Origin of the sequence: Cryobacterium sp. TMT2-18-2, from assembly GCF_004402245.1 — a bacterium.
Lineage (GTDB): Bacteria > Actinomycetota > Actinomycetes > Actinomycetales > Microbacteriaceae > Cryobacterium > Cryobacterium sandaracinum.
The window spans coordinates 1-57671 of record NZ_SOFU01000026.1 but is presented as its reverse complement, the minus strand read 5'-3'; the positions used below and the strand labels follow the sequence as shown (position 1 = coordinate 57671).

41 protein-coding genes and 1 tRNA gene are annotated in these 57671 nt (G+C 64.7%); 10 read left to right on the top strand and 32 right to left on the bottom strand.

Features of this window, described 5'->3' with window-relative positions:
• The first annotated feature begins 233 nt into the window (after positions 1-233).
• Positions 234-2048, top strand: coding sequence for an alpha/beta hydrolase (locus tag E3O22_RS08650; protein ID WP_134395830.1), 1815 nt, complete (start codon positions 234-236; stop codon positions 2046-2048).
• A 195-nt stretch (positions 2049-2243) separates the two neighbouring features.
• Here the strand turns inward: E3O22_RS08650 and E3O22_RS08645 are convergent, their stop codons facing one another.
• The 15 genes from E3O22_RS08645 to E3O22_RS15895 form a co-directional block, all read right to left on the bottom strand.
• Positions 2244-2783, bottom strand: a complete 540-nt coding sequence (locus E3O22_RS08645; protein WP_134395828.1) for a hypothetical protein — start codon at positions 2781-2783, stop codon at positions 2244-2246.
• A gap of 100 nt (positions 2784-2883) precedes the next feature.
• Complete coding sequence (locus E3O22_RS08640) at positions 2884-3621, bottom strand: hypothetical protein (RefSeq protein ID WP_134395826.1); 738 nt, start codon at positions 3619-3621, stop codon at positions 2884-2886.
• Between the two features lie 568 nt (positions 3622-4189).
• Positions 4190-5359 (bottom strand): hypothetical protein, encoded by a 1170-nt coding sequence (locus E3O22_RS08635; RefSeq protein WP_134395824.1) that lies wholly within the window; start codon positions 5357-5359, stop codon positions 4190-4192.
• Positions 5356-10569, bottom strand: coding sequence for an NACHT domain-containing protein (locus tag E3O22_RS08630; protein ID WP_134395822.1), 5214 nt, complete (start codon positions 10567-10569; stop codon positions 5356-5358). The genes E3O22_RS08635 and E3O22_RS08630 overlap by 4 nt, the downstream gene beginning before the upstream one ends.
• 178 nt (positions 10570-10747) lie before the next feature.
• On the bottom strand, positions 10748-12988 hold the full coding sequence (locus E3O22_RS08620) for a 3'-5' exonuclease (RefSeq protein ID WP_134395818.1): 2241 nt from the start codon (positions 12986-12988) through the stop codon (positions 10748-10750).
• 7 nt (positions 12989-12995) lie between these two features.
• On the bottom strand, positions 12996-19427 hold the full coding sequence (locus E3O22_RS08615; RefSeq protein WP_134395816.1) for a DEAD/DEAH box helicase: 6432 nt from the start codon (positions 19425-19427) through the stop codon (positions 12996-12998).
• Positions 19427-24139 carry a DNA methyltransferase gene (locus E3O22_RS08610; RefSeq protein WP_134395814.1) on the bottom strand — a complete coding sequence of 1571 codons (4713 nt, stop codon included), beginning with the start codon at positions 24137-24139 and terminating at the stop codon, positions 19427-19429. The genes E3O22_RS08615 and E3O22_RS08610 overlap by 1 nt, the downstream gene beginning before the upstream one ends.
• Before the next feature lie 3 nt (positions 24140-24142).
• Positions 24143-27070 (bottom strand): helicase-related protein, encoded by a 2928-nt coding sequence (locus E3O22_RS08605; RefSeq protein WP_134395812.1) that lies wholly within the window; start codon positions 27068-27070, stop codon positions 24143-24145.
• 430 nt (positions 27071-27500) lie between these two features.
• Positions 27501-27737 (bottom strand): hypothetical protein, encoded by a 237-nt coding sequence (locus tag E3O22_RS08600; protein WP_134395811.1) that lies wholly within the window; start codon positions 27735-27737, stop codon positions 27501-27503.
• 351 nt (positions 27738-28088) lie between these two features.
• Entirely contained in the window at positions 28089-28268 is a 180-nt protein-coding gene (locus tag E3O22_RS16720) for a hypothetical protein (protein ID WP_370448438.1), read from the bottom strand.
• Between the two features lie 410 nt (positions 28269-28678).
• Positions 28679-29023 (bottom strand): hypothetical protein, encoded by a 345-nt coding sequence (locus E3O22_RS08590; protein ID WP_134395807.1) that lies wholly within the window; start codon positions 29021-29023, stop codon positions 28679-28681.
• Positions 29024-29193: 170 nt separating this feature from the next.
• Complete coding sequence (locus E3O22_RS08585) at positions 29194-29553, bottom strand: hypothetical protein (RefSeq protein ID WP_134395805.1); 360 nt, start codon at positions 29551-29553, stop codon at positions 29194-29196.
• A gap of 78 nt (positions 29554-29631) precedes the next feature.
• Positions 29632-30189 (bottom strand): hypothetical protein, encoded by a 558-nt coding sequence (locus E3O22_RS08580; protein ID WP_134395803.1) that lies wholly within the window; start codon positions 30187-30189, stop codon positions 29632-29634.
• A gap of 486 nt (positions 30190-30675) precedes the next feature.
• Positions 30676-31002, bottom strand: a complete 327-nt coding sequence (locus tag E3O22_RS08575) for a hypothetical protein (protein WP_134395801.1) — start codon at positions 31000-31002, stop codon at positions 30676-30678.
• 210 nt (positions 31003-31212) lie between these two features.
• Positions 31213-31539 carry a helicase associated domain-containing protein gene (locus tag E3O22_RS15895; RefSeq protein WP_134395799.1) on the bottom strand — a complete coding sequence of 109 codons (327 nt, stop codon included), beginning with the start codon at positions 31537-31539 and terminating at the stop codon, positions 31213-31215.
• A 423-nt stretch (positions 31540-31962) separates the two neighbouring features.
• Between E3O22_RS15895 and E3O22_RS08565 the strand changes: the two genes are divergently transcribed.
• The 5 genes from E3O22_RS08565 (at position 31963) to E3O22_RS08545 (ending at position 36551) form a co-directional block, all read left to right on the top strand.
• Complete coding sequence (locus E3O22_RS08565) at positions 31963-32313, top strand: hypothetical protein (RefSeq protein ID WP_134395797.1); 351 nt, start codon at positions 31963-31965, stop codon at positions 32311-32313.
• A 20-nt stretch (positions 32314-32333) separates the two neighbouring features.
• Entirely contained in the window at positions 32334-32636 is a 303-nt protein-coding gene (locus tag E3O22_RS08560) for a hypothetical protein (RefSeq protein WP_134395796.1), read from the top strand.
• A 296-nt stretch (positions 32637-32932) separates the two neighbouring features.
• Entirely contained in the window at positions 32933-33529 is a 597-nt protein-coding gene (locus E3O22_RS08555) for a hypothetical protein (RefSeq protein ID WP_134395794.1), read from the top strand.
• A gap of 101 nt (positions 33530-33630) precedes the next feature.
• Positions 33631-34629, top strand: a complete 999-nt coding sequence (locus tag E3O22_RS08550) for a tyrosine-type recombinase/integrase (protein WP_134395793.1) — start codon at positions 33631-33633, stop codon at positions 34627-34629.
• A complete protein-coding gene (locus E3O22_RS08545; protein ID WP_134395791.1) occupies positions 34626-36551 on the top strand; it encodes a hypothetical protein in 1926 nt (641 codons plus the stop codon). Before E3O22_RS08550 ends, E3O22_RS08545 begins: the two co-directional genes overlap by 4 nt.
• A 244-nt stretch (positions 36552-36795) precedes the next feature.
• Here E3O22_RS08545 and E3O22_RS08540 read toward each other — a convergent pair.
• Positions 36796-36872, bottom strand: a tRNA-Pro gene (locus E3O22_RS08540).
• Between the two features lie 238 nt (positions 36873-37110).
• Here E3O22_RS08540 and E3O22_RS08535 point away from each other — a divergent pair.
• A complete protein-coding gene (locus tag E3O22_RS08535) occupies positions 37111-37704 on the top strand; it encodes a GNAT family N-acetyltransferase (RefSeq protein ID WP_134395790.1) in 594 nt (197 codons plus the stop codon).
• 95 nt (positions 37705-37799) lie between these two features.
• Here E3O22_RS08535 and der read toward each other — a convergent pair whose 3' ends face one another.
• The 7 genes from der to E3O22_RS08500 all read right to left on the bottom strand — a co-directional run bounded on the left by der (position 37800) and on the right by E3O22_RS08500 (position 44201).
• On the bottom strand, positions 37800-39317 hold the full coding sequence (der, locus tag E3O22_RS08530) for a ribosome biogenesis GTPase Der (RefSeq protein ID WP_134395788.1): 1518 nt from the start codon (positions 39315-39317) through the stop codon (positions 37800-37802).
• The gene (gene cmk, locus E3O22_RS08525; protein WP_134395786.1) at positions 39314-40000 is read right to left on the bottom strand and encodes a (d)CMP kinase; all 687 of its coding nucleotides are present in this window, start codon (positions 39998-40000) and stop codon (positions 39314-39316) included. Before cmk ends, der begins: the two co-directional genes overlap by 4 nt.
• A gap of 2 nt (positions 40001-40002) precedes the next feature.
• Positions 40003-41085 carry a prephenate dehydrogenase gene (locus E3O22_RS08520; protein WP_134395784.1) on the bottom strand — a complete coding sequence of 361 codons (1083 nt, stop codon included), beginning with the start codon at positions 41083-41085 and terminating at the stop codon, positions 40003-40005.
• A 19-nt stretch (positions 41086-41104) separates the two neighbouring features.
• Positions 41105-41902, bottom strand: coding sequence for a pseudouridine synthase (locus E3O22_RS08515; protein WP_134395782.1), 798 nt, complete (start codon positions 41900-41902; stop codon positions 41105-41107).
• Positions 41899-42459, bottom strand: a complete 561-nt coding sequence (locus tag E3O22_RS08510) for an SMC-Scp complex subunit ScpB (RefSeq protein ID WP_241976580.1) — start codon at positions 42457-42459, stop codon at positions 41899-41901. Before E3O22_RS08510 ends, E3O22_RS08515 begins: the two co-directional genes overlap by 4 nt.
• A gap of 61 nt (positions 42460-42520) precedes the next feature.
• On the bottom strand, positions 42521-43330 hold the full coding sequence (locus E3O22_RS08505) for a ScpA family protein (RefSeq protein WP_134395781.1): 810 nt from the start codon (positions 43328-43330) through the stop codon (positions 42521-42523).
• Complete coding sequence (locus tag E3O22_RS08500; RefSeq protein ID WP_241976582.1) at positions 43314-44201, bottom strand: ParA family protein; 888 nt, start codon at positions 44199-44201, stop codon at positions 43314-43316. Before E3O22_RS08500 ends, E3O22_RS08505 begins: the two co-directional genes overlap by 17 nt.
• A gap of 185 nt (positions 44202-44386) precedes the next feature.
• Here E3O22_RS08500 and E3O22_RS08495 point away from each other — a divergent pair, with 185 nt between their 5' ends.
• Both E3O22_RS08495 and E3O22_RS15890 read left to right on the top strand, forming a co-directional pair.
• Positions 44387-45658, top strand: a complete 1272-nt coding sequence (locus E3O22_RS08495; RefSeq protein ID WP_241976579.1) for a glycosyltransferase — start codon at positions 44387-44389, stop codon at positions 45656-45658.
• 32 nt (positions 45659-45690) lie between these two features.
• Positions 45691-46470, top strand: coding sequence for a PIG-L family deacetylase (locus E3O22_RS15890; protein WP_166784599.1), 780 nt, complete (start codon positions 45691-45693; stop codon positions 46468-46470).
• A 563-nt stretch (positions 46471-47033) separates the two neighbouring features.
• On the opposite strand, the gene xerD is transcribed toward E3O22_RS15890, so the two are convergent.
• From xerD to E3O22_RS08445, 9 genes are all read right to left on the bottom strand, one after another.
• Positions 47034-48140, bottom strand: coding sequence for a site-specific tyrosine recombinase XerD (gene xerD, locus E3O22_RS08480; protein WP_370448437.1), 1107 nt, complete (start codon positions 48138-48140; stop codon positions 47034-47036).
• 22 nt (positions 48141-48162) lie between these two features.
• Entirely contained in the window at positions 48163-48789 is a 627-nt protein-coding gene (locus E3O22_RS08475) for an NUDIX hydrolase (RefSeq protein WP_134395847.1), read from the bottom strand.
• Between the two features lie 55 nt (positions 48790-48844).
• A complete protein-coding gene (locus E3O22_RS08470; protein WP_134395774.1) occupies positions 48845-50593 on the bottom strand; it encodes a CTP synthase in 1749 nt (582 codons plus the stop codon).
• A gap of 11 nt (positions 50594-50604) precedes the next feature.
• Positions 50605-52302: a DNA repair protein RecN gene (recN, locus tag E3O22_RS08465; RefSeq protein WP_134395772.1), complete on the bottom strand. Its 1698-nt coding sequence runs from the start codon at positions 52300-52302 to the stop codon at positions 50605-50607.
• Between the two features lie 9 nt (positions 52303-52311).
• Positions 52312-53232 (bottom strand): NAD kinase, encoded by a 921-nt coding sequence (locus tag E3O22_RS08460; protein WP_134395770.1) that lies wholly within the window; start codon positions 53230-53232, stop codon positions 52312-52314.
• Positions 53229-54035 (bottom strand): TlyA family RNA methyltransferase, encoded by an 807-nt coding sequence (locus E3O22_RS08455; RefSeq protein WP_134395845.1) that lies wholly within the window; start codon positions 54033-54035, stop codon positions 53229-53231. Before E3O22_RS08455 ends, E3O22_RS08460 begins: the two co-directional genes overlap by 4 nt.
• 86 nt (positions 54036-54121) lie before the next feature.
• The gene (locus E3O22_RS15885; RefSeq protein WP_158252131.1) at positions 54122-54292 is read right to left on the bottom strand and encodes a hypothetical protein; all 171 of its coding nucleotides are present in this window, start codon (positions 54290-54292) and stop codon (positions 54122-54124) included.
• Positions 54293-54302: 10 nt separating this feature from the next.
• A complete protein-coding gene (locus tag E3O22_RS08450) occupies positions 54303-55334 on the bottom strand; it encodes an HAD-IIA family hydrolase (protein WP_241976578.1) in 1032 nt (343 codons plus the stop codon).
• Positions 55309-56139: a hypothetical protein gene (locus tag E3O22_RS08445; RefSeq protein WP_241976577.1), complete on the bottom strand. Its 831-nt coding sequence runs from the start codon at positions 56137-56139 to the stop codon at positions 55309-55311. The genes E3O22_RS08450 and E3O22_RS08445 overlap by 26 nt, the downstream gene beginning before the upstream one ends.
• Between E3O22_RS08445 and E3O22_RS08440 the strand changes: the two genes are divergently transcribed.
• Entirely contained in the window at positions 56104-57045 is a 942-nt protein-coding gene (locus tag E3O22_RS08440) for a hypothetical protein (protein WP_134395767.1), read from the top strand. The genes E3O22_RS08445 and E3O22_RS08440 overlap by 36 nt on opposite strands.
• Positions 57046-57671: the final 626 nt, after the last annotated feature.

Sequence of the window (57671 nt, the reverse complement as noted above, 5' to 3'; positions counted from 1 at the left end):
CAGCCGCCGAACGGTGCAGCCAAGCCCCGGCGATCAGCCCGGTCAAGGCCTCGCGCACGGGGCGTCCCGGCGGGCGCTTGTACGCCCAGATCGCCGTCACGAGTACTCCCCTGTGTCCCTTGGGGAGGAGATTTCAGGGCCGCAAGGAGTTCCGAGTGGACTCGCTAGTCTTGACTTGAAGTCCTGGGTATTCAGCTCTGAATGCCGAAGGGCGGCGCGGACTGGGGGCTCCTTTGTCGAACGAACCGATTCTGCTGTTCTTACATGGGGTTGGGGACGGCGATCAGGACGACAAGTGGAAGATCGCTGTGACAGAGGCACTGACTCGTCTGGGATACCCCGATCTGAACACAGTGCGAGTGATCGCGCCCAAGTACGCGCACGCACTCAAGGGCTGGGACGACAAAGTCCCGCTGCCGGGTGTGACGATCAAGCAGCCTCCCCGCGATGCGGCCAGGCAGAACCGCCGGGACTTCGAGCGCCGTATGGGCACCGTTGAGTTCAGACTCGGCCGTCACGATCGCGGCAATGGCCAGCCAGGTGGAGACGCTGTTATCGGTGTCGCCGTCGGACTGCCTCTCTTCAAGCAAGCGCACAACTACCTCAATAATCCTGAGATTCGCGCGCAAGTCCTGCACCGTATCCTCACCAAACTGCCCGAGTCGGGGAGGCTTGTGATCGTGGGCCATAGCCTCGGCTCCGTGATCGCCGCCGACCTCGTGCGGCGCCTGCCGCCTGGCCTCGAAGTTGCCGGCATGGTGACCATCGGGAGCCCCCTGGCGAACGGAAGCTTCGATGTTGACAAACTGCGAGAGACGCTCAAAGAACCGCCGACGAACCTGGCATGGTGGGTGAACTTCTGGAACGCCCCTGACCCGGTGGCCGCCCACCGTGGTGTGTCCTCCGTCTTCCCGTGGATGGTCGATTTTCGGATTGACACGAAAAAGGTGGGAACCAAGGCGCATGCCGCGACGGAGTATCTCTCCAACGAGGCGGTGGCGACGGCCATTGGCTTCGCGCTCTTCGGGTCCAGGTCGAAGGAGCTTGCGGGCATCGATAAGGGTCTCGACATCCCCGTGGACGAGATAGAAAAGATGGCTCTCGTGGCGCTGCGCTACGCGCACCTCACGAAGATGAGACTGGAAGGCGACCAACAGGATCGTTTCGCCGGCGCCCTTCGACAAGTGCAAGGGGCCGTCGTCGACGGCATCAGACGACGAAACGACAGCGAGGAAAGAAGGCGCAGAGGAATGCCGTTCGCTGTTGCACGCCTCGCCTTCGATCTGTCCGATCCGCACGCTACTGTGCCCGAACCGCTCCCGTGCAGCCACATCCCAAAGGACGAGGCCGTCGTCCTGTTGACGATCCTTGCAGCCGAGAACGTCATCCGACCGTTTGAGATCTCGATCTCGAAAGACAAGTGGCGGGATGCCATGAAAGATCTCACCGCCGAGATGGGACTGGGAAGCCAGTACGGCGCCGATGTATTCGCGGCCGCCAAACGTGCGCAAGAGGCGCTGAGCAGCGGCCGCGGAGTGAACTGGATGAAGTGGGGTGCGCTTGGTGTCGGGGCGGCCCTGATCGTCCTGGTGACCGGCGGCCTGGCGCTCGCCGCTGGCGCCGGTCTGGCCGGAGCCGCAGTGATCACCAGCGCGCTGGCGGCGTTCGGGCCGGGCGGGATGATGGGGGGCCTCCTGACTGCTGGCACCCTCCTCACTGCGGGTGGCAGCGGCCTCGCTCTTGGCCTGGCCAGCCCCGGAACCACCGCAGCAACCCTCGAAGCGGTTGTGGAACGCCAGCTGGCCGCAGCAATTCTGCGGCAATGTCAAGAACTTGAACAGGATCCGGCTGCCTGGAGAATTCTGGCCGAAACCGAGATCGAGGTTCGGCGTGAATATGAGCGGCTCGACGAGTTCTCAGACGAATCATCACCGGCACTCAAAGAACTGAAGCAGAAGATCCAGACCATCGAACGTGCGCTGAAGTATCTGAAAGACAACGGTCTCGCGCCAGACACTACCCTCAGCATTCCCGACCAGACGGAATGAAGCGGCGAGCAGGCTCAGTACGGCGAAGCGAGGCCCGGTCGAGACGACCCGCTACCCCGCAGTACACCGGCGAGCCCGCTCGAACGCTCTCCCGGTGAGTATGGGTGGGATTCTCCGCGTCCGATAACGCCCGGTTATGTCAGCACGGCCGAAACCCGCCAAGGACGCAGTTCTTGGCCAGCGATTGGGCCGCCGCTATGGTTCAGCGACCGGTTGCCAGAAAGTCACTACGGAACTGATGCCATTCAGCTCAAGAGCTCTAGCGGCAGCGTCGGCCCAAGGAAGGGCACGCAGTCTCGCACAAGAAGGCACTTCTATCTCGATGCTCGCGGTAACAGCGCTCCAGTTCAGCCTGCCTTGAACAAGCCAGTTGAGAAAGTCGGTGTGCCGAGTTGAAACTGTCAATGATACGAAGACTCGATCAATTTCCGAGACCAATTCCTCGCCACTTGGCGCAAGCGGGGGGACCCAGTAGCGGTCCGCAAAATTGTCAGCATAGTTGCGGGCTGATTCCCAAATCGATTGCCATTGGCTGCGGTCGTGCAAAGGAACCGGACAGTCCATCTCAATAATGGGTTCGCGCCCCACACTGGACTTCACCAGGGCCGTAGTTAACTTGACGCGCATTTCACTGTCAACTTTCCATCCAGCCTGCACGACGTCAGTTCGCCCGTAAAGCCCTCGAACGCGAATGTTGGTGTGGTACTGAACCAGACTCTCACCCGACTGATCCACGAAACGCCCCCTCGTTCGCGTGGGGCCAGATCGAAGTAGACCATCCACTAATTGGAACGCCAGCAACCGCCAGTCTTGAATTTCGATACCGAGACTTTCCCTATAAAACGGCTGCCTTATGCTTGCCCACGGGATGTGTAGGAGACAAGGAATATGAAGTTAGTTTCGTCTCCAAATCGCTCAACGTTGGGTATGACAAGGATCCGACTTCAAGGGCCAGCGCGCCCAGGCGTGAAAGTTCCGCGTTGGCATCATCGTCTCGCGCCCAAGCGATCAATGCCTCAGCCAGGAGATCACCGTGCGACAGTTGCTCCAACTGTTTGAGTAATGACTGAGCAGCTAGGTCGTGCGTTGACTGCGCGGCACGCCACTGCAATTTCAAGGGCATGGTTTCCACCGGCAAACCAAGCAAACTGAAGGGCAACCCGGTGACCAGCCAATCTATTGATCCCGCTTCCGCGTCGTCTCCGAACTCACGGCGGTCATAGCCTGCCTCTGCACCGGAAACGAACCACCAATTTGGCAATACTTGTCCGAGTAGGCGGTGATGGACTGGGTTGGAAAGAATTACTTCCCTTCCGCCTCGGTACCAGGTGTGCTGTGACAATGCTTCATGGATAGCCCGCCTTTCCTCGATGCTCAGGTCGCTGGCGAGCATCGCATACGTGTGACGAATGAGTTGGCGCTCTTCGAAGCCGTCGACGAAGGAGGCCCACTCGCCCTCCGCAGTGGTGAGTATCTCAAGGGCGAGGGCTAGGTCGGCAGAGGGATCGGAGTTCATTGCCACCCGTGGCCCTGAAGCCCAGGGGTCATCTTTTGACTTGTTGAATGTATCCACAGTGCTGATGCGATTGCGACCCGCTCCGAATATGAGGTCGCCAGAGTACATCCAGAAAGCTCCCGTGAATGGCTGTGGCAACGCTCCAAGAAGGGCCCGACTGGGCTCGACGTTATATGGAGAGCCGGACAACGCGGGATCCTGCCAGTCGACAAGAAATACATATGGAGAGCGACGTGGGGAATGATCCTCTTCGAGCTCTCCTCCTGTCGAAACCGTCCCCCGAACCTTCGACACAAGCCTCAGCAAGTAGTCCCCGACCGTTAGCGATGCCAGTCGCCCGGATGACCTTCTTGACGCAGTCATGGTCGGGCCCTCCCCCCTATGTCGTCTCAGCGATGCACCGGACGCGGCTCTGACTCTAGCGAAGAATCGCAACTGAAGAATGTCTTTACCAGAGAACCATTCTGGCTCTGGCCAAACGTGGAAGGCAGATTAACAATGAGGAAGACCGGCGACGAACTCGTCAGCGCCACAGAGTGACGACAATGCCTCTTAGGTCGCTACATGACCCCTGCGACAGACTCTCAAGTCCGCGTCTACCATCCCCGTGAAATCACCATCGAGGTTATTCTTCGTTATCGCTCTCAGTGGATAGCTGACCTTGGTGATGAATGACGCCGACCCCTAGGGCAAGGCGATCAAGTCCTATTGCCCCTTCAAGAACTTCGAAGAGGTCCGGGCGAATAATGAGGTCTGCGCCTTGTGTGGTGGGCTCGACAGGTCCATGGCGTCCGTCGGGTGTGGGAGTCCTGCGCCACTGTCGGCAAACGATCCCGGGGCCTTTGTCGTCGATGAGAACGAGACGGATGGCTGGGGTTTCTGGTCGAAGGCCTAGCAGAGCCACAATTTCGAGTTGTGGCGTCAAGCAGAACTCGTGAAGACCCAGCCCACGGTCAGTCGCTGGCGCTCCACTCGACCCCTCGAAGGACACCAAAGCGGCCAGCGGCTTGGCTGCAGTCGCCACTGCGGCACGCGCACGCTGCTGGTCAAACCCGGGCATGAGTTCGCGGTAAGGCCGCACCCACAGATCCGGTGGAAGTTCGGACAACGGAGCGCTGTTCAGCGGCGGCGCCTCGCCGCAGCCTTCCAAACCAGACATGAGCAATATTTGTCGGCGAGGGGACTTCGGGTGCCTTCTTCCAGAACTCAGTTGTCGCTCGATAAAGCCGAGCTGAACCCACTGCGAGTACGGGGCTTCGCCGACTCGAACTCGTTCCGCGTCCTCGCCGACAAATTGGCGAACTTTAGCCAGAGCGGTTGCGCCCGCCGGTGGCCACTCAAGGCCCTTGTCCTCGGCCCACGTGAATGGCAGCTGGGACCATTCGAAGACGGTGGGTCTGGCCTTGGGCCGAGGGACTCTCGACGCTTCGCTACGCCGCGCCCATCCGCCTGTTGGGGTGAGATTGGCAGCGAGGCTGTCTTCGATCTCCAACGGATTTCCCAAGATACCGCCGAGCGCCAGCGCGGAGCGGAGACCGGCGCTGACCTTCTGTAGCTCGTTCTCAGTTTCCATTTCATCCACGAAGTACGCATCAGGGATTCGTTCGCTGCCTCGGGTTTGCAGGTGATCAAATTGGACGCGAAGTCGGGATGTGATGGAGTCAAGTCGTGCAAAAACGCCCTCGGTGACGGCGGTACGGAAGCCTCGAGGCTCGTTGATGGCGTTGAGCCGATCGTCAATCGTCGCCGTGACCATCGCAGTTGCTCGTCGAAAATTATCATCCCTGTCGGTCATTCGAACTCCTCGCGAAACGGACTATATGCAAGCCGTAGCGCTGTCGCCGGCTTGGTAGCTGGAGGGTCTGGGACCGCTTTGTGATGGGCCGCGAGTATCCCCGCGGCAAGCACACGTACGGAAAGTAAGTCGATTCGGGCGAGTGTGGTGAGGAGAGTCGACATTTCGTCTGTTAAGCGCCCGACCGGCACACAGTCTTTGATTACTTCAAGTAACCAGGTCATGCGGGCGGCATCGAGGGGCTGCCCGAGAACTCGTACGAGCGCGGTCTGGCCAAGTGTTGGGCGGCAGGTGAGCAGCAATGTGACGGCGAGAAGGGCGCGGCGGAGGTCAGCTCGCATTCCTTGGGAGATGGATGCGACGGCGAGGGTGGCGAGTGCGTTGTTGAGATCCCCCAGTTCCCCAGGGCCCATTGTCGGCTTGTACACGTGGTGGTCACGTGATGCGTCCCCAGGTACGCGTTCCTTGAAAATGTCGAAGGCGGCATCCCAGCATGCGATGGCGGTTCCGCCGGCGGTGGCTGCGGGTTGCGCTGCCAGGGCGGAGACGATGGCCTGGTTCACACCATATGGCGTTTCCGAGTCGCTTTGTGCGACGCGACTGACGGCAGCCGCGAGAGTAGTTTCAGCAGTGTCGGGATCGAGAGCATATGCTCGAACCCACAGGTCAGCACGTTCGCGTCCTGCGAAAGCACGCCAACCCCCGCCACCGCGGATGCGTGTGTAGGCGAACGTGAGGCAGTACGAGGCCACCGTCTTGAGCTCGATACTCTCATCGTCGCAACGCTGAGCGAGTCCCTCCCCAATTGCAGCGAGCATCGTGTTGTCGCGGTAGCTCGGTATTTCGTGTGCGACATCGTCGATCAGTTGGATACCGGCGACAGCGCCGCCACTCTGCGCCGCTTCGAATACGCGCCAACCAATGGCGTTCACGAGAGCATCGAAGCTCCACCGAGGTTCGTTTATGTCGTCGTCATAGGTCTTATTGTTGTAATCCCGGACGGCAGATATTGCACCGTCGCGGCCTACGGCCAGTGCGGGCCTTTGACGGCTGTTGAGTGCCTTGAGCAAGTCGGAGGGCTCCGCCCGACGATCGCGTGCGGATGTGCCCTCCTTCTCGCGTCGCGCTTCGCGCACCGTAAAGGCGCTTCCGCCGAGTGCCACAACGGAATCGATCAGTTCGGACGTGGCGACGGACTTGGTGGTATCCCCTGCATGAACCAGCGGCTGGTCGTCGTACGATGCCGCGATGTTGTTGGCAATTGAGGTGAGGATTGCGTCTGCTTCAGTGCTCCGACCGACTTCGGGTTGGAGGCGGGTGAGGACCGCGACGTCGATGTCTGGGCGACGCCAGTCTGAGCCGGCAGCCATCCGCAGAGCCGCCATCACAATGGGGTCGGCGACGGAACTCTGGGTCTCAAGTAACTCCTCGAGCGCAGTCTGCACGCGGGCGTCTTCAAATCCGAGTTCGGCGAGCCAGAGGGTTGAGCCGTCGAGAGCGGCCGCGATGGGATCGATTCGGGCTACCGCCTCCCACCAGTCGAAGGGAACGTGATTCGTGCCGCGGCCGTCAGTATGCTGCTTGACCAGGTAGGCGGGGTCAAGGAGTCTGTCGAGCGCTCCACGGGCGGTTTGGATATCGACATCTGCGAGGTCCGGGAGGGTGTCGATGAACTCGCCAATTGTCGGGTCTTTATGTCCCCCGTACGAAGCGAGGAGCGTGCCGGCGCGGTCCCAGCACTCTCGTGCCTCATCGGTCGCTCCGGCAGTGAGGCAGATTCGAGCAGAGGCGAGTTCGAAGTCCGCTTCAACCGAATACATCCCCTGTACGCCGCCGCGACGATCACGGATCCCTTCGATCAGCGCATACGTGGGCCCGACACCAATATGGGCGGAGACTCGTGAGAGGACTTCGAGCAGGTCATTCGTGGTCAACGGCCCGTTCTCGGCCATGCCCATCAGCGACGTGCTCGTTCCCTCGCCGATCGCGATGAGGTGCTCAAGGACCCGCTCCAGATCATCGTGTTGCACGACCACGAGCGCGTTCTCGATGACGTCGTGAATGAGGTAATTAATGGAATAGAGATCACAAGCTCGGGGCGAGCCGGTGAATGGTTCGGCGTGACTTGCAAGTCGTTCGAGCGCAAAGTGGACGGCGACTGATGCGTCTTGGGCGGTAGTGACACCTTTTGCGACGTCGTCTGCCAGCCCGACCGTAGTGATGGCGAACTGAAGCCACTCACGGTAGAAACCGGCACCAGCAGCTTGGCCTGCCAGCGACAGAGGCATGGTCGGGTCAAGGGCGTGTGCGAGGGTTAGGAGTTCAAGCCAGTGGGCAACGAACGCTGAGTTCGGGTGGTCCTTTGTCGTGATTGCGGTCGTGGCGTCCCTCAAGTCCGAAGCGAAATCGCTTATCGCAAGTCCTGAGAGAACATCCTTCGGGGTGATTCCGTAGCGGAGATATCCGATGACGTCGCCCTTGGGGTTGAGCCGGTGAGCCTCGCGGGCGAGGTCAGAGGACGCTGGAAGACCGCGTACGCCGGTGGAGGACAGCTCGGCCAAGGTCATATAAGCCCGGGCAGCCTTGGCCGGTTCTTTCATCTTGGTTACGACCGCCGGCATGACCCCAATTGGGAGGCCAGCAACGAACACCTCCACCAGTTCCCCCAGATCGGCAGCCTCGTAGGCGTCGAGGTGCTTGGCTACCTGTTCGAGCAAGTCGTCGTCGGCGAGGTTCCGTTGCGTACCAACACGAAGATTAGCCAGCTGTGTAGCAAGGTGGGTGCTGTCATCGTCATTTGCGACGTGGTTTGTCCGATCGCGTTCATCTTCGCGCTTCATGGCTAGCAGGTAGGCGGCCCACGGAGCAGACGCACCCGCGCGGTCGACAATCCAGCACAGTTGCAGCCCCCAGCTAGCAGGGAACGTTGGTCGCCCTTCATATAAGAGTCGCCCGGCAACCGTCTCTGCGCCCAGAAGGGAGACAACAACGTCGCCGTAGCGCGTGAGGGTGTCAGGAAGCGACTCAGTCTCGTATACCGCGATTGCCTTACGCACTTCGATGCATCTTGCAAGGGTTGGCCAGTGAAATCGCAGTTCGCTCTGTCGCGCAATGGTAGCGACCACCCTTTTCAGCGCTTCCGGCGGCTGGAGGGCTCGGACTGCATCTCCGACAAAACGCGGTCCGATGAGCGCACTCAGTTCGTCGAACCTGTCGAGGTACGCAAGAAGGTCGGGCAGATGTCGGAACGCTCGCGCATCAGCGAAGAAGCCGCGCGAGTCGAGCCATGCGGCCGCCTTCTGGCGGATAGCTAAGAGCCACCTTTCCGGCTTGTCACGGAGGATATGCCTACTGAAGCTCTCGTGATGGACCTTCAGTCCGCCAAGTCCCGGCTGAGAGTTCAGCACGGGCGCGAGTGCCGCCAGAGCAGAGTCAAGGAATAGGGCCACCTCCGGCACCATCTCGCCGAGTTCAGCCGCTGTGAGCGCGAAATCGCAGAGCGCCAGTGCGCCGATTGCGGTCACCTGATCACCGGTCATTCCCTCAAGAAGGTGGTCGTAATATCCGGCGAGGTCCGTCGCCGTCGTGGGCACCTGTTCGAGACTGTGCAGCGCTTGCGCGGGCGTTGGCGTTGGTGTTGGAGCGTCACCTTGGTCGAGTGGAGACATCCGCGAAGCGTGACGGCACAGATACGTGGCGTACAGGGCGTTGCCGCTAGATCTGCCGTAAAGCGCGTCAACAATGGCCCGATTGTCTCCGGCCGATTCGATGCTCCCCTCGGCGGCGTCTGAGGGGGCGATCAGCCGGTGGCGCCGTGCAAGTAGGTCGACTTCTTCCCGGGACATGCGAGGCATTTGGAGAAGTTCCCCGCTCCATGGGCTGGCGTTGTCGAGGTGGGTGCCCGGCTGGCTGGCGATGAGCATCGCGACTCCTGGAGGCAGGGTGACGCTTGCTAGTTGATCGACCAGAACTCGGGAGGGGTCTAGGAACCTTCCGGTGTTCCGCCCGAGAATTCGGTCGACGTGGTCGAGCCCGTCAACGATGAGGAGGACATTCTGTTCCGGGTTGGTGATGCGGCACGCGTGCAGCGCCGCTTCGAGGGTTTCGCTGGTAGCCGCGAATCGGGGGCGAAGCTCTTTGAATGCCTCTGGGACAAGCTCTTCAAGTTGCGCGAGAAGACTGCCGAGGACCACGTCTGTTCGAACGCGCTCCTCGCTGTCAATGTCCGCTTTGCCGAGCCAGCAGTGGTGCCTCGCGACACTCCAACCAGCGTCGCGATACTCGTTCGCAAGCTGCTCACAGAGCCAAGACTTTCCCGACCCTGGCTCACCGGTCAGAATCGCGCGACCTCCCTCGGGGATGATACGCAGAATGTGTGCTTGCACTTCAGCCGCCGCACCGACGCGAGGGACCGCGACAGCCGGTTCAACCGGGTGGCCTTCAGCGACCGCCCCGAAATCGGTAGTGAGGCCGATTCTCGGTGAGATGTCCTCTCTCCGGACTTGTCCATCAAGTGTGCGTGCGGCAGTGGCTGCGTGTGTGAGGGCGAGCGCGAGGTCTTCAGGTGCGCGGTGCGTGTTCGGCGGGCGGCCTGCACCTAACTCTTCGGTCACCCGGCGCAGGAGTGCGAGTTCGGCTGGCCCCGGCGCGGTGAAATTGATGGTGCTGGCAGGTGCGTTGGTATCGATGATCAGAGCCGCACAGGCTGTTTCAAGTTGTTCGCCGGAGAGGTGTTGGACGAGGTGTTTCCACGGGTAGTTGGATCGCAGAGATTCGGGGTCAAACCTAAACCTGCGGGTACCGACGCCGGGCAGCGGCTGGCCAGGATCAATCAAAGGGGCGACGGGCTTTAGGACGATCGCGAGATCGGTATCTGGGTCGCCATCACGAACAATCACTCGATATGTCGTGTCGGGGTAGGAAGCAAGGTCGGCTAGGAGAGCATCCAATAGAAGATCGAGCTTGAGACTTCGACGGTCACCAGAGAAGCTCGCCTTCGAGAGTTCGCGATCTTGGTTGGTGTGCTTGATTTGCACTCTCACCCGTCGACCAGAGCGATAGCTGATGGTTAGGTCGTCGAACCTGTCGCCGTCGAATCCCTTGGTGTCGACGATCACGTCCGTGGCAGATCCAAGCATGAGGTCAACAAGCGCCACACCAGTGAGGAGATCCTGATAGGTGTAGCCGTAATGGGTCGCCCGCAGGTTCAAAGTTCATCCTCATTTAGGCCGACACGAGTCCCGCCCACGAACATTGGAGAGGGTATGTCTTCTGTCTCCTGCCACATATGATGGTGTCCCCATTTGTACTCGCGTTGATACTCGTCGATCGAGAATTTCCTACCTTGGAGCAGCTGGCTGATCGTTCGATAGTGCGGCGTGATCGCGCTCATGCGTCTTTCACTGTCTCTTCGGCAAGCAACATGGATGGCTTCCCCGCCCATGAGATCACGAGCTCGTCCCGGGCCCGACTCGCCGCCACGTAGAGCAGAGACCGCTCACGTAGCATCGCGTCGCCCAGCTCTTCTGCCACGACGCCCTTGAGCGCCCAGGCGTTCGGAATCGATCCCTCCGACACGTTGAAAAGAAGAACACGCGAGAATTCCATGCCCTTCGCCTTGTGCATTGTGAGAACGACAGGATGCCCAACAGCGGCATCACCGGGTTCAGTGACCGCGGCGGTTACCCCGCGATCAGCGAGTTGATCCTTGAGCTTGAGGCCCTGGTTACGTGAGCGGGTGAGCACCGCCACTGTCTCAGGCGAGATGGCATCGTCGGCCAACCAACCCTTGATCACCTCGGCGACGTTGTCATACTGTCCGCTCTCGCTGGTCGCTGAGACGACACGTGGCAGCGGGCCACTCCGCGCAGAGCGATACCCGTGCTCGTTCTCCTCGTTGCCGTCGCTATCGACGAAGCCCGCTCCCTCCAGAACCCCGAGCGCGAATCGCAAGTTCTGCTGGGTCGTGCGGTAATTCAGTGTCAAACGCCGCGAGCGACCCGTGATCTTGATCCCGTAGCGGGAGAGCACCACAGGATGACCATAGATCCGCTGGTGAGTGTCCTCAGCGATGAAGAGATCGTTCTTCCCCTCTCCGGCCAGTGACCGCAGCAACTGCCAATGCAGCGGAGTGAGGTCCTGACCTTCATCGACGAGCACATGATCAGCCAGTCCTCCCTGCACGGAATGCTCCAGGTAGGCCGCCGCGATTGCAGAGACTTCGGCATAACTCAACGTGCCCATGTGCCGGGCCGTCTGCCGGTACTGCTCAACCACGGCCCAGACTGCCACTCGCTTGCGTCTGTCAAGGGCGATCCCCCGCCCAGGCCGGCGCACCTTGAAGTATGCCTCCGGAGCGGTCACTCGATTAGGCAGAATCACCTGCAGATACTCTCCCTCGAAGAAGGAGGGGCTCTGCAGCGACTCAGGAAGGTCGGCGCCGGCGTCATCGATGGCTTCGCGCCATCCGATGTCATTCCCAACGAGCGTCCCGCGGGGTTCAATCGGCGCCCCGAATACGCGTTCGGCCGCTTGCCCAAACTGCACGCCGGCCGCATCACGCACGGCCACGGCGAGCGCGTCAATTCCGCGCACCAGCACGCCAGGCTTGCCCAGCCCCTTGGCCCGCGGTGTCGTCGGGTCAAGCCTTTCAAGGTCTCGCTCAAGAGCAGACGAGAGAGCCTTGGTGAACGTTGTGAGCACAACTCGGGCGGAGGTGTTCGCTTGGGCCAACCGACGCGCTCGGTGCAACAGCACCACCGTCTTTCCCGTGCCCGCACCACCAGAAAGCCGAAACGCGCCGTTGAAGTCCTTCTCGACGTATTTGCGTTGTTCGGGATGCAGGAAGACGCGCCACGCCCCAAAGTCACCGCCCTCGATGACCCGCTGGAGTTCCTCGTCGTTCTCGATGAAGGCGAACTGCATCCGTGCGGCTGGATGCTGAAGGCCCTTCGTGATTCGGTCGTCTTCGGTCTCATCAGGTGCGGGCTCGGGCGCCACCTCGGACTCTCCAGGCTCGACGAACCCAAGGCCCACCCGGATCTTGTCCACCGTGTCACCCACGGCAAGCCCAAGCACCGCATCAATCTGCCATTGATTGGCCAGGCTCTCCGACATCTGCAATAGCTCGTCTTCACTCGTGGCGGCATAGATTCGCCGCGCAGCGAGGTCATCGAAGCCGAGCGCATTGGTCAGATCCGTCAGCAGGTATCCGTGGGTTGCGAGGAAGGACTCCATTGGTTTTTCGGGCTTCGGAATCGCCTGCGGTTGACCGGCCTGCTCGGTTCCCTCCGGCATCCCCTCCTCGATGATCTCGGTGATGCCGTTGATCGGGTTGAAGTGAAGCACCCGGGTTCGCGCGCGCTCGATGGCCTCGTCGTGCGGCCATGTTCCGTCGTAGACGTAGATCGGCTCGCCGTTCTTCTGTTCAAGCTTGAACAGCACAGCGCGCCAGAACTGATCCACTCGGCCGGTACGGGCACGTGCATCGGCGGCTTTCTGCATCGGCTCGATGTGCAGGGCGGGAGACGTGTCATCCGCAGCCAGCTTCTGCAGGAAGGCGAATGACTTGGATTGCACCGTCTTGTCAAGCTTCTGGCCTTTGAGCTTGGACATCACTATCTGTGGCATGAGCGAGCTACTTTCCGGTTCCCAGTGCTGCTACGACATCATCAACGTTCGGTTCGACGATGACCCAGCCGGCCTTTTCAAGTTCGGTGCGGTCTCCGTCTTCAAGCCCGAGCGACACCGCGATCTGTTCGAGCTCCCACGCGATTCCCACCGGAATGCCATCGGCAACCTCAATGCCGATTGCGGGCACGACCATGTCAGGCAATGTCGCCAGTTGCGAGAGCAAGTCCCGCTCGTCGCCGTCGGCAAACTCGAGCGCCGCCGCCCACTCGGCCGAGATCGCACCGTTCAGCACGACGTCGACCGCACCAAGTTGCGACGCGAAGTCGGATACCTCGGACATCGCCATGATCTCGCCGAGCCGTGTCACGTCGGCGGCGCCAAGAAGATTCGAGAGCCGCAGCCACATCTGCCACGCATCCGCAAAGTTCGTGTCGGCCAGAGCGGCCGGTCGGTCATCGAGCATGAGCACGACCTCGGTGGCGTCACCCATGCCGCTGTAGCGCGAGGCCATGACAAGAGACGTGCGTGCGAGGTGCCATGCGTGCGGCAGGTTTGATCCCGCAGGAACCGAGCCCTTCAATATCTCTGCTGCGCGTCCAACCAGCGCCTCGCGCGAGATCACAGCTTCGACAAAGGTGCCCGGCAGGGTAAGCATCGGAAGCGCGTGCGCCACCCGCTTCCACCGGTCCTCGGCCGCGGCGGGATCTTGCAGCCAGTCCATCAGTTGAGTCAGGGGGTTGGCCGTCACATGGTCAAGAGCGCTCGGAGAGAGGCCGAACTGATTGACCATGGACGCCGCGAAGTCGCGGTCGAACCACGACGCTGGGGGCTCCGATACGCCCTGGTCCGCGCGCCTAATGTCATCCCACGTGATCGCAAGCACCCCGTATCCCTGTGCTCGCAGGTACCGCCGCTTGGCGGCGTCATCGGCGATTCGGTTGTGGGCTGTCGTCGCGTGGTAGGTGCGACCGTCGGTGTAGATCGCCAGAGGAGTGGCTCCGCCGCCGATCGCCTCCAGTACGAAGTCGGGCCGAGTCTTCCCGATGAAGGGTTGCGGGGTGAGCGCCCACAGGTGTTTGCTCCCCGGTAGTGTCAGTCGAATCGTGTTGCCCCAGGCGCCAGGGATCTCCTTGATCGTGGCGCCGAGAGCGCGAGCTCGGTCCATGAATACCTTGCGGAACCACTGTTCGAGGATCGACTCAGGGTCTTGTGCACCCGGATCGATCTCCGTCACCACCCACGGGGCGCCCGCGCCATTCTCGTCGAGTCCCAGGATCGTTCGCAGGTTCCGCTCGGCGCTCGCGCGCGAAACGAGGGAAAGGTCCCCGCCAGGAGCGAACGGAAGCAGGCACAGGTGGCAAGCGCTTCTGCCCTCATGCCGACATGGGCATTCGGCAACGATGCGCCAGGCCCGCTCGAAAACGTCGCGAATGTTGTTCTGCTCTGCCAAATCCGCGAGGTACCCGGTACCGCCGGGCACGGCGTCGTGGATCAGGAGAGCGACGTTATTGACCTCGTCGCCCAAAACCGGCTCCACGATCGTGACGAGGCGCAGGTGGTCGGGGTCACCGCCAATGACTTCCCGGAGCCCCAGCTGCACAGCCGCGGAGAGACTGGGCAGGCCGAGTCCGTCACCAACCGTGACGGCGCTCGGCAAGCGGAGCACGAGGCCTTGCGTCGTGAGCGTGCGGCTCAGGGCGAGCTGCCGCGCGTGCTCCTGTTTGGACGTGCGGTATCGGCACCAGGGGCGATGCTCTCGAGCGCTGTTGACATCGCCCTTCTGGTCGAGCTTGCCGCAGGCTCCGCAGACACGGAACAGGGGTGGCGAAAGTTCCTCGCCCGCGAGCATCCGCGGCGTGCCGGCTCCGGTGACTTTCCCCAGGTTGATCCAGCGGATGGTGAGCTCGCGCAGGTACTTCACCCCGAAGGTGGTTCCTTCGACAAACCACTGCCGCGCAACGTTGGCGGGGTCAATGTCGGCCGCGATCTGCACGGAGAAGCGTTCGCGCTGCCGCTCGTCTCGGCGATCGCTGATCGTCGATTCGTCACGGCGCACCTCGGCCGAGACCTGTTCCAACTCGGCAACATCGAACTTCTGGTTGGCATCTGCGATGCCCTTGCTCGCGCAGCGCGGGCAGCTCGCCGGCCCCTTGGCCGCGTCGCCGTCGGTCGGCACCATGACGTCGCGGGCATACCCGCAGTCGGGACAGAACACCCACGTCTGCACTCGGGAGCCTTCGCTCCCCAGATCGACGGCATCGATGAAGATCTCGACACCCTGGGCGTAGAAGGTTGCCCCCGGTGCGAGTTCATTAATCGCGATGCCGGCGCCGCGCTCGTAAGTAATGGCGTCGTGCTGGAATTCCTGGCTGTCGGGGTCGATCCAGCTGAGGGCCACGTCAAGTCGTACGCTGTCGTCGAGCAGGGTGTAGTTCGGCAGAACGCCAAAGCGCTCGAGCGCTCCGACCCAATGCTCGTCGTAGAGATCGCTCGATTGACGGATGACCATGCCCAGTGATGCTTTTGCCGCTCTGAACGCAATCTTGTCGTCTTCGCTCGCGGCCGGGTGCCCGGCAGCGGCCTCCAGCTCAGGGAGCGATTCCACGATTGCCTTCTTGCGCAGCCGGAGGTTTTCGATTTCCCCATTCCAGCGCGCGCTGGAAGCGATGAGCGTGGTGGCGATTCCGCTCAGTCGGGGTTCGGTGCCGGGCAGAGACCAACTTCGCAGCGTCTCGGTTGCCCAGTCGCTGAGGTGGTCGAAGGTCGCTAGAAAGGCCTCGAGTCGCTCAGTCGCGTGGGCTTCGGCATCGTCGATGACGGTCGCCAAAAAAGAGGTTCCCTCGGTCTTGGCGAGCACGTCACGGGCATGAGTGATGCCCATGACCTTCCCGGTCGCGGCCAGCCGGTCCACGATGGATGCCGTGTACTGACGGCGCAAAATCTCTTCGGCGTTCAGATACGTGGCCGGAGGGCGCACCTCCCCATTGATCACGGAGAGCGGGTCGCCGAGCTTCGGCAGCTGCTCGCCGCGTCCCACGACGAAAGCCATCGTCAGGGCGTTTCCCGTCAGGCGGCCTGCCCGGCCTACACGCTGCAGGTAGGAAGCCACAGATCGGGGCAGTCCCGCCAGGAACACCGTGGAGAGGTCTCCGATGTCGATACCCATTTCCAGCGTGGGCGTGGCAACGAGCACGTTGGGGGCATCCGGCCTCGCGATTGCCGCCTTGAAACCGTTCTCATACTCGAGGCGCACCTCGTCCTTGAGCATGCTGGTGTGCTCCCGGGCGACGACGCGGCGAATCTCACCGTCGTTGTACTGACCGCGGTAGTAGTTGGCCTTCCCGGCCACGGGGCGGAGGGTGCCGCGGCACCGGGCCACCAGGCAGGGGCCACCGCCGAGCTGTTCGACGACCGTGGTCGTTCCGGGCACCGGGGTCTGGCACGTGTCGCACTCGAGCAGATTGCGTGCGGCCTCCAGCTCGGCCAGAGCGATGGGCGCCACGAGGATTCGGCTCGGGCTCAGCTGATAGGCGATCGCTCCGCTGGCGCCAATAGGAGCGCTGAGAATAATTCCGCCCTTCTCCAATTCGGTGAAGAGCAGCTTCGTGAGTTTGGCACCGTCCGAGGCGGTGACGCCCAACACCTTGCGCGCCCAGATCGCGTACCACCCCTGCGACGAGGTCGCCTGGTCGAGGTGGGAATCGCGGGCACCCCTCATGGCCGCCGTCGAGCCGACACGCGGGTAGGCCGGTGCTTCGCGATCCTTGGGGAAAGCGGGCATCCCCTCACCGCGCGGCCGGCCGCCCCAAACGTGCCAGCGTTCGCCATTGTTCTCAATGTATTTGCGGAACCACTCGTGCTCGATCGATCCGCGTTCGCGCATGCGCTCGAGCACTCCGCGAACCCAGCGCACGATCTCCGCGGTCGCGACTTCACCGTCGCTATCGTCATCGACGAATCCGGCGGTCTCGAAATCACGCACGGCTGCGCGACCCAGTGCCTCGAGCCGCGCCTCCGGGCCCGCATCGACCTCGGCGGCTACCGACCCAGTCAGCTCAAGGGTGCGACCAACCCGGGACTGCAGCCCGAACTCCATGGCCAAGTCAAACTTGAGCCGCTTGCGCACCAGCCTCATCGTTCCGGCGGGCACGCGACGTGCGCTGTCTTCTCGCCAGAACGACGAGAAGCTATCGCGGTCGACGACGTCCGGCGCCAGAAGCCGGTAGCGCAGAAATTTATCGTCGCCCGCGCGCCGCAGCAGCTCTTCGGCGACGTCGTCGAGGGTCGAGACCCCGTCGCCAATGGCGTCGCGAATCGCATTGCGCAGGCTGAAAACGTGCGAGCGGCTCTGCACAAATCCGGCGCGATGGGCGGCATCCTGCACACTGTCGGTGAAGACCAGAGCCTTCTTCTCGCTGGCATCGAGGTGACGATCACCGAAAATGGTGTTGATGCTCACCGAGAGCAGCGTTGAAATCGCGCTTCCTAGAAAGCGGATGCCGTCCGCCTTCTGGCAGTTGGGGCAGACGTCCTTGTGCGAGGCCTCGTCGGCTTCGTCTCCGGTGAGTGTGAGCACGGGGAGCACGTCAGTTACGGCCTGCGCGTGCTGCTCATCGTGCGGAGGCTCAAGGCTGAGGTTGCGCTGCTGCACATCGAACCAGAAGAGGCCTTCCGTCCTCGACTCATCCGCTGGCGCCTGCTCCTGCTGGTCGGCTTCACGCGGTGCATAGATGAGCGAACGAAATCGTGCGGAGTGGTTGGCGTGGTTGCGACGTATATCGATATCGCTGTGATCGAGGTCGAACCCAACAGGGCCGAGCTGCACGCCCCAGCCACTGCGCCCACAGTGCCTGCAGTAGATTGCGGGGAATTTCGCGCGTCCTTCCACGCTGAACGGGTCGTCGTTCTCGCGCTCTTCAATACCGCCGTCGTCAGACCAGTCGTATCCGACCGTGGGGCCGGCGTAGCGGTCGAGCCGGGTGAGCGCGCGCACCCACAGGTGCAGATCCACCGAGGCCGCTGACCGGCCGGCCACAGCTCGCACGTGGCTCAGCGCAGCGATGACTGCAACCAGAAAGCTTCCGCGGGCCGCGTCTCGTTGCTCGATGCTTTCGGTGGTTCTGAGGCCAGCGGGGAACAGCGTCACGGCAAGCGTGTCGATCGACACCGCATCGCTCGCGGCCTCGCAGAGGTCGCGGATGAACGGGTGCCCCTGAGCAGCCGCAAGCAGCAGCTCGGGGGTGGCGTCGGCGAACGCCTCCGCCGCATTCGGTGTATTACCGTCTGAGTACAGGGCGGCGAAGACCGTCGCAGTGAGGGTCTCGGCGTCGCGGTGTTGTCCGCCCAGGTCGGCGACTGCATCGATCAGTTCGGTGACGAGGGCAGCGTCGACAGATCGATGTTGGAGACCACGGCCGGCGAGGCTCTCTTGCGCCCCCGCGGACCAGTCATCGAGGCTCAGGCGGGTTTCGGTGATGATGCTGTCGTCATCGAAGTCGTCACCGAAGACCGTATTGGCGAAGTCGACCATGAGAGTGGGGTCGCCCTTGTCACCGAGTGTGGCGGACGTGGCAATGGGCGTGATGAGCCCAAGCGGACGAGCCCGAGCCGCGTCATTGATGTCGGCATGTTGGTCGGGCCAGTTCCGCTTGAGCGCGAGGCCGAGCCGACGCAGCAACATGGCCACGTCAGTGCCCTGAGCGCCATCGTAGGTGTGGAACTCGTCGAGCACGAGGTAGCGCAGGCTGGTCGCGCTCTGCTTCCAGAGGGCCTGGTCGGCGGGGCGGAGCAGCAGCTGATCGAGCATCTTGTAGTTGGTGAGCAAGATGTCGGGGGCCTCGGCGTGCATCGCCGTGCGGTCGGTAATGAGCCCGTCGGTGGTGACGGTGCTGCGGGTGGGCCCGCTCTGCCCGGTGTACAGGGCGGCGCGCACGCCGCCGAGCGCCGGGCTGGTGGTGATGAGCTCGGTAAGGCGACGGGCCTGGTCGTTAGCGAGGGCGTTCATCGGGTAAAGGATGAGCGCCTTGATTCCCTCGACGCCCTCGCGCTTGGCGCGCAGCACGTGGTCGAGGATCGGGTGAAGGAACGCCTCCGTTTTGCCGGAGCCGGTGCCCGTGGTGACGAGTGTCGGCAGCGGGCGAGATTTTTCAGCGCTCAGGTTCGCACTGCTGAGCCGCGCGAATGCTGCGGCCTGGTGCCCGTAGGGCGGGAAGCCCTCGTACCAGTCGAGTGTCGAGCGCCAGCCGTCCTCAGCGGGCTTGAACGGCAGTCGTAGCCGAACGTACGGGCCTTTGAAAATTCCATGCTCTGAATGCCGCAGGAATCGGTCGAGCGCCACACGGGCGTCTTCGTCAGCGAGTGCAAACGTGGTGGAAAGGTAGTCGACGAGACCATCCCGCACGTCCTCAGCCTGGAGGGTGGGGAGCAGCTCGCTCACTAGCGCTCCGCCAGGATCTTCTCGAAGTGCGCATAGGCCTGTCGCATGTCGGCCTCACGGTCAAACGTCACGAATGGCAGCTCATAGGTGTATGTATTGCCGGAAGCGTTCGTCGCTGTTCGTTCCGACTCAGTGGCCTGGTCCAACTTCGACCGCCACGAAGACAGCACCGAGTTGGGCACGAGCCGCCCGTTTGCATCGAAGAAGTATTTGCTCCTGTCATACCCGTATAGCACCGCGAACTGCGTTCGGTAGATCGTGCAGAGCTCATCCGCGGTGAGACCAACCATTAGAGCGATCAGTGCGTCGATCTCGAGTTGAGCCCGGCGCCTGTCCTTTCCGCCCCTAAGAGGAACCTGCGCGGACCATTTTGAATTGACCTCACCAAGAGCCACCCCAGACTCCCTCGTCTCTGAAATGGTCCATGTCGCGCGGGTGAAATTCTCGTCAAAACAGCCCTCCCAAAGAGCCGCATATGCCTCCGTCAAACAATTCAGGCGAAGAACCCGGATGTGGAGTTCGCTCATTAGCGGGTGGACTTGGATTACCGGGAGGCCGCCTACAAAATCCTTCGAGAGGGTGGAAGGAGCCGCGACGCGGACTACGAAATCGAGTACCAAAGCAGATAGGAATCCCGCGATTGTCAGTAAGTCTCGCAATGGTCGACCTGGAACACCAGCGCTCATGACGGCGTGAACATGAGTGGGTCCCGGGGGAATAATTGCCGCCTGAAGTGAGCGCTCGTTGCCGACTTTAAACATTCCCCTCCACACCACTCGGAAATAGCTCGATGCAAGGGCTTTCCCGCTGTCCCACCTAGCCTGCGGTGCTTTAAAGGCTTCGGGAGTCACCATCCTTTGAAAATTAGTCCGTGGTCTAAAATCGACCGGAAGTGTCTCAAGATCGTTGTTGAAGTAGTCTTGATTGCCCTTCATCGTGACGTTTGGTTGCTTCACAAATGGCGTGGAGACCGTGAAATGCGGCCCCTGAAGTATTACGTCCTCCCACCTCATCGGCGTCGCTGAACTAACGTCGAAGTAGCCGCGACGACGGTCAGCGCTCTCATGCCAGCCATCCGTTGCCTCAACTGGCAGATCCTGAAGGCGCGATTTAGCGGCCAGTTTCAGTAAGACCCTTGAGCACGCAACATTGATCGGATACAGCATCCGAGCAGAGTCTGCCGGTTCGCTGACGCCACGTAACAGAGCTGCCCACGCAGCCACAGTTGCATCGTCAACGTGCAGAATCCGTTCCGAATGTGGGCGGAGATCCCAATGACCCTCCGGGTCCTTCGCACCTGGCGCAGGACCTGACCCGTCATGAACAAGTGAACGGGTCACAGTATCGGGATGGTAAAGAGATGCGGCCATCATGAACGAGATGCGCTCAAATGGGCGCCCATAGATATGAACACCAAATGACTTCTTGTCATCAATCTCGAAGAGAAGCAGCTCATTGATGAAATGCCAGTGCTGACGAAGTCGACGGTATGTATTTTTGCGAAGAAGTCCCGCGGCACCCTCCGCGAAATGCGACTCTGGGTGGATCAGACCCACGATTCCATCTCGGCTCATCGACCGCCATGTGCGTTCCATGAAACATCTGTACAGATCAGGCTGCAACCCGCCGAGATACGGAAAATTCGTCGTTGAGCGCAGAAATGCAGATGTCACCGCAAGTTCCCCCACCCCGACGACAACGAGATCCCGAATCCCCGGCAGCAAAAGAGTTTGCTGCCGCATTGAGGTGATCGTTGCCTGAGTTTGCTTCTGGCTCAGCTGCCACCATGGGTCGCCCTCAGCGAGAAGTGCATCTACGTCTGCAGTGGGCCGCACCCATGGGGGGTTACCAACTTGGAGGTCAAAACCGCCCATGGCAAAAACCGCGGCAAAGTCGAGTTCCCAGTGAAAGAAGCCTTGTTGGGTGGCAATGCGTTCGGACACGGCGAGCCACGGGTGGGCTTGGAGTGCCTCCGCGATGGGCGCAACCATCGCGAACGCGAGTTCGTTGTCCTCTGCAGCGCCGAGCTCGGACCATTGGTTCGATAGGCCAAGCGTTGTCTGGCCCTGCGCGGCCAGCTTGGCTTTCACCTCGAAGTGAGTACCGAGAAGCGCGGTAAGACCGCCGATCCACTCGTCCAGGCTCGGTGGCTGAGTGCCCTGCGTGAGAGTATCCGTCAGTGGCCAGAACCAGAGGGAGTTCCACGCGTCCATGACCCGGCGAAGTCGCTGATACGCGCCGTTGGCGTCGGCAAGTTTTCGTTCGATTTCTTCGCGCGTCACGTGAGCTACGGGCTCGACAGCCTCAACCACCGTGGAGGCAGCTCCCCAGAGGGGAATTTGGCGTCGAATCTCGCGCTCAGCAATCTCGAGACGGCGGAGGGCGAACTGCCAGAGCATCTCCACTCGATATGAGAGATTCACGAGCTGATCGAGCTGCTTCTTCGTCGGTTTGGCCGCGATCTGACGACGCCATGCCTTAAGGGCGGTGAGGGCCTCCGGCGCCAGCTCTTTCGCCTCCTTAGCCTCGACTGCGCTGCCCCACCCCTCAGCCGGAAGGAGGAAATGATGGATTGATCCAGCGATTCCTGACGCGATCTTGCCCTCGCGCAGGTCCGTAGCGAGGGCCGACACCGGCACGTCGCGCGGCACGGCCTTCAGCCATGACTTCGAGTTCACCTGATCGCGACTGTAGACCGCGCGGCGGGAACCGATCAGGGAGTTCCCAGGCTTGAGGTGCAGGCCGAACCAGGGCGCTTGCAGGTCCTCCGACATGCTGTCGAGCCAGAGTGAGATCTCGGCGAGCTCCACTGCGGTCCCGTTGAGGTCGACGCCGTACACCTGGTGTAGTGCGATCGAGGCCTTCACCTTCTGCAGTTCCCGGGGGTAGGCATCCGGATCGATTTTTTTGCCCAGCTCGAGCTGCCGGCGGCGAAGATATTGGTCGGCCAACTGCCGCACTGCCTCGAGGGCGAATGCACCAGAGCCGAGCGCCGGCTCGCAAACGGTAAGTTCGAGAATCTCGTCGGCTGTCGTGGTTGTGCCGTTCTGGTCCAGCAGTTCTTCGAGCGCCTGCGAGACTGTGAACCGGGTGAGCACCTCGGGTGTGTAGTAGGAGGCTGACTGCTGGCGCTCCCGGCCGGCCAACCGAAAGACGAAACTGCCCTCACGGTGAATGCGTGCGCGCGTCTCACCTGTGATGGGGTGCGTTTCCTGCACAAAGTCTTTGGACTCAATGCTCTGCGAGCGCTCGACGGGAACGACCCAGGAACCCTTGTCGGCGTTGCCGTCTTTGGCTACCTCGTACAGCTCGGTCTCGGCAAAGAAGCCCGTGTACGACATGAGGCCTTCGTAAACGGCGCCGAGCTGGTTGATGCCCAGGTCTGCGTAGCTAATGAAGCCTCGGTCGCGGCCTTTCTGTTCCTTGCTCAGCAGCAGGTGCGCAAGCACTTCCTGGAGCTTGGTGTCGCTCAGCTTCACCTCGTCGATGTGGGCGGTCGCCTTCGGGAGGAAGAGGTCGGCGCGCAGGCTGTTGAAGACCAGGCCGTCGCGGAGGTCGGAGGCTTCAGGAGCGGTCTCGACAGCCTCGACCAACGGGGTACGCGATGGGGCCGTGACACCGTGGCCCCGATCAACCAGGCGGAAGAGTACAGCGAGCGACTCGTAGAGGTGGGTACCGTTCTCGCCCTGTTCGGTGGCGAGCTTGACGAGCGTCAGCTCGCGGAGGCGGTCGAGGCTGTAGCCCTCCTCGTATTCGCTCGCCCCGACGGGCAGTACGTTGAGTTCTGGCGAGGCCTCGGCGTAGAGCAGGAACAGGATGCGGTACAGGAATCGCAGCGACTGCTTCGCGAGGGCCTGGGCCTCGCTGCCGGGCAGCGGCTCTAGTCCCTTGCGGCGGCGCCGCTCAACCACATCGTTGGCGATGATCTCGATGGACAGCCGCACGCCTTCGCGCAGGTCTTGGGAGACGCCGACCGTGTGCTTGATCGACTCGTCGAGCACCTGGGACCACCAGATGTCGCCCTCGGCATCCGGAGCGAGAGACTCGGCCGACACGCAGGTGAGCGCACGATCAATCTCGCCGCCCTTCTTTGCATCGTTGCGGGCCACCACGAGTTGCAAGTCAACAGCGAGGTAGCGTCCCTCTGCCCACCGTTCCCGCTCTGCGACGAGGAGCCATTTTCCGGCGAGGACGAGCGCGAGGATCGGCCCGTCGTCCTCGACAAAGAGGGTGGAGAGCAGCCGCGCGACCGAGGAGATCGCGTGCTTATCGTTGTCATCAACCTCGAAGGGAACCAGCAAGGTGTCGGTATCCCGAGCGAGCAGGTCTTCGAGTGTGTCGACGGGGCGGGCCTCGACGATCACGAACGGTGAACCGTCAACGAGGCCGGGCTGGGTTACGCGCAGCAGCGGTCCGCTCTGGTCGAGGTGATAGCCGCCGGTGAATCCGAGCACCGTGCGTAGGGGACCGTAGATCTCCTCACGAATGGCAAGGTCGTCATCGCCGGGTACGAGTGCGGCGAGGCGTGTTTCGAGCTGGGCGCGCATTGCGGTGAAACGGGCCCGCGCCGACGGTGTGCCCTCGGCATCCTGCTCGTCCCATTCCTTGCGCCTGGCCACCGCCCTAGCCTGGAACGACTGGGATTTCGCGTCTGTGGTGAAGAAGTGGTCGCTCAGCCAACCCTCGCCAATGATGATCGCTTCATCTGACATGCGCTACTCCCCCGTGCCGTTCTCATTCGTGAAATTCTGTGGAACCACCACGAGCAGTGGGCGCACCAACTGCTGGTGTGGCTTCATCGCCTCGGCCATCAACCGCTCTTGCTCCACGGTGACGCGGCGCTGCTTCAAATCGCCGCGCTGGATGAGCGCGTTGGCGTCTTCTTCCCACCGGTCAACCCGGGTCGACCAGCGGTCAATGCGTTGCTTGATGGCGGTCGCCGATGCATCCGAGAATTGGTTCGCGAGAACTCGAGCGGCGCGAACGGCCGGTGCGATGAGCCCTTGCAGGTGATCGACCGTGACGGCGCCGTGGTTGATCGCCTTTGACCCGGTGAACCCGATGGCTTCGAGAGCCTCGTGAGCCGTACCGTGTGCGGTCGGAAGCACGAACTCGGGGTCTCCGGGATCGGGGACCTGCGCAGTGATGTACGAGCTGGCGACCACCTGACCGCGAAGGTTCGTCAGGGTCGCGAACAACAGCACGGTGGGCGCGTCCACGTCACCGCGCACGGCGAACACCTGGTTACGTCCCAGGTTAGACAAGGCTCGATCGCTGGCCCATTCCAACACCGGATGCAGCGGACCGAGGTAGTGCGCCTCGGGCCACAGTGACGTGCTGGCCTTGTTGTCGCGAGCATCCTGCAGCAGCGCTTTACCGCGCTGAGGCGAGACGACCAGCTTGAGCTCGTCGAGCACGTTGCGGTCGCGCAGGTAGGTCTGCGGGAGCACCTCGAGGCGTTGCGCGAGATCACGAGTGGGCGAGAGCGACACCAGGCCGTGGTTCGGGTATTCGTGCCAGTTCACGCCGTTGTCGGAGACCGAGGCTGCGGGGGTGGCGAACGTCGCCTGGAGCGCTTCACGGAGGAAGGCTGTGTCATCGGCGAAGAGGCCGCTGCCGGCATCCGTCGCTCCGGCTGCCGTGGCGCTTGCCGGTGAGCTTTGAGCGGCGGCAAGTCGTGCCATGAGCGCGCCGATGCTGTCACCGTTGTCGATCACCTGATCGGTGGTGGGGACCGCCTCGTCGAGATCCTTCTTGCCGGCCAGGACTTTGCGAATATCGTCCTCTTCGAGCTTGGCGTCGTAATGGCCCATCAGGGACGCGGCATCGCCGAGCGCGCCGTGAGCTTCGTTCTCTCGGTCGAGCACGCGCTTCAAGACGCGAATGTCGCCGGCGAAGTTGTCATTCGCCGGGTCGAGCAGCAGCGTGCTGATCTGCGGGCGATGCTTCTGGCCGTAGCGGTCGATGCGGCCATTGCGCTGTTCGATGCGGATGAGGCTCCACGGAATGTCGAAGTGGATCAGCTCATGGCACTGCGAGTGCAGGTTGACGCCCTCGGAAGCGACGTCGCCGGTGATGAGTACGCGGATCGGCGAGGAGGATTGTTTGAAGCTCTCCACGATTTCCTGCTGCTCAACGTCGGTCAGCCCGCCGTGAAGTACCCGGACCTGGTCGTCTTTGAGCTTCAGATCGGTGAGCAGCTTGGCGCGCAGCCAGTGCAGGGTGGCGACTCGTTCCGAAAACACGACAGCGCGCTCGGTTCCCGTGCGGCTGACGCCAATCGACTTCAGGTACTCAAGGAGTTTCGTGTATTTGGCCGAGGGCTGAACGAGAGCGGCATCCGACAGCTCGCCGAGGTACTCGAGCGCCTCGCGCTCCCGGGCCTGGCTCGCGTCGGCAGAGGGTGTGACCTTCTTCAACCGCTCCTTGACCGATTCCTTGAGCGCGGCCGGTGACGAGAGGAATGCCTTGGCGAGCGTCCAGGGGAAGAGGCCGCCGTTGTCGCCCGAGTAGGGAGAGGAACCGTTCTCGGGGTGGAGCCAGACGTCTGCGAGTTCGTTGGCTACCGCGTTCTCGGCAGGCGAGGCCTGCACGAGGAAGTGCTGGGGCGGCATCCGCTCGGCCCAGTCGGCACCGACCTCGCGGGCGACCTCTTCACTGTGGCGGTGCCGGCGGATGATGAGGCGCTTCACCTCGGACTCGATGATCTCGCCGTCAGGCGTGACCGCAGTGGGTTCGAGCAAGCGGATAAGTTCGGCGAAGGACTCCTTCTTGCCGTTGTGCGGGGTCGCGCTGGCCAGAATCAGGGCCTCGGTGTTTGGCGCGAGGATGCGGGCGAGGCGGTTGTTGAGAGTGGCGCCGGTGATGTTGTGCGACTCGTCGATCACCACGGCATCCCACTTGTGCTTCGCGAGGTGGGAGCGGTACTTCTCCTGCTTGAGCGTATCGATGGAGATGATGGCGCGCTTGTACAGGCTGAACGGGTTGCGGGTGGCGGGGAGTTTTTGGCGTACCCGCTGGATGCCGACGGAGTCGAGGCGCACGAAGGGAAGAGCGAATCGCGTCCACATCTCGTGCTGCATCTGCTCGAGCACGTGGCGGGGGGTGACGATCAGGATGCGTTCACCGCGACCACGACGAACGAGTTCGGAGAGGATCATGCCAATTTCGAGTGTCTTGCCGAGGCCCACCGCATCTGCGATGAGGATGCGCGGGCGCAGATTCTCCGGGTCGAGGGCCTTGCGCACGGCGGTCTGCTGGTAGGCCAGCGGGTCGGCCAGCATGCGCGTGGAAACGGTGAGCTCGGGAGCATTGAGCGGAATCGGCGATTTGCGGAGGGTGGCCTCGAGCCAAAGCTTCGCAGTGCGGTAGCCGGCTGACTCGTCGCCGATAACGGTAGCCTGCTCGGGGTCGAGCGGCACGATATCGTCGATGTCGCTGTAGAACGCGGCTGTCGAGTCGCGGACGAGTTCGGAGAGGCCCTGTACGCGAATCAGCGTGCCGGAGGTTGTCGCTTCCGTGCTCGTGACAAGCCACTCGGCATCTCGAACCACGACGATCGAGCCGGGTGCAACTGCGAGAGTTCTCCGGCCGTTCGCCAGCCCCAAGAGTGCGTCCGGATGCTCCAGCGTTGATTGTGCCATCGCTGGCACCTCCGTTCCGACGCCCCCGCCGCTCACGCGCAAATCAGAACCTGTGGTTCGATGCGTCCCTGTTCACTGTATCTGAGGCCTAAAGCGCGAAGGTCGGCACGCGTGCCACGTTCGGGGGTGATTGTCGTCGCGATGTCGCTTGTTAGGGCCCAAATAACACTTCAACCTTGCTGGTGGTTGGTTACCCACTGTGGTGGCACTCACCCGGAGGTCATTCCGTCGTCTTCACCGATTTCTTCGAATTGGATCGCCGATCACTCAAGGTGATTCAAGATGCCGTAGCAGCGCGCCTGTGATTGCCGGCGCGACCACCTTGGATGACTTCACTATCCAAAGTCGCTCACAACAAGGTCCATCCACGCAAAGGATCGGGCGGGACGTGTCGTGAGCCGGCTCACCCGGTTTTCGGGCGCCTCCGCGTTCATTCCGTGCGTCCTTCTTGGCCACCATCCCGGGTGATGAATTCCATTTCAAGGGTTCGCACGTCGAGAATGGCCTGGCTCGTCGCCGATGCTGAGCCGCCTTGGTCCAAGATCACAATACGTGTCTGGAATTCCGCGTCGCCGATCATGTAGGTGACCAGTTCGTCGACGTGCCGGTGGTAGTGGCCGCCGAGGTAGAGCCGGGGCTGCACCTGCAGGAACCCGCGATTGAACATAGCTCGTCCTTCGACGGAGTATTCTAGGCCGGCTGGCGGCCACCCGTTGTCTGTTGCCGCCAGCCACGCGTCCAGTGCTGGGAGGTGCAACGGTGCGTCGTGTCCGATGAGCCCGTCGGCATGGCCGTAGCTCAGCGTGGCCAGGTCTGCCTCGGTGATTGACTCTTCCGCCCAGACGGAACGCCCCAGGACGCGATGACCGATATCGACCGAGTTGGCGCCGCCGAGGGCAGCAAGGGTGGCGCCGCTGGCGAGTACGGTCCTGTAACCACGCGGTATGTGGACGATATTCGGTCGGATCCAGCGCAGCCCGTCATCGGCGACCGGGAACTTGTAGAGGAGGTCGAAGTCCTAGTGATTGCCGTCAACGAACGCGAGGGTCTGGGCCGTCATCTTGAGTCGTCGGCTCAGCTTGTCAATATCGATACCCCAGTTGCGCCCCGGCCACAGAAACCCGAAATCGCCCAGGACCACCAGATGTTCGATCCCTCGGGCTGACATCGTTCGTGCCACGGTCAGCACGTGTTGCATGTCGCCGTGGGTGTCGCCGAGGAATCCGATGCGACTGGCGGCGGACAGTGTGCCCGGCCCGGTCGCTGTGATCACTGCGCCCTCGATGTCTTGTCCCGCGCTCGGCGATCACCGAGCGCGAGACATCCGCATCGGGACTCTGATTCGTGAACAGCCATGTCACCAAACCGCTCAAAACGCGATCGATGCGGCTCACCGACGCAATGTGCGAACTGATCGGCAGAACCGACCAGCGGAGTGGTGAGACCGGTAGGAACCGTTTCCGCTCGGCAACAGGAGCACCGTGGTCGCACGGCGTCTTGTGCGCCAGGAATGACACGAACGCTGAAGGGTCTACTGTTGCGCACTACCGCGTTGCACGGCTCGGACGTCCGCGGAATTCGGCAACTCGAGCGCGGGAGCATTAGCAGTCAGAAGCTGATGCCAGTGCCCAAGACTCCCAACGGGTCGAAGACGAGCTTGGCCTCCTCAAGGTTGAGATGCTCGGTCGCGCAACATTCTCTCCAGCATGTCTGTCCGTGGCGCATGTAGTCGAATGCCTGTTCAAGCATCGAACTCGTTTGCCCTGCCGCCATGCTGTATTCCGATGCCCTGTTCATTACGTTTCGGGCTGGTCCGTTGAGGGACTCCGCGGATGGATTGTCCTCCCACGCGTGGAAGAACTCCAGCAGGCTGACGAACCAGTCGTTCTCTAGTTCGTTCAGCAGCGGGTCGGCCTGGAGGATGGAATTGATTGTTGGATCGTCGTGTCGCATACCTTCATCTATGCGCGACCCGGAAACGAGGTGCTCGGATCGACAACGATGTTCAGTTCGACACCCCGCAGCCAACGCGTTTGTCATGACCGAGGGGACCGGAGTCCATCCGAATCGGTCTGATTTCGTCAGGTGGATCTGAGTCCTCTGCCCTGCCTCCAAGTGCAGGCTCATGTGCGTTTATCGAGTTGCGTACTCCCCGGTTCGACGGTGATTCTGATGATGCGAGCCGTTAAGTGGGTCGTGCTGCCATACAGATAACTGGAATCCGAGACGGTCAAGCGACCGCGTCGCCCGACAACGAAATCCGCCATCTGACTTAGAATCACGCACTGGCCGTCGTAAACTGCCGAACCCGAGGTGGGCGTCGGCAACCTCATCCACGTCAACCGACCAACAGTGGATATGAGGTGGACAGTTCCCGAGAGCGTCTCCACCGTGTAGACGCCGGGAACGTCAGGAATCTCTTGGAGTTCGGTCGTGAGGACCACATCAGAGTCATTGGCCTCTCCGCCGTCACCATCGTTCATCCGTGGGCCTCCATTCGCGATTTGGCTGGTCCTGGTTTGTCCATATCGACGAGCCACACGGCCTCGTCGCACGTGGTCCTAGGGCGCATCCACTGCACCCGCCGGCTGCTGGACGTACGCCCGAACACGAAGTACGTCAGCGACTGCCAATCCCCCCTCTGGATTGGTGCCGACCAGTAGCGAAGACGTGCTCCCGAAGGTCTGATGCATGCTCCGGCGTTGCGGTGTCCATGGTCTGCGATCCTCGTCGCCGAGAAGGTCGTCGACCATGACGAAATCCTGATTCGTCACGACACGGCTGACTGCTTGCGTCTTGATCCAGATGTCGCGAAACATCAGGTCTCCCTGTCGCGTACCAACCGTGGCTACACGCCATGGTCCTCCGTGCAGGCCGAGCGCGGGAATAAGGAAGTTGGCGCCGGCATCCCAGGTCGTGCACCAGATCGGCTCGACGAGCCTCTCGTCGATCAATTCGTTCAAGGCGGCGACCACGGCGGTGCTGACCCAGGCATGCTGTGGGTACGGGTCAGGGGCGAACGTTGGAAATCTTTCCAGGTCCCGCGATACCGCCGCGTTCTTGAGGGGCATGGGGCAGAGTCCGCCGTCAACATCCAGGAAGAGTGGCGTGCGGGTCACCTCACGATTCGCTCCCATGTCGTCCTCTCAGATCTGTCACGAGGTAAGGCTCACGAACGGCGCGATGCCGCTCCTCGAACTCTGTTCGAACGAAGATACAGCCTGGTTGTCGACCTGCGATCGAGATTCCAGGACGTTGTCACAAGCTCGGTGTTTCACCGATTTCGGCCGCGAGGTCCAATTAGTTTGCGTCCATTCTGGGGATTGGTGGCATTTACCCTTCGTGTTGTGAGGCAGAACGCCGATGCTTGGAGAAGACGTCTTGCGTCGTAGCACAGGCTGCGCGTCGGTCCCGCACGCCATCTCGACACCCAACGCCACGGCAAACAACAACAGGAGCCTCTCGCCCCACCTCTCCCGCTATGTCGAATTCTCCGATCACGCGCTTTTGACCGGCTCCGCCGCGCAGCACGGGACGCTTCCGGGTGTCCCTGGCGGGCCTACTTCGTCGGAACGTGACGCTTCTTTGAGGGCTTGGTCGCGACCTCATGAGCCTGGTGGGTCGACATCGTCTACTCCAGGCTTTTCGTCGTCGTCGAGTCGGACGATCCATGCGATGGGTGGGCTCCGAAAGGTGCCGCGGGCATCATTGAGGATCACGGGCTCGCCGACCACGAACTCGGGCAGCGAGTCGAATTCAAGCGGCGTCCGGTCCAGCCACAGCCGTTCCGCGCCCGCGACCGGGAACCGCTGTAGCAGCATCGGCAACCTTGAAGCCAAGGCGACCGTCAAAATGGTCGAGTCTTTGAGGGCTACCTCATACACGCCGTTGGAATCAACACCGGGGACCAGCTTTACAATCTCGAGGCTCACCAGGCCAGTATGCCCCGCAGATCTAACACGGTGGCACCCGGGGCTGCATCTGGGCGTACCGACCACCTTGGCCATGAAGCATGGGCCTATGTTCGGCGGATCGCAGGAGGAACGGCCCGCCCGCATGTCGAAATCCGGACATTATACGAATTCCGTATTCCTTCCCTTCGATTAGATCGAAGAAGATTGCAGTCATGGACGCCTCGATTATCACGGGCACGGTGAATCATCGATCTCGATCCTGCGGGCAAGAAGCCCCTCGAGTTGAGTCGCGCGGCTATCGGGCAGGGTTCTGCCCTGCATCTGGCGAAGCTGTCGGCCGAGCCAGCGTCCGAGTGCAAATTCGGCCGGATCTGCTGCGTTGAGGTACGGCAGTTTGCCAGTCCTTCGAGCGTGCTGTTGGCACTCGGCGAAGTGTGCCTGCCAGACCGATTCGAGCGGGTCCCACTCGAAGGCGGGTGACACGTCGAGCCTGACCTTCTGGTAGCTGCTGAGCCTGTCGTCGAAGCGTCGTTGGTGACGCGCCCACTCCCCCATCCGGCGTTCCTCAGGTGGGAGGCTGGACCGGTCGCGAGTGTTTTCGCGCGGGCTCCGGCCGTTCAGCCGCCAGAAGTCTTCGTACCGAGAGAGGGCTTCTGCCCAGTTGGCCGCACGACGCGAGGTGCCGTCGGGAAGTGGCACGCCTTCGCGTGCGACTCGGCCATCGGCGTGTTCGTAGAGCGCTGAGCCGTCACCGCAGTCGCCGGCCGGTTTCCAGCGTTCCCGCGCCTTGGCGTGAAGCTCTGCCGGATGATTTTCTTCGTGCATCGCGTTCCCCTCTGGGTCGCACGAATTGCGGCCTCGAGGGATCTATGCGCGGTGCTCCGAAAGACCGAGCGCACTGGTTTGTCGCTGAGTCGGTGGTTTGGATCCAGCGTTTTCCCTACGGTTGTCCTTCAGCGACCTGAAACCCACCGACAGGTGGACGTCGACACCGCAAAGAAGGCAGGGCGTGTGATGCGCACAGAAACTTTGGTCGGTTCTGAAGGAGGGTGCTGGATCGTCACGACGATCCACGGCACGTGTCACCGGTTCGACCTGGACGCCATGACGGTCACCCGGTATCCAGGGATTAGCTCCGCCCCCACAGTGAACGACCAGGCGCGGCCACTCAGTGAAATCGTGCGCTGCTCCGTCGGTGAACGCGGGTACTGGACGATGAGACCCGAAGGTCAAGAAGCCGACTTCCTGGAGTACCGCTGGCACCTGTCCAGCCAGATCGTGAGCATCGACCGCGCACCGGTAGACCCCGCTGGTAAACCGGGCGAATGAGGTAGAACAAGGAGAGTGTGGTGGAATCACTGACGGATGACGCAACCGGCTGCTACGTCGTGACGACCGAGTCTGGGACAAGATACTGGCTCGATCTCAACCGTCGGCAGCTTCAGAGGGTGCCCAGTCCCGCGTTTCCGGCGAGGCTTCAGCTCCGCCGCGACGGCGAGCATGTCGATCTGGTCGAAGTCGTCCGTTGCCTCCTCGGGCAACCAATGGTGCTGCTGATCAACCTGTGGGTCCCCGGCGTCTGGTGCACAACTCGGGAATCCACACCCGTCGTCCGCATCGACCCGGTGCCCGAGGGCTTGGTCCGACCGTGAACGATGTCCGTGAGCCAGGGCATGACTACCGGCCGATCAACGCCCTGCCGTATTGGGATGTGATCGGCGGGTTCGTCAACGATGCGGTGGCAGACACGGCAGCACGATCGGGTCGTGAAATGACTTCGCTGTATCCGGCCGCTGTGGCATTCGTGCTCTGGTGCTGGCAGAGCCGAGGAACACCGCTGAAGAGACAGCGCATTTTCCGACAGGACACGGTCGAAGAATTCATACATCTCGGCATGACGAGGTACGCCCGAGGCAGTAAAGCCACTCACCGGTCAACCCTGTCGCTCATGGTCGAAGCGTTGAACCCCGCGGAGACTGTTCGCGCACGACGGGCGATTCCACGGTCGGAACCGACGAAACCTTACACAGCCAGCGAGATCGCAGCACTCCACAGCTGGGCGATCGCGCAAGGCACGCCACGACGCCAGAGTGACGCGCTCGCGCTCCTGGCCCTCGGGCTCGGTGCCGGCCTCGCCACCCGTGAGCTCCTCGGAGTTCGCGTCGCAGACCTCGACATGCGCAGCGACCAGATTCACGTAATCGTGTGGGAAAGTCGGCCCCGCGTCGTTCCCCTCCTCGCGGCCTGGCAGCGTCCGCTTCGCCGGCTGCAGAACAACCTCCGCGCGACAGACTGGCTCTTCCGCCCCGGCCGAATCGGCGCGAATCCGGGACAGATCACGGACTTTCTGCTCCGAGCCCGTACGGAATTGGACGTACGCCCCAGCCGGATGCGCACAACTTGGTTGCTCGAACACCTTCTCGGCGGAACCCCACCCCAAGAATTGCTGCGGATTTCCGGGCTGAAGAACCTTGCGGCCCTCGACAAGATCGCCACGTTTGCCCCCAGTACAGGGCACAGACCTTCTTCTGTTCGCGCCCGGTAATCATGTCTGACCAGTTATTTTGCTCATTGCGGTGACGCGCGTTGTTCGGAGAGTGGCATTTTCGGTGGCAGCTTCTGAAAGCCCCCACGCACATAACGTGCGTGACTAGAAAAGACCAACTCAACGACATTTTCCACGCCGACTCCGCGACGTACTCGCACCTCCGCGCCTTGGACCCCGAGATTCCCGACTTTGTGTGGGGAATCATCGTGCGGTTCAGGCCGTACGTCTCACCCGTGCAATGGGAGGCCGTACGGGAGTTCACCATCGAGAACGCCGTGCGGATGCAGCCGCGCACTTTCGACGCGACCCGTCGACTCATGTCAATGTCGGCACGGTTTGCCGCCTGGGTGTGGACGACAACGGGCACGCAGCTCACCGTGGACCGCGTGTACACGCAGAACAACGTGTCGCGGTATCTGCACGCGTGTCTTCCCAAGCACTCCGAGTCACACCGGTGGGGGTTCGTTCGTCAGGTCGGCACTATCGCCGATTCCCTCGCCGGCACCGATATCGCACGCCTACCCGCGCCCCACTTCGTCGGCCGTCGCCCCTTCACGGTCTCCGACGCCGCCACGATGCACAGCTGGGCTGCGAGCCTCACCACTGACCTGAAGCGCCGAAACGCCTGGGCTCTCCTCGGCCTCGCCGGAGGCGCCGGCCTGCGCGCGCACGAAATCATCGACGTTCGAATCGGTGACATCGAGGTTGTTGACGGTCGGGTCTTCGTGAATATTCCCGGGAAGCGTTCGCGCCGGGTCCCGGTCATGCACCTCTGGAACCGCACCCTCCTGCGCAGCATCCAGGACCGCCCGAACCCCGATGACTACGTGTTCCAAGGGTATCGCTGGGACGAATACCGGCCGCGCGTCATCCAGAGCTTCCTTTCTGAACACCCAGCTCGGGTGCGGGCCACCGTGTCGAGACTGCGCTCCAGTTGGATTGTCACCCAAATCGATAACGGGCTCCCGCTCCCAGCTCTCATGGGCATCGCAGGCTTCGCCTCCGCCCAGAGCCTGGATAAACACCTCGCGCATGCCAAACCAATGAACACCACCGCCTACATCGGCCTTATCACCGGCGAAGAGGTCGCGCGATGAGCGCCGGCGACATCGACTACGCGTTCAACGGACACGAACCCGACCTCGGAGGCATGACCCAGGCAGAGGTCATGGGCCGCGGCCACATCCACCAGCTCATTGACGACGCCACCGTGGCACTCATGGAAGGCCGGGTTCGTAAGACCGGAGTTCTCGAGCGACTGCAGGCCTGGAGGGACGAAGATGCGGCCGCGTTCAGCATCGGCGGTCGCCCTTCCCTCATCTCGGAACGGGCCATTCTCACCGGGATGCTGCTGCTGGCCAAAGAGGGCACCGCGATGCATTTGACGTGTGTGCGTGATCTGTTCATGTTCCGCCTCAGCGACGCCTCCCGCGAACTTCTCGGGCTGGAGGCCCCGTCGGCAGCCTTTGTCGGTCATATTGCTGAGAAGAACCGTTGGTATGCCAATACCAGCCGTGCCTTTCATCGCATCAATGACCTGATGGACCCCTTCCCGCAAGAACGCCGCCACTCCAAGACGTACACGCAAATTCAGGAGATCCTTCGAGCGCACGATGCGCAGTTGGCGGACAAACGAAAAGCCCGTCTGGACGAATTCACCAAGCTATTCCTCGTCATGACCTTCAACGAGCAGTCACGCGACATCCGCCGCGCCTCCAAGAAGGTGGATATTTCCTTTGACCAGACGTACGTCGGCGCCCCGACTATCAAGGGGTACTCGCGAAGTAATCTGGCCGGACGAGTCGCGGAAGAGGCCAAGGCTGAAGAAAAACGAACCCTCAAGCCAGGACCGGTCGACGCCTTCGTCGGCTGGCACGTCACGACCGGTGAACGTGTCGACGCGCCCACAGGGCAAATTGACAACACCACGCCAAACAAGAAAGCCGGACTCGCAAACTTCCGGTGGGGCTGGGAAATCAACATCGCCGTCCGCGTCGACTCCGAAGCCCCCGGACAACACAGATTTCCCGGACTGGCCGTCGCTGCAACGATGAGCCTGCCCAACGTCCGCGTCGCCGAAGAAGCCGTCTCCTTGATGAGGGCGACCAAAGCCCTCGGGTTGGAGCCTGGAGTTGGAGACGCCGACAAGCAGTACTGGGCGAATTCAACGACGGACCGCCTTCACGACGATGCGCTCAGCGAAGGATTCACGCCATCCACTGACTACCGCGTCGACCGCTTGGGCGCCCAAGGTGGAGACCACGGTGCCCGTTTCATCGAAGGCAACACCTACTGCCCCGGCACCCCCAAACCGCTCCAAAACGCGACCAAGGAACTCTTGGGCAACATCATCGACACAGCGACCTACCGGGAGCGCATCAAGAGCCGCACCGCATTCCAGCTCCACGTCAAGGAGAAACCCGATGCAAAAGGCCGCGTCGTGCTGCGCTGCCCGGCCCTCGGGCCCAGCCCGACCGTGACCTGCCCCCTCCGGGAACTACTCAAGACCGTGACGGACAAAGCCCGACCCTCCGTCGACGGGGCAGATGTGCCCGACTTCGCCGACAAGATCTGCAGCCAGCATTCCGTGTCGTTCGACACCGCGAAGTTCACGCGCACGGCGCAGGCCTTTGAATATGGCACCCCGGAATGGGACAAGTTTCACACCCACGCCCGCAACTCCATCGAGTCGCTGAATCACCAGATCAAGAGCGGCGGAACCGAAGACATCGAATCCGCCAGCCGCCGCCGCGTCCGCGGATTCGGCGCCGCCCAGATCATCGTCACCATCCTGCTGACAAACTTCAACCTCCGCAAAATCGCCGCCTTCATCAGCGACAAAATCAAAGACGACGCCAAGAAGCACATCCACGGGGAACCCGTCGTCCGGACGATTCGCCGACGCGACCGCGAATGGCACAACCCCTACACCGACACCTACCCGGCCGGCGTGATGCGCCCGGACAAGGCCAAACACCCTGTATCGGATGAGACCGGCGGACCACCGCTTCGGACCTAACCTTCCGGTCCAGGAACCGATACTGCCCGAGAGGGCAAAACACCCAGCATCCGAGACAATCCGGCGCGCGTGAAAACGCATGAAAACACGCTCAGCAGCCGAGAGGACAACCACAACTCAAGAATCGCGACCGGAATCGGACGCGAGAAGCCCCTAAACCAGAAATCGCTCCTGAGAAGCCTCAGGAGCGATTTCTTTTTGTTTCGACCGGACCGTTTCGTGAAGAGTTTCGCGAACGGCCCTTTGGTCGGGCTGACAGGATTTGAACCTGCGACCCCTTGACCCCCAGTCAAGTGCGCTACCAAGCTGCGCCACAGCCCGCCGCTCCCGCAACGATTCCAGCGAACAGAACCAGCAAGAGACAACTTAAATATCTTACCGCGTCCCGGGAGCGCTTGCGGACACCATCCGTCGCTTGAGCGCGGAATCTGCGGGCCGGTGTCCTCATGGTGCGCGCCAGCGTTACGCGGGGGCCGCCCCGCTTCGCGGGTGGCGTGCCACGCGCGAAGCGGCGCACGTACAGCGCGGCGGTGCGACTCTGCGTGCGTAGCGTGAGTGCATGCCAGCAGAGCGCGAAGTCAGGGTCGAAGCCGTCGCATCCGTGCCGTGGGAAGACGTAAGCCTGGTGTTCGGCACCCGCGGCGACCCCGCGCGGTGCTGGTGCCAGTACTTCAAGCTGGCGAACCGGGAGTTCCAGAACGCCACCTCGGACGCGTGTGCCGGGATGCTGCGGGAGCAGGTGCAGGCCAGCGCCCCCGGACCGGGCGTGATCGCGTATCTCGACGGGGAGCCGGTCGGGTGGTGCGCGGTCGAGCCCAAAATGGCGTATTCGAGACTGCAACGGGCGAAGGTGGTCACGGAGGGCAGTCGGCAGGAGCCCGACGACGCATCCGTGTGGGCGGTGACGTGCTTCGTGGTGCGGGTCGGGTATCGGCGGCGCGGGGTGGCGGCGGCGCTGCTGCGCGGGGCGGTCGCGCAGGCCCGCGGCGGCGGTGCCCGGGTGGTGGAGGGGCAACCGGTGGATGTGGCGCTGCGCCCGAAGGCGCCGTCGGCGGACTTGTACCACGGCACCATGTCGTTATTCGCTGCGGCCGGGTTCGTGGAGGTGGCGCGGGTGCGGAAAGACCGGGTCGTGATGGAACTCGGGGTGTAGACGACAGGAAAGGCCCCAGCCCGGAGATGAGACATCTCCCGGTCGGGGCCTTTGGTCGTGGGGAACGCTGGGCGTGCAGCGCTGAGCGGCTAGCGCTAGCGCTTTCGCTTCTCGCGCACGCGCATGCTGATGTTGATCGGGCTTCCCTCGAAGCCGTAGACCTCGCGCAGGCGACGCTGGATGTAGCGTCGGTAGCCCGGGTCGAGGAACCCGGTGGTGAAGATGACGAAGGTCGGCGGGCGGCTGGACGCCTGGGTGCCGAACAGGATGCGAGGCTGCTTGCCGCTGCGCACAGGGTGCGGGTGCGACGCGGCCAGCTCGGCGAGGAACGCGTTGAACTTGCCCGTGGCGATGCGGGTGTCCCAGGCCTCGAGAGCGGTCTCGAGGGCCGGAACGAGCTTCTCCATGTGGCGGCCGGTCTTGGCCGAGATGTTCACGCGCGGAGCCCAGGAGACGTGTGCCAGGTCCTGCTCGATCTCACGTTCCAGGTAGCGGCGACGGTCGTCGTCGATCTGGTCCCACTTGTTGAACGCCAGCACGAGGGCGCGCCCGGATTCGAGCACCAGGTCGATCACGCGCACGTCCTGCTCGCTGATCACCTCGGTCACGTCGATCAGGACCACGGCCACTTCGGCCTTTTCGAGGGCGGCGCTGGTGCGCAGCGAGGCGTAGAAGTCGGCACCCTGAGAGAGGTGAACGCGACGACGGATGCCGGCCGTGTCGACGAAGCGCCACACCCTGCCGCCAAGCTCAACCTGCTCGTCGACCGGGTCGCGCGTGGTGCCGGCGAGCTCGTTGACGACAACGCGCTCCTCGCCGACGACCTTGTTCAGAAGGCTCGACTTGCCCACGTTCGGTCGGCCGAGGATCGCGACGCGGCGGGGTCCGCCGACTTCCTGCTTGGCGACGGCGGAGATCTCGGGGAGTTCCTCGAGGATCGCGTCGAGCAGGTCGGCGACGCCGCGGCCGTGCAGCGCCGAGACGGGCCAGGGCTGGCCGAGGCCGAGCGCCCAGAGGCTCGCGGCTTCCGGCTCCTGGCGAATGTCGTCGACCTTGTTGGCGACGAGGAAGACGGGCTTGCCGGCCTTGCGCAGCAGGCGCACGACGGCCTCGTCGGTGGAGGTGGGGCCCACGTTGGCGTCGACGACGAACATGACGACGTCGCAGAGTTCGATGGCCAGCTCGGCCTGGGCGGCGACGGATGCGTCGATGCCCTTGGCGTCGGGTTCCCAGCCGCCGGTGTCGACGAGGCTGAAGCGGCGTTCGTGCCATTCGCCCTTGTAGGTGACGCGGTCGCGGGTCACGCCGGGAGTGTCCTCCACGACGGCCTCGCGGCGGCCGAGGATGCGGTTCACGAGCGCCGACTTGCCCACGTTCGGGCGGCCGACGATGGCGATGACCGGCAGGGCCGGCAGGTACTGGATGGCGTCGGGGTCTTCCGTCACCGTGTCGAGAACGTCGAAGTCCTCGTCATCGAGGTCGTACTCGTTGAGTCCCGTGCGGAGCGCGGCGGCGCGTTGCGTCACCAGGTCGTCGTCGAGGTCGTCCAAGCGCGTTACCAGCTCGGTGTCGAGGTCGGGGATCGTGTCGTCGAAGTCGTTGTTGTTGGTCATGCGATGGCCTCGCGGTATGTATTGATGACGTCGAGGACCGCGTCAATGGTCTGTTCGAAGTCGAGATGGGTGGAGTCGACGGTGGTCACACCGTCTGCGGCGCTCATGAATTCGACTACCTGTGAGTCAGCGTGATCCCTGGATCGCAGCTGTTCCGCCACGGTATCAGCCGATTGGGTCGGTATTTCCGCAGAGCGCCTAGCCATTCTAGCCTCCTCGGAGGCCGTGAGCAGTATGCGGATCTCCGCGGTGGGGGCCACGACGGTGGTGATGTCCCGACCCTCGATCACGATTCCGGTGCGCTTCGAGCTCGCCGCGATGGTGCGGAACAGCTCCGTCAGGTGAGTGCGCACCTCCGGGATGCGGGCCACGGAGCTCACGATCGCGGAGACGGCGGGATCGCGGATCGCGTCGGTGACATCCGCCCGGCCGACCCGCACGAAGTACTCGTCGGGGGCGATACCGATGGTGTAGTCGAAGTCGCCCAGGGCGGCCACGACGGCTTCGGTGTTTTCCGCGTCGATCCCCCGGTCGCTGACGAACCAGGCGAAGGCCCGGTACGCGGCGCCCGTGTCGAGGTAGTCGAAGCCGATGCGCCGGGCGGCGGCGCGGCTGACGCTGGACTTGCCGCTGCCGGCCGGCCCGTCGATGGCGACGATGTGGGGGCTTGAGTGACGACCCATGATTAACCAGCAATCCGCCAGCCGCGGGCGGCCAGCTCTTCGGTGAGGCGACCAACGGCCTCAGGGAGGACAGAAATTTCGGCCAGGCCCAGCTGGGCGCCCGGCGAGTGCTCGAGGCGGAGGTCCTCGAGGTTGACCCCGACCTCGCCGATCTCGTTGAGGAGTCGGGCCAGCTGCCCTGGGGTGTCGTCGACCATGACGCTGAGCGACACGAAACGGCGGTCCTGGCCGTGCTTGCCGGGCAGGCGCGCGACGCCGGCGTTGCCTCCGGCGAGTTCCTCGGCCACCTTGCGGCGGGCGCCGGGTGCGGCGGGGGCCTCGAGGGCGTCGATGAAACGGTCGAGGTCGACGCGGTAGGCCAGCAGGATGTCCCGCACGGGTTCGGCGTTCGCGCCGAGGATCTGCACCCACAGCTCGGGGTCGCTGGCCGCGACGCGGGTCACGTCACGCAGACCCTGGCCGGCGAGGTTCAAGGCCGAGCCGGCGGAATCCGTCAACCGGCGCGCCATGATCGTGGAGACCACCTGCGGTACGTGGGAGATCAGCGCCACGGCCCGGTCGTGCTCCTCGGGGCTCATCTCGACCAGGATCGCGCCGAGGTCGAGGATCAGATCGTCGATCGCGGTGGCCTGCTGGTAGCTGATCGCGTCGTGCGCGGCCACCACCCAGGGGCGGCCGACGAAGAGGTCGGCGCGGCCGGCGAGGGGTCCCCCGCGTTCGCGGCCGGCCATCGGGTGACCGCCGATGTAGCGGGACACGTCCGCCCCCAGTGCGCGGAGCTCCTGCAGCGGGGCCAGCTTGACGCTGGCGACATCCGTCACGATCGCCCGCGGGTAGGCGGCCAGTTCGCGCGCGACGGTCTCGGCCGTCACGTCGGGCGGCACGCAGACCACGATCAGTTGCGGCAGGTCGCCGGCCGTGGCGGCCCGGCCGGCACCGTAGTCGACCGCGATGCTGAGGTTGGTCGGGGACGCGTCGGCGAGGATGACGTCGATTCCGCGCGCGCGCAGGCCCAGGCCGATGCTGGTGCCGAGCAGGCCGGCGCCCACGACGCGCACGGGCCCGATCAGGCGAGATTCAACCACTGGAACTCCTGACCAGGGCCTAGATCTTGGTTTCGGCCCGCGACACGGTGAGCAGCTGCCCGAGTTCGACCTTGGTCAGGTCGCGCACGGCGCCCACCCGGAGCGTGCCGAGGTGCAGCGGGCCGAACTGGCGGCGCACGAGGTCGACGACGGGGTGGCCGACGGACTCCATCATGCGGCGCACGATACGGTTGCGGCCGGAGTGCAGGGTGAGCTCGACCAGGCTGAAGCCGTCACCGGGAGGGCTGGTCAGGATGCGCGCCTTGTCGGCGGAGATGGGCCCGTCGTCGAGTTCGATGCCGCTCTGCAGCAGCTGGATGGTCTGCGCCGACACGCGGCCCTCGACCTTGGCGATGTAGGTCTTCAAGACCCCGAACGACGGATGCGCGAGCACGTGCGCAAGATCGCCGTCGTTGGTCAGGATCAGCAGGCCGCTCGTCATCGCGTCGAGGCGGCCCACGTTGAACAGGCGCTCGTCGAACTGGTCGGTGAACTCGCGCAGGTCGGGGCGTCCACTCTCGTCCTGCATCGACGAGACCACCCCGACGGGCTTGTTCAGCATCACGTAGCGGCGGCTGGTGTCCAGCTGCACGGCGACGTTGTCGACCATGATCAGGTCGGAGTCGGGGTGGATCCGGCGGCCCAGCTCGGTGACGACCTTGCCGTTCACGCGCACGCGGCCGGCGGCGATCATCTCCTCGGAGACTCGGCGGGAGGCGACGCCGGCGGAGGCCATGACCTTCTGCAGGCGCACGCCGTCGGCGGCGGCCTCGAGATTGGTGGGTGTCCCCTGAATCCCCTGATTGTCGTTAGTCATGGCAGTTCCTCAAATCCGTTCGCGCCGTCATTGAGCAACGGCGATAGGTAGGGCAACTCGTCGAGCGAGTTGATTCCAAGCTGGGCTAGCAGAAGGTCTGTGGTGCCGTAATTGATCGCACCGGTCTCACTGTCGGTGAACGCTTCGGTGATCAGACCGCGGCCGAGCAGCGTGCGCACGACCGAATCCACATTAACGGCACGAATCGAGGCTACAGCCCCGCGGCTGATCGGTTGCTTGTAGGCGATCACGGCGAGGGTCTCCAGGGCCGCCTGCGACAGCCGGCTCGGGTTCTGGGTGACCACGAAGTCGGCCACAGTCACATCGTGCTCGGGCCGCACGTAGATGCGCCAGCCGCCGGCCACCTCGCGCAGCTCGAAGCCGCGGCGCACGGTGCCGGCGAGGCCGTCGAAGTCGGCCACGAGCCGGGCGACGGATGCCCGCACCTCCGCCAGCGTGCCATCGACCGCCGCGGCGAGCTGCAGCAGCCCCTGCGGTTCGTCGGCGACCATCAGGATGGCCTCGAGGGTGCGCTCGAGCGGGGGTTCTGTGTTCATAGTCGTGTCACTGCTCATAGTCGTGTCACTGCTCATAGTCGTGTCACTGCTCATAGTCGTGTCACTGCTCATAGTCGGCTCCGAGGTTGGCGAGGGTGTCGTCGGTCCAGGTCTCGGCACTCCAGTGCAGGCTGAGGTCGCCGAGCGGCACGAGCTGGTCGAAAGAGATGGCGTCGAGGCGGTACAACTCGAGCACGGCCAGGAAACGGGCGATCACGACGCCCTTCACCTCGGCGCCCACGATCAGCTCGCGGAACGTGAGCGTGTCGGCGGCGCGCAGCATCCGTACCACGTAGGCCGCCTGTTCACGGATGCTGACCAGCGGCGCATGTAGGTGGTCGAGCCCCACGCCGGGCAGAACCCGAGGGGTGAGTGCGAGGGCGGCCAGGGCGGCGAAGTCACCGAGGGAGAGAGTCCAGACCAGCTCGGGGGTCTGGCGACGGAATTTCTCCTCCAGCCGCACCGCCCGCACGTGCCGGGTGGACTCGGTCTCGAGCCGGCCCTGGAACCAGGCGCTCGCGCTCTTGAAGGCTCGGTACTGCAGCAGCCGGGCGAACAGGAGGTCGCGGGCCTCGAGCAGGGCCACGTCTTCGGCGTCGACAAGCTCACCCTGCGGCAGCAGCCCGACGACCTTGAGGTCGAGCAGGGTGGCCGCAACCACCAGGAACTCGGTGGCCTGGTCGAGCTCTTCGTCCTGGTCGAGGCCGCGCAGGTAGGCGATGAACTCGTCCGTGACCCGGCTCAGGGAGATCTCGGTGATGTCGAGTTCGTGCTTGCCGATCAGGGACAGGAGCAGGTCGAACGGACCCTCAAAGTTGCCGAGGGCGACCGAAAACGACTTCGGTGCGGCCGCGTCAGGCGACGGCGCCACGCTGGATCAGTTCCCGCGCCGCCTGCTTGTAGGCCTTGGCGGCCGCGTGCTCGGGTGCGAATTCGGTGATCGGGACGCCCGCGACGCTCGCGTCGGGGAACTTGACCGTGCGGCCGATGACCGTCTCGAGCACACTGTCGCCGAACGCGTCGACGACCCTCTCGAGCACCTCGCGGGAGTGCAGGGTGCGGGAGTCGAACATGGTCGCCAGGATGCCGTCGAGTTCGATGGCCGGGTTGAGCCGGTCCCGCACCTTGTCGATGGTCTCGATCAGGAGCGCCACACCGCGGAGGGCGAAAAACTCGCACTCGAGCGGGATGAGTACGCCGTGGCTGGCCGTGAGCGCGTTGACGGTGAGAATGCCCAGCGATGGCTGGCAGTCGATCAGGATGACGTCGTAGTCGCCGGAGATCTTGCGCAGCACTCGGGCCAGGATCTGCTCGCGGGCGACCTCGTTGACGAGGTGCACCTCCGCGGCGGACAGGTCGATGTTGGCCGGGATGATGTCGAGGTTGTGCACCGACGTCTTCTGGATGGCGTCCTGCGGGCTGACCGAGCCGCTCAGCAGAAGGTCGTAGATGGTGGTGACGTCGTGGGTGGGCACACCGAGACCGGCGGAGAGGGCGCCTTGCGGGTCGAAGTCGATGGCGAGCACGCGGCGGCCGTAGCCGGCGAGGGCGGCCCCCAGGTTGATGGTGGTCGTCGTCTTGCCGACGCCGCCCTTCTGGTTGCACAGCGAAATGATGCGCGCCGGGCCATGACTGGGCAGAACCGCGGGTTCGTCGAAGTCGCGCTTGGGTCGGCCCGTCGCACCGACCGGTACCTCGTCTAAACCGGAAAGTCGTGTCCGGTCATCCTGCTTGCGCGCCACTGAGATGTCCTCGATCCGTCTTACACCTGTCACTGTCTCCACTGTAGCGATCGGATCGGGCATGTTGCGGCACGGATCGCCGAAAACCGCAGGTCTGCCGCGCGAATCCGGCGTTTCCGGGTGCCTGGGCGGTCTCAAATCTTGGGAGCAGGGTCGGTCACAGCCTCGTGCGTTAAGATTTCCGAGTGCCTCAGCTACTCACTCCCCTCCGTATCGCGCTCGTTTGCCTGCACACCTCCCCGGGCGCCGAGCCCGGCTCGGGCGACGCGGGCGGAATGAACGTGGTCGTGCGGCACCAGGCGGAGGCTCTGGCATCCGCCGGCCACCACGTCGAGATCCTCACCCGCCGCTCCTCCCCCGGGTCGGAGACCGCGCAACTGAGCCCGGGCGTGACGCTCCGCTTCCTCGACGCCGGACCGGCCCGTCCCGTGCCCAAGGGCGACCACGAGGGGTTCATCGACGCGTTCCGCGTGCAGATGGATGCGCTCGGTCCGTACGACGTCATCCACTCGCACCATTGGTTCTCGGGCATGGCGGCGCTGCCGCTCGCGCGCCGCCGGGGCACCCCGCACGTGCAGAGCTTCCACAGCATCGCCGCCGACGCGTCGACGCCGTTGTCGGCGGGCGAACGCCCCGAGTCCCCCGGGCGTATGGCCGGCGAGGCCTGGCTGGCGCACGAGTCGGATGCCCTGGTCGCCATCAGCGAGGCCGAGGCCGACACCATCGTGCAGCGGCTCGGCGGTGCGCCCGAGCGCATCTCGATCGTGCTGCCGGGGGTGGACGGCCTTCTGTTCCGGCCCACGGACATCCGGAATGTCGGTGCCGCCGGGGCTGGGGCTGCCGAGCTTTCTGGACCGATCGACATCCGCGGGTACGCGGTCGTCGCAGGGCGCCTGCAGCCGCTGAAGGGCCTCGACCTCGCGATCGAGGCGATCGCCGCCGTGCCGGAGCCGATCCGGCCCGAACTCGTGATCGCCGGCGACGCGTCGGCCGACTACGACGGCTATATCGACGAGCTTCGGTCCCTCGCGGCCCGGCACGGAATCGAGCGCAATGTGCGTTTCGTGGGTCCGCAGTCCCGCGTGGACCTGGCTCTGCTGCTGAGCGGCGCTCGGGTCGTGCTCGTACCCTCGCACAGCGAAACGTATGGGCTCGTGGCGCTGGAAGCGGCCGCGAGCGGTGTTCCCGTCGTCGCCGCGGCGGCCGGCGGACTGCGCGAGGCGGTGCTCGACGGCGACACCGGCGTGGTGCTTGCCTCGCGCGACCCGAAGGTCTGGGCCGGCGCGCTCACGCAGATTCTCTCGAACCCCGCGTTCGCCCGGCGTCTGTCGCTCGCCGCGCGCGAGCGGGCCGAGCACCTGGACTGGCCGCGGTCGGCAGAAGGCCTCGTGACCGTGTACCGGGCGCTCATGCGCCCCGGTGCCGGCGACCGCCGCCCCTCGCTGCTCAGCGCGTGAGTCTGCTAGACGGAGTTCCCAGTGTTCTGTTCGTGCACGCTCATCCCGATGACGAAACCATTGCGACGGGTGCGCTGATTGCGGAAGTGGTGGCCCGGGGCATCCGGGTGTCGCTGCTGACCGCCACACGCGGCGAGCAGGGCGAGGTCGTGCGCGGGCCGCTGTCGGTGCTCGAGGGCACGGATGCGCTCACCCGGGAACGCGAACGGGAGCTCGCCGGTGCCGCGGCGGCCCTCGGCATCGACGGGCGGTTCTGGCTGGGAACGCCGCCCGCGCGCGCCGCGGGCCTCGAGCCGCGCGCGTACCGGGACTCGGGCATGACCTGGATCCGTCCGGGGCTGGCCGGGCCGGCCGACGACATCGACGGCGACGCCCTGGTGCGGGCGCCGCTCGGCGACGTGACCGCGGATGTGGCCGCGCTGATCGGGCAGCTTCGGCCTGCCCTCGTGATCAGCTACGACAACGCTGGCGGGTACGGGCATCCGGATCACGTCCGCATGCACGAGGCGGCGGTTGCCGGTAGTCGTTTGGCGGGGGTCGCGTTTGCCGAGGTGGTGCAGGTGGGGGTGGATGGTGCTCCATCGGGTGCGGGTGCCGCGGGTACTGCCGGTGCGGCGGGTGCTGCCGGTGCTGCCGGTGCTGCCGATGCTGCGGGTGCTGCCGAGTGGTTCGACCTGTCGGCGCACCTCGCGACGGTCACGGCTGCCCTGCGCTGCCACGCGAGCCAGCTCACCGTCGACGGTGACCACATCGTGCACTCCGGCGGGCAGCGCGAGCCGATCATCACCGTGGTGGGGCTGCGGCTGCTCTGAGGTCGGCCGCACCGACCTGCGCCCGTCTGCGGGGTCTGCGCTGGCTTCCGCTGGTCAGCCGCCGGCCTGGTGTGTGGCCCCTCGTGCATCACTCCTGCAAATCCTGCGGAATAGGCCCGAAAACACGGTGGAACCGGCTCCCGGCAGCCAAATTGCCGGAGTTAGCCAGGGAGGGCGCCGAGACTCCGACGGCTGACGACGCGGGTGACGGATGCCCCGCGCGGCGGATGCCCCGCGCGGCGAACCCGACCGCAACTGTTGCCGTTCCGGACAATTGTTGCCAGTACGCGGGCAACAGCTGTCCGGAACGGGAACAGTTAGGCGGGGTTGGGCTACTTATCCCGGACCGGCGGGGCCGCCGCAGCCGCGAGCGTGGGCGGCAATCGGCATCCGTCGTCACGTAACTTCGGAGAAAACGCGAGATGCAGCCTTCGGTGGCCGCTTGAACGGAATGTCCCGGAAAGCTCAAACGTCAGCGGCGCGCGGCGGCCCCGGCCGCGACTGTTGCCGTTCCGGACAATTGTTGCCAGTACGCGGGCAACAGTTGTCCGGAACGGGAACAGTTAGGCGGGGTTGGGGTCCGGGTGCGGCGAGAGCGGCGAGACCGGCGAGAGCGGCGAGACCGGCGAGACCGGCGGGACCGGCGGGACCGGCGGGACCGGCGAGACCACGGGCGCCGTGCGGGACACCCGCGCCCGCGGATGCGCCGTCGTGTACATGTCGCGCAGGGTATCCGCGGTGACGAGCGTGTAGATCTGGGTGGTGGCCACCGAGGAGTGGCCGAGCAGCTCCTGAACCACGCGCACATCGGCCCCGCCCTCGAGCAGGTGCGTCGCGAAAGAGTGCCGCAGCGTGTGCGGCGAGACGTGCCCCTCGAGGCCGGCGCGTTCGGCCGCGGCCCGGATGATCAACCACGCGTTCTGCCGGCTGAGCCTCCTGCCGCGCAGTCCCAGGAACAGGGCCGGCGTCGCCGGTCCACGGGCGGAGAGCAGCGGTCTCCCCCGCACCAGGAACGTGTCGATGGCCGCGCGCGCGTAACTGCCGACCGGCACGATGCGCTGCTTGTCGCCCTTGCCGGTGAGGCGCACCACCTCGGGATCGAGCACATCGTCCACATTGAGGTTGACCACCTCCGAGACGCGGGCGCCCGTGGCGTAGAGCAGCTCGAGCAGCGCCTTGTCGCGCAGGTTGTGCACCTCGTCGCCGTCGGTCGCCGCGAGCAACAGCGTGACCTGCTCGATCGAAATGGCCTTGGGCAGCCGGGTGCCGAGCTTCGGCGGCTTGGACTCGTGGGCGACATCCGTGTCGACCACGCCCTCCTCGAGCAGAAATCGGTGAAACCCGCGAACGGTCGAGAGGATGCGCGCGATCGACGCCGCGGTCAGCGGCGACTCCTCGCGGGATCCCAAGAACCGCACGTAGTCGGAGATGTGCTGCCGGGTGACGTCGGCCAGCCCGGTCAGGTGCGCGTCCGCCAGCCACCGGCTGTAGATGGCCAGGTCACGCCGGTAGGCGGCCACCGTGTTGGTGCTCAGGCCGCGTTCGATCGCGATGTGCCGCAGATACGAGTCCACGGCCGCCGCAACGACCCCACCGGCAACTCCCGGAGCAGGCGGACCGCCCACACCCGTGACGCCCCGGCCAGCAGGAACACCGGCCGCACCGCTCACACCACCAGTCGAGGCCAACCGGTCACACCGTGTGGTCCCAATTGACCGGATGCCGCGGCCACGGCTCATCCGCCGCCCCGAGAGTGCTCCAGCCACGCGCGCGGGCTGCCTGGGCGGCGAGCACCCCGATCACCAGGGGCGGGTTCTGCACCCGGCGGGCCAGCACGGCATCGACACAGTCATCGAGCGGCACCCAGCGCACCTCGATGTCGGCTTCCTCCTCGGTACGTTCGAAGACCTCCGGAGCCGCGGCGAGGCCGCGCGCCAGGTAGATGCGGATGACCTCGTTGCTGCCGCCGGGCGAGGTGGCGAACTCACCGAGCACATTCCACTCGGTGGCGACGAGGTCGGCCTCCTCGGCCAGCTCGCGCTGGGCTCCGACGAGCGGATGCTCGCCGTCTTCGTCGAGCAACCCGGCCGGCAGCTCCCAGTCGCGCGTGCGCACGGGGTGCCGGTACTGCTTGATCAGCAGCACCTGGTTGTGCTCGTCGAGGGCGAGGATCGCCACGGCGCCCGGGTGGTCCAGGTACTCGCGCATGATGCCGGAGCCGTTATAGCCGAAGGTGTCGCGGCGGACATCCCACACCTTGCCGTCGAAGGCGATCTCGGTGGCTGTGACCGGGGCGAATGCGGGCTCGTCCGCCAGCATGGACGGGTCCGAGCCGGTGGAGTTGTCGGCGCTGACCGATCCCTCGGCCACGGCGTCAGACAACTGCCGGGACGTCGAGATCGTCGACGGCGTCGGACGCTTCGACCTCGAACAGGCGGCTGGCCTGCTGGCGGGCCAGGGCCGCGCTGATCAGGCCACGGAACAACGGATGCGCGTGGCTGGGCCGGCTGCGCAGCTCCGGGTGCGCCTGCGTACCGACGTAGAACGGGTGCTCCTCGCGCTTCAGCTCGACGTACTCGACCAGGTGGCGGTCGGGTGAGGTGCCCGAGAACCACAGGCCGGCATCCGCGATCTGAGAGCGGAACGCGTTGTTGACCTCGTAGCGGTGGCGGTGACGTTCGGACGCCTCGGAGGCACCGTAGAGCTCGGCCACGATGGATCCCTCGGCCAGGGCGGCCGGGTAGAGGCCCAGGCGCATGGTGCCACCCAGGTCGCCGCCCGCGATGATCTCGACCTGCTCTTCCATGGTCGCGATCACCGGGAACTCGGTGTCCTCGTCGAACTCCGAGGAGGATGCGCCGGTGAGGCCGGCCTTGTTGCGGGCGTATTCGATGACCATGCACTGCAGGCCCAGGCAGAGGCCGAGCACGGGGACGCCGTTCTCGCGGGCGAACTTGAGGGCGCCGAGCTTGCCCTCGATGCCGCGCACGCCGAAGCCGCCGGGAACGCAGATGCCGTCGAGCTCTCCGAGCAGGCGGTTCGCGCCCTCCTCGGTCTCGCAGTCGTCGGAGGCGATCCAGGTGACTTGGACCCTGGTCTGGTTGGCGAATCCGCCGGCGCGCAGCGCTTCGGTGACCGACAGGTAGGCGTCGGGCAGGTCGATGTACTTGCCGACCAGTCCGATGGTGACGGTGTGCTGGGGCTCGCGCACGGCGTCGAGCACCTTCTGCCAACCGGTCCAGTCGACGCTGGTGACGGGCAGGCCGAGATGGTCGGTGATGTACTTGTCCAGGCCCTGGTCGTGCAGCATGGTGGGGATCTCGTAGATGCTCGGCACGTCGACCGCGTTGACCACGGCGTCTTCATCGACGTCGCACATCAGCGCGATCTTGCGCTTGTTCGAGTCGGAGACGGGCCGGTCGCTGCGCAGCACGAGCGCATCCGGTTGGATGCCGATGGAACGCAGGGCGGCGACGGAATGCTGGGTGGGCTTGGTCTTCTGCTCCCCCGCGGCGCCGAGGAACGGCACCAGCGAGACGTGCACGAAGAAGACGTTGTTGCGGCCGAGTTCGTGGCGTACCTGGCGTGCCGCCTCGAGGAACGGCTGGGACTCGATGTCGCCGACCGTGCCGCCGATCTCGGAGATGATCACGTCGGGGCGTAGCTCGTCGCTGGCCTGCAGGCGCATGCGGCGCTTGATCTCGTCGGTGATGTGCGGGATGACCTGCACGGTGTCGCCGAGGTACTCGCCGCGGCGTTCCTTGGCGATCACCTGCGAGTAGACCTGGCCGGTCGTGACGTTCGCGGCCTGGTTGAGGTTGATATCGAGGAACCGCTCGTAGTGCCCGATGTCCAGGTCGGTCTCAGCACCGTCGTCGGTCACGAAGACCTCGCCGTGCTGAAACGGGTTCATCGTGCCGGGGTCCACGTTGAGATAGGGGTCCAGCTTCTGCATGACCACGCGGAGTCCGCTGGCCGTGAGGAGATTGCCGAGGCTCGCCGCCGTCAGGCCCTTGCCCAAAGAAGAAACGACACCACCGGTCACAAAGATGTGTCGTGTCGTGTCGTTGCGTACTGATTCGTCCGTGCTTTTATTTTCCACCACGGGCTTCGACTCTAGCATTGAGGGCTGACCTATTGGTTGGCGCGGGCGAGGTTCATGAGCTCCCGGGCATGTTCGAGTCCGCTCGCGGAATCGGGCAGGCCGGAGAGCAGGCGGGCCATTTCGGCGGCACGCTCGTCGCCGTGCAGCTGGCGCACGCTGCTGGCAGTGACGGAGCCGTCGCTGTCCTTGACGACGCTGAGGTGGTTGCCGGCGAACGCGGCCACCTGGGCAAGATGGGTGACCACGATCACCTGGGCGGTTTCGGCGAGCCGGGCCAGCCGGCGGCCGATCTCGATCGCCGCGGCGCCGCCCACCCCGGCGTCGACCTCGTCGAAGACGAAGGTCGGCACCGGGTCGGCCTGGTTGATGACGACCTCGATCGCAAGCATCACCCGGGACAGTTCGCCACCGGAGGCCCCGCGGGCCAGCGACCGTGGCTCCGCCCCCGCGTGCGGGCGCAGCAGAATCTTCACGAGGTCGCGTCCGGTGGCGGTGATCTCGGCCCGGCCGTCGACCTCGACCAGCAGCGACGCGTTCGGCATGGCCAGGGCGGCCAGTTCGGCGGTGACGGCCGCACCCAGGGCCTCTGCGGCAGCGCGACGGATGCCGGTGAGCTGGTCGGCGAGGCCGTCGGTCGACTGGCGTGCGGCATCCGTTTCGGTGCGGAGCGTGTCGATGCGGTCGGAGTCGCTGTCGAGTTCGAGCAGGCGGGCACTGCCGGTGTCGAGGGAGTCGATGGCTTCGTCAAGGCCGCCCGCGTACTTGCGGGCCAGGCCGGTGAGCTCCGAGCGGCGCTCCTGGACGACCTCGAGTTCGCGGGCACCATCGGCGTCGAGGCCGGCCAGGTAGCTGGAGAGCTGCGCGGCGATGTCGGCAACCAGGAAGCCGGCGTTCGCGAGTGCCTCGGCCAGGGGCGGCAGGGCCGGGTCGTGCTCGCCGGCCCGTTCGAGCTGGCGCCGGGCGGACTCGAGCAGGGCGACGGCGTCGGGCATCTCGTCGGGGTTCTCCTCGGCGGAGAGCAGCTCCCGGGCCTGGGCGGCCGCGATGCGCAGCTCCTCGAGGTTGCCGAGGCGTTCGGCGCGTTCGCTGAGCGACTCGTCTTCGCCGCGCTGCGGGGCGACGAGTTCGATCTCGTCGATGGCGGCACGCAGCGTGTCGGCCTCGCGGGCGCGCTGGTCCTGCTCGTCGACGAGTCGGTCGAGCTCGCCCTGGTGGCCCTGCCAGCGGTGGTAGGCCCGCTGGAACAGGTCGAGGGTGTCGGCGAGCGTCGGCCCGGCGAAGCGGTCCAGGGCTGCAGCCTGGGCGACGGCCGAACGCAGACGCACCTGGTCGGACTGGCCGTGCACGACCACGAGCTCGCCACCGAGGTCACTGAGCACGCCGGCGGGGGCGCTGCGCCCGCCGACCACGGCCCGGCTGCGTCCCTCTGCGGACACCGAGCGGCTGAGGATGAGTTCGGGTCCGTCGAGGTCTCCGCCGGCGTCCCGCACGCGGGTGGCGACGGTGCCGTCGGCGGGGATCAGCCAGCGGCCCTCGACCCAGCTCTGCGGCTGGCCCTGCCGCACCAGTCCGGGGTCGGCACGCTGGCCGAGCAGCAGGCCGAGGGCGGTGACGACCATGGTTTTGCCGGCGCCGGTCTCGCCGGTCACGGCGGTGAATCCGGGGCCGAGCGGCAGGGTGGCCTCGGCAATGACACCGAGGTCACGGATGACGAGTTCCTCGATCATGCGGAACTCCTATTCACGGCCGACCGGGCCTCTCCAGCCCGTGACGGGCAGGTTGAATTTGTTGACCAGTCGGTCGGTGAACGGGCCGCTGTGCAGGCGGGCCAGGCGAACGGGAATCGGTGAACGGCGCACGATCACGCGGGAGCCCGGCGGCAGGTCGTGCACGCGGCGGCCGTCGGCGCAGAGCACCGCGGCCCCGCCGGTGCGGGCGAGCACCTCCACGGCGAGCGACGAGTCCGGGCCCACGACGAGCGGGCGGGCGAAGAGGGCGTGGGCGCTGAGCGGCACCAGCAGCAGCGCGTCGAGCGTCGGCCAGACGATCGGGCCGCCACCCGAGAAGGCGTAGGCGGTGGAGCCCGTGGGGGTGGACATGACCACGCCGTCGCAGCCGAAGGAGGAGAGCGGGCGGCCGTCGACCTCGATGACGACCTCGAGCATCCGTTCACGGCTGGATTTCTCGACTGTGGCCTCGTTCAACGCCCAGGTCTCGTAGATCACCTGATCGCCGAGCTTGACCCGAACGGCGAGGGCCATGCGTTCCTCGACCAGGTAGTCGCGCAGCAGGGCCCGGCGCACGGCCTCACCGAGGTCGTCGCGCTCGCTCTCGGCGAGGAAGCCTACGTGGCCGAGGTTGATGCCGAGCAGTGGGGCCGAGCAGCCGCGCACGATTTCGGCGGCACGCAGGATGGTGCCGTCGCCGCCGAGCACGATCACGAGTTCGAGTTCGGTGGTCGCGACGCCCTCGTGCAGGATCGCGATCTGGTCGTCGAGGTCCGGGCAGTGCGCGAGCAGGTCGGCGCGCTCGTTGCGGGCCAGAACCGGCACGGCTCCGGCGGCCAGCAGCTGCTGGCAGACGGTGACGGCGGCCTCGAGGGAATCCGTGCGGCCGGTGTGCGCGACGACGAGGATGTTGCGTGGTGCTGCACTCATTTAGTCACTCCCACCAGCGCCGTTGTGCGTTCGATCCATTCTGTCGGATTGCTGCCGACCGCGCTCGACAGCCAGCACAGGTACTCGCGGTTTCCGGCGCCTCCGGCGATAGGCGAGGCGATCAAACCGTTCGTCTTGAGGCCGAGGTCCCACGCCGCCCAGAGCACACCGGCAATCGCGTCGGCGCGGAGGCCCGGATCGTGCACGATGCCCTCGCGGATACTGCCCTTGCCGACCTCGAATTGCGGCTTGATCAGCAGCACGAAGTCGGCACCGTCGGCGGCGGTCGCCACCAGGGCCGGCAGGACGGTGGTCAGGGAGATGAAGGAGAGGTCCGCCACGACCAGGTCGGCGCGCTGCGGCACGCCGGAGGCGGCCGCGATCTTCTCGGCCGTGGCGTAGCGCAGGTTGAACCCCTCGACGAGCACGAGTCGCGGCTCGGTCGCCAGCTGCGGGGCCAGTTGCCCGTGCCCCACATCCACCCCGATGACCTGGCCGGCGCCGCGTTCGAGCAGCACCTGGCTGAAGCCGCCCGTGGACGCACCGGCGTCGAGCACCGTGCGGCCCTCCACCGGAATGGCGAAGGCGTCGAGGGCGGCGATGAGTTTGTGGGCGCCGCGGCTGACGTAGTGGTCGGTGGCCGCCACCTCGATCAGCTGGGTGTCCCGCACCTTGGCGGATGCCTTGACGACGGGCGTGCCGTCGACCGTGACCAGTCCGCCCACGATCAGCTGCGCGGCGACGGTGCGGGACCGGGCCAGACCGCGCTCGGCGACGGCCGAGTCGAGGCGCTGGTCGGGCATCCGCTCGTCGGCAACGCCGGGGTCACTGGCACTGGTGTCGGGGGCGTCATCATCGGGGGCGTCCATCGGGGTTCCGTCGACGTCGGTCATGAGTGGCTCGCCCGGGGAACGTCTCCCCCTTCGAGGTGGCCCCGCAGCCCGTCGTGCTCCTGAACGTACGCGGCGGCGCGCTCCTCGAGGGGCCGGTCTTCGATCGCGGCGAGCCTCGCGGGAAGATCCTGGGTTACGTCGTCCGTCGTCACGTGGGGCTGATTCACCCTCTCCACGTTACCGTCCGAGATACAGTCGCTCCGGAACAGTGAGCCCGTAGATGGGCCGACCGGATGCCCAGATCGCGGCGCAGGCGGCGCGGAGCAGGTTGATCGCCCCGTCACCCTCGGCCACGATCGTGACGTCGGCGCCGACAATGCGCACCGTCGCCCCGTTCACCGTGGCGGAGGAGCCGTCCTTGGAGAACACCGTCTGCGGGTAGGGCTCGTGCAGCTGGCGCAGGTCGTCGAGGATATACGTCGGCCGCGACTGGGCGTCGGCGGCCAGGGTCTGCTTGGCCTTGTCGATGCCGGTGAGCACCAGTGCGGCCGGAATGCCGGCCCGGTTCGCGCCGAGGATGTCGGTGTCGAGGCGGTCGCCGATGAACAGGGGCGCCTGCGCATCGAAGCGGGTGACGGCCTCGGTGAAGATGGCCACCTCGGGCTTGCCGGCCACGATCGGCAGGCGACCGACGGCGATGTGCACGGCGGAGACGAGGGTGCCGTTGCCGGGCGCGATCCCCCGGGCCACCGGGATGGTCCAGTCGGTGTTCGTGGCGATCCACGGGATCTCCACTCCATCCTCGTTCGGGTGCAGGGCGAACGCGGCCTCGGCCAGGTCCTTCCAGCCGAGGTCGGGCGAGAAGCCCTGGATCACGGCGGCCGGAGCGTCATCCGCCGAGCGGGTGACGACGAAGCCACCCTTCTCGACCTCGGTCAGCAGGCCTTCGCCGCCGATCACGAGAATGCGCGATCCGGCCGGCACCTCATCCGCGAGCAGACGCACGGCGGCCTGCGGTGAGGTCACGACATCCGTCGCCACCGTGTGCAGGCCCAGTTCGGATAGGTGGTCCGCCACGGACTGGTCGGTGCGGGACGCGTTGTTGGTGAGGTAGCCGACCCGCATGGTTTCCGCCGCACGGTTCAAGCTCTCGACCGCGAACGGGATGGCCGCCGGACCGGCGTAGACCACGCCGTCCAGGTCGGCCAGAACCACGTCGACGCCGGTGAGCGGGGTGACCGGCTCAGGCACGCGGCGACGCCTGAGCATCGTGCTCCGCCTCGTCGGTGGAGTCGTCGGCGTCATCCGCGAACTCTTCGTCCGAAACGTCGGTCGCGTCGTCGTCGTCGGTGTCGTCGGGCTCTTCCTCGTCGATCTCGAGGATCTCCATGGTCTCGTCGAAATCGGTCACGCCGGACACGGCAGCGTCGGCCCGTTCGGCCCGCTCGTTCCACAGTTCGGCTGCGTCGTCGCGGCCCAGCTCGCCGAGAACCTCGGCGTAGGCGGCGAACAGCTCGGCGCTGTAAGAGAACGCGGTCTTCGGGTCCAGCTGCGGGATCTCGAGCTCGCTGAGCGCGGCCTCCGTCTCGCCGAGGTCCAGACGCGCCCCGGACATGGCGATCGCCAGGGCAACCTGAACGGATGCCGGCAGCGAGGCGCGCTCAACGGAGCGTCCCAGCTCTAGCGCCCGGTCCGGGCGGCCCACGCCGCGCTCACTGTCCACCATCAGCGCAAGCTGATCGTTGGAACCGGAGATGCGGCGATAGGTGCGCAGTTCTCGCAGCGCCAGGGCAAAGTCGCCCGTGGCGTAGGCGGTGATCGCGAGGCTCTCGCGCACTACGGCGATCCGGCCGGCACGACGGGCAGCCGACAGGACGTGGCGGTGAGCCAGCTCGGGGTCTTCGTCGATGACGCGGGCCGCCATGGCCAGGTGGCGGCCGACGGCCTCGGCGTTGTCCTTGCTGAGGGTCTTGAGCTCGTTGCGGGCGATCCGGTCGAGGTCCTGCGACGTGATGTCGTCGGGCAGCTCGGGGTCGTCGTGGCGCGGGCGCACCGAACGAAGCTCGCGCTGCATGCGCTGCTCTTCAGTCATCTCCTCTTCGACGACACGGGCATCGCGGTCACCGCGGGCCGGGGCACCGTCACGGGTCCACAGCTTCTTACCAGCGTCTCCGCGCGGAGCTCCGGCACGGTTCGGCGAACCGCCGCGCTGGGTCCAGGGCTTCTCGCCGCCCTGCTGCGGGCGATCGCTGCGCTCGGGACGGGCGCCGTCCTTGGCCCAGGGCTTGCGCTCCCCGCCGCCGGAGGGACGATCGGAGTTGCCCCGGTACGGAGGACGCTCACCCTGCTGCGGACGATCAGAGTTGCCCCGGTAGCCACCGGCAGAGGGACGGTCCGAGTTACCACGGTAGGGGGGACGCTCACCCTGCTGCGGACGCTCGGAGTTGCCCCGGTGAGGAGGACGCTCGCCACCCTGCGGGCGTTCAGAGTTGCCCCGGTAAGGAGGACGCTCGCCACCCTGCGGGCGTTCAGAGTTGCCCCGGTAGCCACCGGTAGCGGGACGGTCCGAGTTGCCACGGTAAGGGGGACGCTCACCCTGCTGGGGACGGTCAGTGTTGCCACGGTAAGGGGGACGCTCACCATCACGCTGGGGACGGTCCGAGTTGCCACGGTAACCTCCCGTGGCCGGGCGGTCGGAGTTGCCGCGATAGGGAGGACGCTCACCATCACGCTGGGGACGGTCAGTGTTGCCACGGTACGGAGGACGCTCACCACCGTTGGACGGACGCTCGGAATTTCCACGGTAACCGCCCGTGGAGGGACGATCGGAGTTCCCGCGGTAGGGAGGACGCTCGCCACCCTGCTTTGGACGCTCGGAATTACCGCGGTAAGGGGGACGCTCACCGTCACGCTGCGGACGGTCGGAACGGCCCTGGTAACCCCCGTTGGAACGACGATCGTCTCGTCCGCCGTCGCGTGATTCGTTGTCGTGCGTTCCTGAAGGGCTCACTGTGTCTCCTGTGTAATTTGACCTGTCATTTCGACAGACCTTTCAAGACTAACTCAACGCCAAATGACCACCCGTCTGGGAGGTCATTTTGGTCGATTCCGTTCACCTCCGGCGGTGTCATACCGGGCCGCGGCGAGTGTCCCCTTTCCGGTCGAGAGTGGTGGCTCTACGGGCACTTTCGACCGGACGGAGACACTCACTCCGGCTTACCGCAGGGAAATCACCTCGAGGGTGGCCAGCTGTCATCGGTGGAGGTGTGCCCTCCCCACGGGGTGGCGAGGTTCGTGCCGCCCGGTGTGGAGGTGAGCGCCCGGTGTGGAGGTGGGCGCAGGTAGAGCGTGCGTCGACTTTCAAAGGATGCGCCGGCGGGGCGGCTTGGCCGGGCCGTGTGTGTGTGGCTAACTCAGGATATCCGTTGCCCGCCGTGACCGGCTGCCGCGGATCGGTGCGGCACGGGTGCGGATGCCCGGTGCGGCCTGGTTGGATCTCCTGAGTTGGCCACGACCGCTACCGGATGGTGTGCCCCGCCGGGTGGGTGGGGCGGGGTGGTGGTTAACGCACAATGGCCACCCGTGAGGGTGGCCATTGTGTGTGTT

What these genes read in the sequence shown, in the direction of transcription:
- E3O22_RS08635 (WP_134395824.1), bottom strand. Translation starts at nt 5,359, where the DNA reads ATGACCGACAGGGATGATAATTTTCGACGAGCAACTGCGATGGTCACG.
- E3O22_RS08620 (WP_134395818.1), bottom strand. Translation starts at nt 12,988, where the DNA reads ATGCCACAGATAGTGATGTCCAAGCTCAAAGGCCAGAAGCTTGACAAG.
- E3O22_RS08610 (WP_134395814.1), bottom strand. Translation starts at nt 24,139, where the DNA reads ATGTCAGATGAAGCGATCATCATTGGCGAGGGTTGGCTGAGCGACCAC.
- E3O22_RS08605 (WP_134395812.1), bottom strand. Translation starts at nt 27,070, where the DNA reads ATGGCACAATCAACGCTGGAGCATCCGGACGCACTCTTGGGGCTGGCG.
- E3O22_RS08600 (WP_134395811.1), bottom strand. Translation starts at nt 27,737, where the DNA reads ATGTTCAATCGCGGGTTCCTGCAGGTGCAGCCCCGGCTCTACCTCGGC.
- E3O22_RS16720 (WP_370448438.1), bottom strand. Translation starts at nt 28,268, where the DNA reads ATGCAACACGTGCTGACCGTGGCACGAACGATGTCAGCCCGAGGGATC.
- E3O22_RS08590 (WP_134395807.1), bottom strand. Translation starts at nt 29,023, where the DNA reads ATGCGACACGACGATCCAACAATCAATTCCATCCTCCAGGCCGACCCG.
- E3O22_RS08585 (WP_134395805.1), bottom strand. Translation starts at nt 29,553, where the DNA reads ATGAACGATGGTGACGGCGGAGAGGCCAATGACTCTGATGTGGTCCTC.
- E3O22_RS15895 (WP_134395799.1), bottom strand. Translation starts at nt 31,539, where the DNA reads ATGGGGGAGTGGGCGCGTCACCAACGACGCTTCGACGACAGGCTCAGC.
- E3O22_RS08555 (WP_134395794.1), top strand. Translation starts at nt 32,933, where the DNA reads ATGGTCGAAGCGTTGAACCCCGCGGAGACTGTTCGCGCACGACGGGCG.
- E3O22_RS08545 (WP_134395791.1), top strand. Translation starts at nt 34,626, where the DNA reads ATGAGCGCCGGCGACATCGACTACGCGTTCAACGGACACGAACCCGAC.
- E3O22_RS08535 (WP_134395790.1), top strand. Translation starts at nt 37,111, where the DNA reads ATGCCAGCAGAGCGCGAAGTCAGGGTCGAAGCCGTCGCATCCGTGCCG.
- der (WP_134395788.1), bottom strand. Translation starts at nt 39,317, where the DNA reads ATGACCAACAACAACGACTTCGACGACACGATCCCCGACCTCGACACC.
- cmk (WP_134395786.1), bottom strand. Translation starts at nt 40,000, where the DNA reads ATGGGTCGTCACTCAAGCCCCCACATCGTCGCCATCGACGGGCCGGCC.
- E3O22_RS08515 (WP_134395782.1), bottom strand. Translation starts at nt 41,902, where the DNA reads ATGACTAACGACAATCAGGGGATTCAGGGGACACCCACCAATCTCGAG.
- E3O22_RS08510 (WP_241976580.1), bottom strand. Translation starts at nt 42,459, where the DNA reads ATGAACACAGAACCCCCGCTCGAGCGCACCCTCGAGGCCATCCTGATG.
- E3O22_RS08475 (WP_134395847.1), bottom strand. Translation starts at nt 48,789, where the DNA reads ATGCTGGCGGACGAGCCCGCATTCGCCCCGGTCACAGCCACCGAGATC.
- E3O22_RS08470 (WP_134395774.1), bottom strand. Translation starts at nt 50,593, where the DNA reads ATGCTAGAGTCGAAGCCCGTGGTGGAAAATAAAAGCACGGACGAATCA.
- recN (WP_134395772.1), bottom strand. Translation starts at nt 52,302, where the DNA reads ATGATCGAGGAACTCGTCATCCGTGACCTCGGTGTCATTGCCGAGGCC.
- E3O22_RS08460 (WP_134395770.1), bottom strand. Translation starts at nt 53,232, where the DNA reads ATGAGTGCAGCACCACGCAACATCCTCGTCGTCGCGCACACCGGCCGC.
- E3O22_RS08455 (WP_134395845.1), bottom strand. Translation starts at nt 54,035, where the DNA reads ATGCCCGACCAGCGCCTCGACTCGGCCGTCGCCGAGCGCGGTCTGGCC.
- E3O22_RS08450 (WP_241976578.1), bottom strand. Translation starts at nt 55,334, where the DNA reads ATGCTCAGGCGTCGCCGCGTGCCTGAGCCGGTCACCCCGCTCACCGGC.
- E3O22_RS08445 (WP_241976577.1), bottom strand. Translation starts at nt 56,139, where the DNA reads ATGCAGCGCGAGCTTCGTTCGGTGCGCCCGCGCCACGACGACCCCGAG.